General features: G+C 68.1%; 48 protein-coding genes and 4 pseudogenes. 31 read left to right on the top strand and 21 right to left on the bottom strand.

Annotation, left to right across the window (positions count from 1 at the left end; translation table 11 throughout):
• Window positions 1-99: 99 nt before the first annotated feature.
• A complete protein-coding gene (gene nagB / locus ACFWU9_RS33050) occupies window positions 100-882 on the bottom strand; it encodes a glucosamine-6-phosphate deaminase (protein WP_384324764.1) in 783 nt (260 codons plus the stop codon).
• A gap of 180 nt (window positions 883-1062) precedes the next feature.
• Between nagB and ACFWU9_RS33045 the strand changes: the two genes are divergently transcribed.
• The 3 genes and pseudogenes from ACFWU9_RS33045 to ACFWU9_RS33035 all read left to right on the top strand — a co-directional run bounded on the left by ACFWU9_RS33045 (window position 1063) and on the right by ACFWU9_RS33035 (window position 3297).
• Window positions 1063-1194, top strand: coding sequence for a hypothetical protein (locus ACFWU9_RS33045; RefSeq protein WP_384324763.1), 132 nt, complete (start codon window positions 1063-1065; stop codon window positions 1192-1194).
• A gap of 75 nt (window positions 1195-1269) precedes the next feature.
• A pseudogene (locus ACFWU9_RS33040) lies at window positions 1270-1494 on the top strand (glucosamine-6-phosphate deaminase); the annotation flags it as partial.
• A 312-nt stretch (window positions 1495-1806) separates the two neighbouring features.
• Window positions 1807-3297, top strand: coding sequence for a histidine kinase N-terminal domain-containing protein (locus ACFWU9_RS33035; RefSeq protein WP_384324766.1), 1491 nt, complete (start codon window positions 1807-1809; stop codon window positions 3295-3297).
• Window positions 3298-3502: 205 nt separating this feature from the next.
• Here the strand turns inward: ACFWU9_RS33035 and ACFWU9_RS33030 are convergent, their stop codons facing one another.
• Together ACFWU9_RS33030 and ACFWU9_RS33025 are read right to left on the bottom strand one after the other, a co-directional pair.
• Window positions 3503-3760 (bottom strand): WhiB family transcriptional regulator, encoded by a 258-nt coding sequence (locus ACFWU9_RS33030; protein WP_004937597.1) that lies wholly within the window; start codon window positions 3758-3760, stop codon window positions 3503-3505.
• Window positions 3761-4077: 317 nt separating this feature from the next.
• On the bottom strand, window positions 4078-5046 hold the full coding sequence (locus tag ACFWU9_RS33025; protein WP_384324762.1) for a diacylglycerol/lipid kinase family protein: 969 nt from the start codon (window positions 5044-5046) through the stop codon (window positions 4078-4080).
• A gap of 103 nt (window positions 5047-5149) precedes the next feature.
• Between ACFWU9_RS33025 and ACFWU9_RS33020 the strand changes: the two genes are divergently transcribed.
• Window positions 5150-5578: a hypothetical protein gene (locus ACFWU9_RS33020; protein WP_384324761.1), complete on the top strand. Its 429-nt coding sequence runs from the start codon at window positions 5150-5152 to the stop codon at window positions 5576-5578.
• A 119-nt stretch (window positions 5579-5697) separates the two neighbouring features.
• Here the strand turns inward: ACFWU9_RS33020 and ACFWU9_RS33015 are convergent, their stop codons facing one another.
• The 3 genes from ACFWU9_RS33015 to ACFWU9_RS33005 form a co-directional block, all read right to left on the bottom strand.
• Window positions 5698-6672 carry an RNA polymerase sigma factor SigF gene (locus ACFWU9_RS33015; protein ID WP_384324760.1) on the bottom strand — a complete coding sequence of 325 codons (975 nt, stop codon included), beginning with the start codon at window positions 6670-6672 and terminating at the stop codon, window positions 5698-5700.
• Entirely contained in the window at window positions 6669-7082 is a 414-nt protein-coding gene (locus tag ACFWU9_RS33010) for an anti-sigma regulatory factor (protein ID WP_023538758.1), read from the bottom strand. The genes ACFWU9_RS33015 and ACFWU9_RS33010 overlap by 4 nt, the downstream gene beginning before the upstream one ends.
• A gap of 250 nt (window positions 7083-7332) precedes the next feature.
• Window positions 7333-7593, bottom strand: coding sequence for a UBP-type zinc finger domain-containing protein (locus tag ACFWU9_RS33005; protein WP_384324759.1), 261 nt, complete (start codon window positions 7591-7593; stop codon window positions 7333-7335).
• Between the two features lie 36 nt (window positions 7594-7629).
• Here ACFWU9_RS33005 and ACFWU9_RS33000 point away from each other — a divergent pair, with 36 nt between their 5' ends.
• Window positions 7630-9231, top strand: a complete 1602-nt coding sequence (locus ACFWU9_RS33000; protein ID WP_384324758.1) for a Na+/H+ antiporter — start codon at window positions 7630-7632, stop codon at window positions 9229-9231.
• Here the strand turns inward: ACFWU9_RS33000 and ACFWU9_RS32995 are convergent.
• Complete coding sequence (locus ACFWU9_RS32995; protein ID WP_384324757.1) at window positions 9207-10190, bottom strand: 1-aminocyclopropane-1-carboxylate deaminase/D-cysteine desulfhydrase; 984 nt, start codon at window positions 10188-10190, stop codon at window positions 9207-9209. The two genes, ACFWU9_RS33000 and ACFWU9_RS32995, sit on opposite strands and share 25 nt — an antisense overlap.
• Window positions 10191-10210: 20 nt before the next feature.
• Entirely contained in the window at window positions 10211-10801 is a 591-nt protein-coding gene (locus ACFWU9_RS32990; protein ID WP_384324756.1) for an N-acetylmuramoyl-L-alanine amidase, read from the bottom strand.
• A gap of 255 nt (window positions 10802-11056) precedes the next feature.
• Between ACFWU9_RS32990 and ACFWU9_RS32985 the strand changes: the two genes are divergently transcribed.
• The 4 genes from ACFWU9_RS32985 to ACFWU9_RS32970 all read left to right on the top strand — a co-directional run bounded on the left by ACFWU9_RS32985 (window position 11057) and on the right by ACFWU9_RS32970 (window position 14953).
• Window positions 11057-12463 (top strand): family 2B encapsulin nanocompartment shell protein, encoded by a 1407-nt coding sequence (locus ACFWU9_RS32985; RefSeq protein WP_384324755.1) that lies wholly within the window; start codon window positions 11057-11059, stop codon window positions 12461-12463.
• A 134-nt stretch (window positions 12464-12597) separates the two neighbouring features.
• Window positions 12598-13638, top strand: coding sequence for a family 2 encapsulin nanocompartment cargo protein polyprenyl transferase (locus tag ACFWU9_RS32980; protein WP_384324754.1), 1041 nt, complete (start codon window positions 12598-12600; stop codon window positions 13636-13638).
• Window positions 13639-13797: 159 nt separating this feature from the next.
• Entirely contained in the window at window positions 13798-14376 is a 579-nt protein-coding gene (locus tag ACFWU9_RS32975) for a dihydrofolate reductase family protein (RefSeq protein WP_384324753.1), read from the top strand.
• 136 nt (window positions 14377-14512) lie between these two features.
• Window positions 14513-14953, top strand: a complete 441-nt coding sequence (locus ACFWU9_RS32970) for a DUF6304 family protein (RefSeq protein ID WP_384324752.1) — start codon at window positions 14513-14515, stop codon at window positions 14951-14953.
• 535 nt (window positions 14954-15488) lie between these two features.
• Here the strand turns inward: ACFWU9_RS32970 and snpA are convergent.
• Window positions 15489-16145 carry a snapalysin gene (snpA, locus tag ACFWU9_RS32965; RefSeq protein ID WP_384324751.1) on the bottom strand — a complete coding sequence of 219 codons (657 nt, stop codon included), beginning with the start codon at window positions 16143-16145 and terminating at the stop codon, window positions 15489-15491.
• 203 nt (window positions 16146-16348) lie between these two features.
• On the opposite strand from snpA, the gene ACFWU9_RS32960 reads away from it, so the two are divergent.
• The 4 genes from ACFWU9_RS32960 to ACFWU9_RS32945 all read left to right on the top strand — a co-directional run bounded on the left by ACFWU9_RS32960 (window position 16349) and on the right by ACFWU9_RS32945 (window position 20701).
• Window positions 16349-17404: a LysR family transcriptional regulator gene (locus ACFWU9_RS32960; protein WP_384324750.1), complete on the top strand. Its 1056-nt coding sequence runs from the start codon at window positions 16349-16351 to the stop codon at window positions 17402-17404.
• Between the two features lie 191 nt (window positions 17405-17595).
• Window positions 17596-17949: an ArsR/SmtB family transcription factor gene (locus ACFWU9_RS32955; RefSeq protein WP_384324749.1), complete on the top strand. Its 354-nt coding sequence runs from the start codon at window positions 17596-17598 to the stop codon at window positions 17947-17949.
• A complete protein-coding gene (locus ACFWU9_RS32950; protein ID WP_384324748.1) occupies window positions 17946-18215 on the top strand; it encodes a hypothetical protein in 270 nt (89 codons plus the stop codon). Before ACFWU9_RS32955 ends, ACFWU9_RS32950 begins: the two co-directional genes overlap by 4 nt.
• 149 nt (window positions 18216-18364) lie before the next feature.
• A complete protein-coding gene (locus tag ACFWU9_RS32945; protein ID WP_384324747.1) occupies window positions 18365-20701 on the top strand; it encodes an MMPL family transporter in 2337 nt (778 codons plus the stop codon).
• Here the strand turns inward: ACFWU9_RS32945 and ACFWU9_RS32940 are convergent.
• On the bottom strand, window positions 20668-21246 hold the full coding sequence (locus tag ACFWU9_RS32940) for a TetR/AcrR family transcriptional regulator (RefSeq protein ID WP_384324765.1): 579 nt from the start codon (window positions 21244-21246) through the stop codon (window positions 20668-20670). The two genes, ACFWU9_RS32945 and ACFWU9_RS32940, sit on opposite strands and share 34 nt — an antisense overlap.
• Before the next feature lie 169 nt (window positions 21247-21415).
• On the opposite strand from ACFWU9_RS32940, the gene ACFWU9_RS32935 reads away from it, so the two are divergent.
• The 4 genes from ACFWU9_RS32935 to ACFWU9_RS32920 all read left to right on the top strand — a co-directional run bounded on the left by ACFWU9_RS32935 (window position 21416) and on the right by ACFWU9_RS32920 (window position 25290).
• A complete protein-coding gene (locus ACFWU9_RS32935) occupies window positions 21416-22507 on the top strand; it encodes a DMT family transporter (protein ID WP_384324746.1) in 1092 nt (363 codons plus the stop codon).
• A gap of 28 nt (window positions 22508-22535) precedes the next feature.
• On the top strand, window positions 22536-23048 hold the full coding sequence (locus ACFWU9_RS32930) for a RidA family protein (protein WP_384324745.1): 513 nt from the start codon (window positions 22536-22538) through the stop codon (window positions 23046-23048).
• A 20-nt stretch (window positions 23049-23068) separates the two neighbouring features.
• Window positions 23069-24019 carry a hypothetical protein gene (locus ACFWU9_RS32925; RefSeq protein ID WP_384324744.1) on the top strand — a complete coding sequence of 317 codons (951 nt, stop codon included), beginning with the start codon at window positions 23069-23071 and terminating at the stop codon, window positions 24017-24019.
• A 101-nt stretch (window positions 24020-24120) separates the two neighbouring features.
• On the top strand, window positions 24121-25290 hold the full coding sequence (locus ACFWU9_RS32920; protein WP_384324743.1) for a serine hydrolase domain-containing protein: 1170 nt from the start codon (window positions 24121-24123) through the stop codon (window positions 25288-25290).
• Between the two features lie 11 nt (window positions 25291-25301).
• On the opposite strand, the gene ACFWU9_RS32915 is transcribed toward ACFWU9_RS32920, so the two are convergent.
• Window positions 25302-25952, bottom strand: coding sequence for a response regulator (locus ACFWU9_RS32915; protein WP_384324742.1), 651 nt, complete (start codon window positions 25950-25952; stop codon window positions 25302-25304).
• A 160-nt stretch (window positions 25953-26112) separates the two neighbouring features.
• Window positions 26113-27546, bottom strand: coding sequence for a sensor histidine kinase (locus tag ACFWU9_RS32910; protein WP_384324741.1), 1434 nt, complete (start codon window positions 27544-27546; stop codon window positions 26113-26115).
• A gap of 131 nt (window positions 27547-27677) precedes the next feature.
• Between ACFWU9_RS32910 and ACFWU9_RS32905 the strand changes: the two genes are divergently transcribed.
• Together ACFWU9_RS32905 and ACFWU9_RS32900 are read left to right on the top strand one after the other, a co-directional pair.
• Complete coding sequence (locus ACFWU9_RS32905) at window positions 27678-28691, top strand: ABC transporter ATP-binding protein (RefSeq protein ID WP_384324740.1); 1014 nt, start codon at window positions 27678-27680, stop codon at window positions 28689-28691.
• Window positions 28688-29524 carry an ABC transporter permease gene (locus ACFWU9_RS32900; protein WP_384324739.1) on the top strand — a complete coding sequence of 279 codons (837 nt, stop codon included), beginning with the start codon at window positions 28688-28690 and terminating at the stop codon, window positions 29522-29524. Before ACFWU9_RS32905 ends, ACFWU9_RS32900 begins: the two co-directional genes overlap by 4 nt.
• Before the next feature lie 32 nt (window positions 29525-29556).
• On the opposite strand, the gene ACFWU9_RS32895 is transcribed toward ACFWU9_RS32900, so the two are convergent.
• Window positions 29557-30345, bottom strand: a complete 789-nt coding sequence (locus tag ACFWU9_RS32895; protein WP_384324738.1) for an SDR family oxidoreductase — start codon at window positions 30343-30345, stop codon at window positions 29557-29559.
• Between the two features lie 113 nt (window positions 30346-30458).
• On the opposite strand from ACFWU9_RS32895, the gene ACFWU9_RS32890 reads away from it, so the two are divergent.
• From ACFWU9_RS32890 to ACFWU9_RS32870, 5 genes are all read left to right on the top strand, one after another.
• Window positions 30459-31079, top strand: coding sequence for a TetR/AcrR family transcriptional regulator (locus ACFWU9_RS32890; RefSeq protein WP_384324737.1), 621 nt, complete (start codon window positions 30459-30461; stop codon window positions 31077-31079).
• 455 nt (window positions 31080-31534) lie between these two features.
• On the top strand, window positions 31535-32233 hold the full coding sequence (locus ACFWU9_RS32885) for a hypothetical protein (RefSeq protein ID WP_384324736.1): 699 nt from the start codon (window positions 31535-31537) through the stop codon (window positions 32231-32233).
• 53 nt (window positions 32234-32286) lie between these two features.
• Window positions 32287-32844, top strand: a complete 558-nt coding sequence (locus tag ACFWU9_RS32880) for a DUF488 family protein (protein ID WP_384324735.1) — start codon at window positions 32287-32289, stop codon at window positions 32842-32844.
• Window positions 32841-33278: a DUF488 family protein gene (locus ACFWU9_RS32875; protein WP_384324734.1), complete on the top strand. Its 438-nt coding sequence runs from the start codon at window positions 32841-32843 to the stop codon at window positions 33276-33278. The genes ACFWU9_RS32880 and ACFWU9_RS32875 overlap by 4 nt, the downstream gene beginning before the upstream one ends.
• Before the next feature lie 90 nt (window positions 33279-33368).
• Window positions 33369-33581, top strand: a complete 213-nt coding sequence (locus ACFWU9_RS32870; protein WP_384324733.1) for a hypothetical protein — start codon at window positions 33369-33371, stop codon at window positions 33579-33581.
• 42 nt (window positions 33582-33623) lie between these two features.
• On the opposite strand, the gene ACFWU9_RS32865 is transcribed toward ACFWU9_RS32870, so the two are convergent.
• From ACFWU9_RS32865 to ACFWU9_RS32855, 3 genes and pseudogenes are all read right to left on the bottom strand, one after another.
• Entirely contained in the window at window positions 33624-34154 is a 531-nt protein-coding gene (locus ACFWU9_RS32865) for an NUDIX domain-containing protein (protein WP_384324732.1), read from the bottom strand.
• Between the two features lies 1 nt (window position 34155).
• Window positions 34156-34844: pseudogene (locus ACFWU9_RS32860) on the bottom strand (tetratricopeptide repeat protein); the annotation flags it as partial.
• A gap of 272 nt (window positions 34845-35116) precedes the next feature.
• Window positions 35117-35437, bottom strand: a complete 321-nt coding sequence (locus tag ACFWU9_RS32855; RefSeq protein ID WP_384324731.1) for a hypothetical protein — start codon at window positions 35435-35437, stop codon at window positions 35117-35119.
• A gap of 269 nt (window positions 35438-35706) precedes the next feature.
• Here ACFWU9_RS32855 and ACFWU9_RS32850 point away from each other — a divergent pair, with 269 nt between their 5' ends.
• Genes ACFWU9_RS32850 through ACFWU9_RS32835 form a run of 4 tightly spaced genes read left to right on the top strand, consistent with a single transcriptional unit; the run spans window position 35707 to window position 42422 of the window.
• The gene (locus ACFWU9_RS32850) at window positions 35707-37287 is read left to right on the top strand and encodes a type I restriction-modification system subunit M (protein WP_384324730.1); all 1581 of its coding nucleotides are present in this window, start codon (window positions 35707-35709) and stop codon (window positions 37285-37287) included.
• Window positions 37288-37309: 22 nt separating this feature from the next.
• Window positions 37310-38083 (top strand): hypothetical protein, encoded by a 774-nt coding sequence (locus tag ACFWU9_RS32845; protein WP_384324729.1) that lies wholly within the window; start codon window positions 37310-37312, stop codon window positions 38081-38083.
• Window positions 38080-39315 (top strand): restriction endonuclease subunit S, encoded by a 1236-nt coding sequence (locus ACFWU9_RS32840; protein ID WP_384324728.1) that lies wholly within the window; start codon window positions 38080-38082, stop codon window positions 39313-39315. The genes ACFWU9_RS32845 and ACFWU9_RS32840 overlap by 4 nt, the downstream gene beginning before the upstream one ends.
• A complete protein-coding gene (locus ACFWU9_RS32835) occupies window positions 39312-42422 on the top strand; it encodes a type I restriction endonuclease subunit R (protein WP_384324727.1) in 3111 nt (1036 codons plus the stop codon). The genes ACFWU9_RS32840 and ACFWU9_RS32835 overlap by 4 nt, the downstream gene beginning before the upstream one ends.
• Window positions 42423-42616: 194 nt before the next feature.
• Here ACFWU9_RS32835 and ACFWU9_RS32830 read toward each other — a convergent pair.
• From ACFWU9_RS32830 to ACFWU9_RS32820, 3 genes and pseudogenes are all read right to left on the bottom strand, one after another.
• Window positions 42617-44199, bottom strand: a pseudogene (locus ACFWU9_RS32830) (mobilization protein); the annotation flags it as partial.
• Window positions 44189-44750, bottom strand: a pseudogene (locus ACFWU9_RS32825) (hypothetical protein); the annotation flags it as partial. The pseudogenes ACFWU9_RS32825 and ACFWU9_RS32830, both read right to left, overlap by 11 nt.
• Window positions 44749-45009 carry a DUF3631 domain-containing protein gene (locus ACFWU9_RS32820; protein WP_384324726.1) on the bottom strand — a complete coding sequence of 87 codons (261 nt, stop codon included), beginning with the start codon at window positions 45007-45009 and terminating at the stop codon, window positions 44749-44751. The gene ACFWU9_RS32820 and the pseudogene ACFWU9_RS32825, both read right to left, overlap by 2 nt.
• Before the next feature lie 205 nt (window positions 45010-45214).
• Between ACFWU9_RS32820 and ACFWU9_RS32815 the strand changes: the two genes are divergently transcribed.
• Window positions 45215-45637, top strand: coding sequence for a tyrosine-type recombinase/integrase (locus tag ACFWU9_RS32815; RefSeq protein WP_384324725.1), 423 nt, complete (start codon window positions 45215-45217; stop codon window positions 45635-45637).
• 7 nt (window positions 45638-45644) lie between these two features.
• On the opposite strand, the gene sodN is transcribed toward ACFWU9_RS32815, so the two are convergent.
• Complete coding sequence (sodN, locus tag ACFWU9_RS32810; protein ID WP_384324724.1) at window positions 45645-46040, bottom strand: superoxide dismutase, Ni; 396 nt, start codon at window positions 46038-46040, stop codon at window positions 45645-45647.
• A gap of 151 nt (window positions 46041-46191) precedes the next feature.
• On the opposite strand from sodN, the gene sodX reads away from it, so the two are divergent.
• On the top strand, window positions 46192-46611 hold the full coding sequence (gene sodX / locus ACFWU9_RS32805) for a nickel-type superoxide dismutase maturation protease (RefSeq protein ID WP_384324723.1): 420 nt from the start codon (window positions 46192-46194) through the stop codon (window positions 46609-46611).
• Here the strand turns inward: sodX and ACFWU9_RS32800 are convergent.
• On the bottom strand, window positions 46515-47144 hold the full coding sequence (locus ACFWU9_RS32800) for a CGNR zinc finger domain-containing protein (protein ID WP_384324722.1): 630 nt from the start codon (window positions 47142-47144) through the stop codon (window positions 46515-46517). The two genes, sodX and ACFWU9_RS32800, sit on opposite strands and share 97 nt — an antisense overlap.
• An 80-nt stretch (window positions 47145-47224) precedes the next feature.
• On the opposite strand from ACFWU9_RS32800, the gene ACFWU9_RS32795 reads away from it, so the two are divergent.
• On the top strand, window positions 47225-48037 hold the full coding sequence (locus tag ACFWU9_RS32795; RefSeq protein ID WP_384324721.1) for a class I SAM-dependent methyltransferase: 813 nt from the start codon (window positions 47225-47227) through the stop codon (window positions 48035-48037).
• Window positions 48038-48122 lie beyond the last annotated feature (85 nt).

The raw sequence follows: 48122 nt of genomic DNA, 5'->3' as shown, positions 1-48122 counted from the left end.
CCACGCACCCACGACGGAGGCCGGGGACCTGATGGTCCCCGGCCTCCGTCGTGGGTGCGGGCGGGAGCGACGTCTGGGGCCGGACTTCCGGCACCGGCCCTAGATGCCCTGCCAGTCCGGCTTGGCGGCGTAGGTGTCGCGGAAGTAGTCCGCGAGCTTCAGCTTGGACGCGGCGGCCTCGTCGACCACCACCGTGGCGTGCGGGTGCAGTTGCAGCGCGGACGCCGGTACGACGGCGGCCACCGGCCCCTCCACCGTCTGCGCCACCGCCTCGGCCTTGCCCTCACCCGTGGCCAGCAGCACCAGGTGCCGGGCCTCCAGGATCGTGCCGATGCCCTGGGTGATCACGTGGTGCGGGACCTCGTCCAGGCTGTCGAAGAACCGGGCGTTGTCCTGCCGGGTCTGGCGGGTGAGCGTCTTGATACGGGTGCGGGAGGCCAGCGAGGAGCACGGCTCGTTGAAGCCGATGTGCCCGTCGGTCCCGATGCCGAGCAGCTGGAGGTCCACCCCGCCCGACTCGCTGAGCGCGCGGTCGTACGCCTCGCACGCGGCCTGTACGTCCTCGGCGGCCCCGTCCGGCCCCATGAACGCGCTCTCGCCGAGCCCGAGCGGCTCGACGACCTCGCGCAGGACCACGGAGCGGTACGACTCCGGGTGCCCGGCCGGCAGGCCCACGTACTCGTCGAGCTGCGCGATGCGGGCGCCCGACGCGTCCACCTCGCCGGCCCGGACCTTGGCCGTCAGCGCCTGGTAGACGGGCAGCGGGGTCGAACCCGTGGCCACCCCGAGCAGGGCGTCGCGCTTACGGCGCAGCAGGTCCGCGATGGTCTCCGCTATGAGTTCGCCGCCCGCCGCGGCGTCCTGGACGATGACAACTTCCACGCTGCGCCTGCCGATCTGGTGAAGGGTCCTCTGACTATTGTGGTATAGACCAATCTAGCAGAGGGTGCCAGGGCGTCCAGGCCCCTTCCGCCGGCGGGGGAATGGGTTCCCGTGGTCGACTTGTGCGCGCCCCGTGCGCGCCGCCCCCCGGTCATCTTCAGCCCCCTGGAGGCATCCGGCATGTCCGCGACGAACCCCTCCGACGAAGAGTCCGCCCGCGCGGCGGGTACCGATCCGCCGGGCCGGACGCTGGCCGCCGAGATCGCCGCCCGGCGTCCGCGTTTCGTCCTGCTCACCCCGCGCGGCAGCTGAGGCTCGCCCGACCTGGTGGCCGCCGCCCGGGCCGCCCGCGCGGCGGGAGCCGAACTCGGAGCGGAGAACTTCGCGGACCTGCTGCGCGGGCGGGGCGCGGACCTGTGCGTCGTCGGGCCCGCCTCCGAGGTCGCCGGCGCGTCGGCCGGATTCGCCCTTCCCGCGGAGGGCGCGGCCGAGGAGGTCCAGCCTCTTCTGGAGATCCTGCCGCTCCAGCGGCCGGCGTACGAGATCGCCATGGCCCGGGACCAGGACCCGGACGCGCCACGCGCGCCCGCCAAGATCACCGAGACTCGCTGAGCGAGCACCGACCCGGGAACACCCACGGGCCGCGGCGCCAGGACGGGACCCTCAGCCCGTCCGGCACCGCAGCCCGGAGTTGCAACGGCCACGAAGGCCGTGAGAGAGGTATCGACGCAGTCAGGGCAGAGAGCGCCGGTTACCCCGTTCCGTCCTCCTGTGCGGGGAGGACGGAAGCTTTACCCAAGCATTGTGGACTAGACCATTCCCCTCTGTCCATGGATCGGGGAGGGCATTTTCCGGCCCATCCGCGAGCACGTGGAGCGGGCCGTCCCGGTTCACCCCACGGGTACGCTCGCCTCTGTGCCCTCCATGAACGACCTCGTACGCCAGCACACCGCCCTGACCGAGTCCGATCTCGAATGGCTTCATCTGCTGGTCTCGGAGTGGCAGCTGCTCTCCGACCTGTCCTTCGCGGACCTCGTGCTGTGGGTCCCCACCCGCGACGGCGCCCGCTATGTCTCCGTGGCCCAGATGCGCCCCAACACGGGCCCCACGTCCTACCAGGACGACATGGTCGGCCATCTCGTCCCCCGGGGCCGCAGACCGCTCCTGGACGCCGCGCTGGACGAGGGCCGGATCGTGCGGGAGGGCGACCCGGAGTGGCGCGAGGAGGTCCCGGTGCGGGTCGAGTCGATCCCCGTACGCCGTGAGGGCCGCGTCCTCGGCGTCATCGCCCGCAACACCAACCTCCTCACGGTCCGCACCCCCAGCCGGCTGGAGCTCACCTACCTCCAGTCCGCCTCCGACCTCGCGCAGATGATCGCCGCCGGATCGTTTCCCTTCCCCGGCCAGCAGGTCGACATGGACGCCTCGCCCCGTGTCGGCGACGGTCTGATCCGGCTCGACGCCGACGGCCTCGTCCAGTACGCGAGCCCCAACGCCCTGTCCGCGTATCACCGGCTGGGACTCGCGTCCGACCTGGTGGGACATCACCTCGGGCAGACGACCGACGAACTGGCCCCGGCGCGCGGCCCGGTGGACGAGGCCCTGGTCAAACTGGCCAGCGGCTACGCCCCGCGCGAGACCGAGGTGGAGAGCCGGGGCGGCGTCATCCAGCTGCGCGCCATCCCGCTCAAACCGAAGGGCGTCCGGATCGGCGCGCTGATCCTGCTCCGGGACGTCACCGAACTGCGGCGGCGTGAGCGCGAGTTGATAACGAAGGACGCCACGATCCGGGAGATCCACCACCGGGTGAAGAACAACCTCCAGACCGTCGCCGCGCTGCTCAGGCTCCAGGCGCGGCGGATGGACTCGGAGCAGGGCCGGGAGGCCCTCAACGAGGCCGTACGGAGGGTCGGTTCCATCGCCATCGTCCATGAGACGCTTTCCCAGAATCTGGACGAACGCGTCGAGTTCGACGAGATCGCGGACCGGGTGCTCGCGATGGTCTCGGAGATCTCACCCGGCAAGACGGTCCGGCGGACCGGCCGGTTCGGAATCCTGGACGCCGAAGTGGCCACACCGCTCTCGATGGTCCTCACCGAGATCCTGCAGAACGCGCTGGAGCACGCGTTCGCGACCGGGGAGCGCGGCACGGTCGAGGTGCACGCCGTCCGCAGCGGCGGCGGGCCCAAACGCCCCGGCGACGGCGGCCGTTCGGACGCCCGGCTGCTCATCACCGTCCAGGACGACGGCCGGGGACTGCCCGAGGGCTTCGACCCCCGGCGGGCCGGCAACCTGGGCCTGCAGATCGTACGGACGCTGGTGGAGGGCGAGTTGGGCGGCGGGTTCGACATGCTGCCCGGACAGGAGCGGGGTACGCGGGTGATCCTCGACATCCCCGTGGAACCGTACAAGTAGTCGAGCCCTATGCCCGGTCGGCGGTTCGGGGCGGTGGCCGGACCCACCGGTCACAGCAACGAGCCCCGGACCGTGGTGACGGTCCGGGGCTCGGCCTCAAGCTCTATGACGTTTGCGCATCGGGGGGTACTGCGCGCTGCGGCTCGGGGGCGGGGTTATGCGTACACGCTGTACGCGCCGCCTTGCTCAAGGTCGGTGCGGGGGCTCAGGCGGTCGCGTTACGCGCCCGGTTGCGAGCGGCACGGCGCTTCATCGCGCGGCGCTCGTCCTCGCTGAGGCCACCCCAGACACCCGAGTCCTGACCGGACTCGAGCGCCCACTGCAGGCACTGCTCCATGACGGGGCAGCGACGGCAGACGGCCTTGGCTTCCTCGATCTGCAGCAGCGCAGGACCGGTGTTGCCGATGGGGAAGAAGAGCTCGGGGTCTTCCTCGCGGCAAACGGCGTTGTGACGCCAGTCCATGGCTGCTACCTCTCTGGGTGTTACGTGCGGATTGCTTGTGAATGTGAACGCTTTCACGAATCCCCCCGCAAGGGAAGGGCTGACTCCCAGATGAACTGGTGTCGTCCTGGTTTGAGGAGGGGGTTCTGGCGCTCAGTGGAGGCCGGTGTTGCGGGCCGTCCCGAGTGCCATGTAGAGATTCGCAAACCTCGGCGGCGGATACAACCCCTTCAGGAAAGTTTTTTTTGATTCCTCGGTGTCGACTCGGTCACAGCCGTACTTCCATGGGGTGGAGGCCAGCCTAAACGTTCGAGTGAAAGGACTTTCCTAACTTCCACTCACACAATCACACGCAGTGCACGGCGTACGCCTGTGAACGTCACGCTCGTTCGCAGTCCCAGGTGGTCGCCATCCATCTGGAAGGGCAGAGGGACCTTCGATTGCAAGGTGAAGTCGGTCAGGTCGTGAAGTGAAACCGCGTGCTTGCCGTGCGGGCCCCGTTCGGGGGTCGAATTGAGCAACTGCGTCGCATAACGAGCCACCGCCGCGGTCGACAACTTGCTCAGTCCCAGTACATCCAGAGCGGTGTCGAACGAGGCGGCCGGCGACGCGTACAGCGGACGATTGCCCAGGTAGGACCAGGGGGCGGTGTTGCAGACTATCGACAGGACGAGATCGTCGACCGGCTTCTCACCGGGCCGGTCGAGGGTGATCATGCCGCGCCCGCGATGGGGTTCGTCGAGGAACTGCCGTACCACTTGGCGGACATAGAGCGCGTGCGTCGAACGCTTACCGCGCTCCCGCTGTTGTTCGACTCTGCCGACCACTCCCGCGTCGAATCCGAATCCCGCGCAGAAAGTGAACCAGCGCGAAGGAACTGATTCGTCGTCGGTTCCCGGAGTCCCGGCCGCCAGTCCCAGACCGACAGTGCGTTCGCTCTGGTTACTCAGCGCGTCCAGAATGGCGCCGGTGGCCTCCACGGCGTCATTGGGAAGCCCCAGCGCGCGGGCGAAGACATTCGTCGAACCGCCCGGCACGACGGCCAGTCGCGGCAACCGGTCGGGGTCGGGACCGCGGTGCAGAAGCCCGTTGACGACCTCGTTCACCGTGCCGTCGCCGCCGAGGGCCACGACCAGCTCGATCTCGTCGGAGTCGGCCGCGCGCCGCCCCAGATCGCGGGCGTGCCCCCGGTACTCGGTCGTCACGGCCTCCAGCTTCATCTCGCTGGCGAGCGCGTGGATGAGCACGTCGCGTGTGCGGGCACTGGTGGTGGTTGCTGCCGGATTGACCACAAGGAGTGCGCGCATACCCAGGAGATTACCGGCCACAGAGCCCTGCCCCCTCCCGGGGAGGTCCGCGCCCCGCCCGGGGGACCGCCGCTCACCGGGAGCCGGCCGCTACGCTGCTGGGGTGAGCAGCTCTGACCAGAACACCCCCGACCCGAGCCCGCGACCCGGCCGACTGACAGCAGCCGCCGTCTGCGCGGGGCTCGAAGCCCTCGCGCTCGTCGCCGGCGGCGGGTATCTGCTCGTGATGGGTCTGCTGGGGCGTCCCGACAGCCCCCAGCAGGCCGAGATGGGCGGTCTCACCCTCATCGCCCTCGGCGTCATCCCGCTGCTGGCCGCGCGTGGACTGCTGCTGAAGCGGGGCTGGAGCCGGGGCCCGGCCGTCGCCACCCAGATCATGGCGCTGCCCGTCGCCTGGACGCTGCTGCGCTCCAGCGGCGCGCTGATCCCCGCCGGGATCGTCCTCGCGGTGGTGGCCGTCTCCGGGCTGGTCCTGCTGCTCAGTCCGACGACGACGGAGGCCCTCGGCATCAGGGGCCCCGACCGGGCGTAGGGCGCCACGACCGGCGCGCACGGCGATCGCCGGACGCTCGTGGGTCTGCCCGGCGCTGCCCGGCGATCAGGGACCGCTCACCCCCGTCACCGCCTTCTCTCCACGTACGAGGAGCGGTCTCACTCCTCCACGAGGAGCTTTTCGCGCAGCTGCGCCAGAGTCCGTGCCAGCAGTCGCGAGACATGCATCTGGGAGATGCCGACCTCCTGCGCGATCTGCGACTGGGTCATGTTGCCGAAGAAGCGCAGCAGCAGGATCCGCTTCTCGCGCGGCGGCAGATCCTCCAACAGAGGCTTGAGCGACTCGCGGTACTCGACGCTCTCCAGCGCCTCGTCCTCGGAGCCGAGCGTGTCCGCCACCGCCGGGGACTCGTCGTCCGTGTCCGGCACGTCCAGCGACAGCGTGCTGTACGCGTTGGCCGACTCCAGCCCTTCGAGGACCTCCTCCTCGGAGATGCCGAGGCGCTCCGCCAGCTCGTGCACCGTCGGCGAGCGGCCGTGCTGCTGGGAGAGCTCGGCCGTCGCCGTCGTCAGCGACAGCCGCAGCTCCTGGAGACGGCGCGGCACCCGCACCGCCCAGCCCTTGTCGCGGAAGTGCCGCTTGATCTCGCCGACGACCGTGGGGGTGGCGTACGTCGAGAACTCGACACCCCGCTCCGGATCGAACCGGTCGACCGACTTGATCAGGCCGATCGTCGCGACCTGCGTCAGGTCGTCCAGCGGCTCCCCGCGGTTGCGGAACCGGCGGGCCAGATGCTCCACGAGCGGCAGATGCATCCGCACCAGCTGATTGCGCAGCAGTGCCCGTTCGGGCGAGTCCTCGGGCAGCTTGCGCAGCTCGATGAACATCGCCCGTGCCCCGCTGCGGTCATGTGGATCGTGTTGCCTGTGCTCGCTCATCGTGGCCGCCCGCTCTGCCTGCGCCTGCTCCGCCCCGGCCGTCTGGCCGTCAAGCCCGTCCACCGGATGGGGCCGGGCCTGCTGCTCCGGAATGCCCGACGGCACGAGCGCCGGATCCGCCGGAACCTCATGCCCATCGCGCGGATCCTGTGGGACCCGCTCCTCGTCACGCACCGGACCGTCCCCGTTCCTCACGCCGGCCCGGGTCCCGCGCCGCGCTGCTTGTACAGGCTGATGGCGACGGTGCGGTCGTCGGCGACCGTCGCGTCGACCTTGCCCGCGAGCGCCGACAGCACCGTCCACGCGAACGTGTCCCGCTCCGGCGCGCGACCGTCGGTCGTCGGCGCCGAGACGGTCACCTCCAGGGAGTCGTCGATCAGCCGGAACACACAGCTGAGGACGGAGCCCGGTACGGCCTGTTGCAGCAGGATCGCGCAGGCCTCGTCGACCGCGATGCGCAGGTCCTCGATCTCGTCGAGGGTGAAGTCCAAACGTGCTGCCAGTCCGGCCGTGGCCGTACGCAGCACGGACAGGTAGGCACCCGCAGCGGGCAGCCGGACTTCCACGAAGTCCTGGGTCCCGGGCTCGCCTGCGATCTGGGACACCCTCACCTCCAAGGTGGCACAAGCTTCTCAGGGCTCCGGGAAGGGAAACCCGAAGCCTTGCGGTACGTAGTCGGTACGCAGCCGGTCTGGACTGGCGACGCTATCGCGATCCATGGTCCCGTGTCGCAGGGACCCCCGGGCCAGGGCCGAGCTGTCAGTTACTCATAGTAGGCATATGTGCACGCACAGTGGCTAGAGGTGTGCGGCAACCAATTGCGAAGAACCGGCGGATGGTTGACGTACCCAGGCCTCAGACGATCGAACCGTCGACAAAGCACCATCGCCATGTCTCACCCTCTTCGAAGGTACGCATCACGGGGTGGCCCGTATCCCTGAAATGCTGCGAGGCGTGTCGGTGTTGCGACGAGTCGCAGCACCCGACATGTCCGCAGACCAGACAGAGCCGCAGCTGTACGTGGTGGCTGCCCGACTCCAGGCACCCCAGGCACGTCTCGTTCAGCGGCGATATCTCGGGGCGTGGGAGGTCGGCAACGTGCTGGCACTCACTCATGATGGCCAGGTTACGACGGGAGTGGAGGACGGTGCGATGGACCCGTTGCAGCTGATCGCCCTGGTGGCGGTAAGCGCGATGCTCGCGGCGGCGGCCAGAAGGACGCCCGTGCCGGCTCCGCTGCTGCTCGTCACGGCGGGACTCGGCGCCGCGTACGTGCCGGGCGTGCCCGACTACGTACTGGAGCCGCACGTCGTCCTGCCGCTGCTGCTGCCGCCCCTGCTGCACATGGCCGCCGTGGACAGCTCCTACCTGGACCTGCGGGCCAATCTGCGGGCCGTCGGTCTGCTCTCCGTCGGCTACGTCCTCTTCGCGACGCTCGTCGTCGGCTATCTCGCGTATCTCTTCATCCCCGACCTGCCGCTGACCGCCGCGCTGGTGCTCGGCGCGGTCATCGCGCCGCCCGACGCGGTGGCCGCCACCGCGATCGCCCGCAAACTCGGGCTGCCGAGCCGGATAACGACCATCCTCCAGGGTGAGTCGCTCGTGAACGACGCGACCGCGATCACCGCGTTCAAGGTCGCGCTCGCCGCCGCGGTGGGGGAAGGCGCGAGCTGGGCCGGCGGGATCGGCGAGTTCGCGCTCGCCTCCTTGGGAGGCATCGGCGTCGGCCTCGTACTGATGGTGCCGATCCACTGGCTCCGGACCCACCTCCGGGAGGCGCTGCTCCAGAACACCCTCTCGCTGCTCATCCCCTTCGTCGCCTACGCGGCGGCCGAGCAGGTGGGCGCGTCGGGGGTGCTGGCCGTCGTCGTGGTCGGGCTCTACCTCGGACACCGGTCCTGGCAGGTCGACTTCGCGACCCGGCTCCAGGAGGACGCGGTCTGGAGGATGGTCTCCTTCGTCCTGGAGTCCGTCGTCTTCGCCCTGATCGGGCTCCAACTGCCCTTTGTACTGAGAGGCCTCGGCTCCTACGGAGGGATGGAGGTCGCCGCCTACGCCGTCGGGGTGTTCGTCACCGTCGTCCTGGTCCGCTACATCTGGGTCTACCCGGCCACCTTCCTCCCCCGGTGGCTCTCGCAGCGGATCAGGGACCGGGAACCGGACACGAACTGGAAGGCCCCGCTCATCATCGGCTGGGCGGGCATGCGCGGCGTGGTGTCGCTCGCCATCGCCTTCTCCATCCCGCTGACCGTGCACGACGGCGCCGACTTCCCGGCCCGTAACCTCGTCCTCTTCCTGACGTTCACGACCGTCATCGGCACCCTCGTCATCCAGGGCCTCACCCTGCCCGTGCTGATCAGGAAGCTGAAGCTGCCGGGGCCCGACCAGTACGCCGCCACGCTGGCCGAGGCGCAGGCGCAGAGCCGGGCGTCCCTGGCCGCCGAGCGGCGGCTGGACGAACTGCTCTCCGACGAGAGCAACGCCCTGGCCGAGCCGCTGGTGGAACGGCTCCGCAACGTCCTGGAGCGGCGCCGCAACTCCGTGTGGGAACGGCTCGGCACGGTCAACGAGATCACCGGCGAATCCGCCGACCACACCTACCGGCGGCTCTCCAGGGAGATGATCGGGGCCGAGCGCGACGTCTTCGTCACCCTGCGCGACGAGCGGCGGATCGACGACGAGATGCTGCGTACGCTGCTGCGCCGGCTGGACCTGGAGGAGGCGGCGGCCTACCGGGAGGAAGAGTCCGACTGACGTTCCCCGCCGGGCCCGCCCGCGCCGTCCGGCCCGGGCCGTCCGGTGATCACGGCGGCCACGGTGCTGCCCGGGGGGAAGGCGCCCTCCTCGGCCAGGGTGGTCAGCCCGTGGAGCGCCTTGGCCACGTAGAGGCGCTCGACCGGGAGGCCGTGCCGGTCCTCGAAGTCGGCGGCGAAGGCGTCGAGGGCGGGTGTCGTACGGGCGTAACCGCCGCCGTGGAAGCGTTCGTCGAGACGCCAGTCGCCCCGGGGGCCGCCGAAGGCCGCGAGCTGGAGCGCGCGGATCTCCCCGGCCAGGAAACCGCCCCTCAGCACGGGGAAGCCGACGGCGCGCTGTCCGGGGGCGAGACCGGCGGCCAGGCCCGCGAGGGTGCCGCCGGTGCCGCAGGCCACCCCGACGACGTCGGCCGCGCCTCGCAGCTCCCGCCCCAGGGCCGTACAGCCTTGTGCGGCGAGGGAGTTGCTGCCGCCCTCGGGGAGCACGTGGACCCGCTCGCGGGGAACGGGCAGGCCGTCGACGGCGGCGGTCACCACCGCCCTCAGTACGGAGGGCTCCGACTTGCGCCGATAGGTCGCCCGGTCGACGAAGTGGAGCCGCATGCCGTCGGCCACGCACCGGGCGAGGGACGGATTCAGCGGGCGGGCGGCCAGCTCGTCGCCGCGTACGACGCCGACCGTCGCGAAGCCCAGCAGCCGGCCCGCGGCGGCGGTGGCGCGCAGATGGTTGGAGTACGCGCCGCCGAAGGTCAGCAGGGCGCGGTGGCCGGCCTCCGCCGCGGCCAGCAGGTTCGGTTCGAGTTTCCGCCATTTGTTGCCCGGCAGATCGGGATGGATCAGATCGTCGCGCTTCAGCAGCAGCCGTAGGCCGCGACGGGTGAAACGTTCGTCCTCGACCGCCCCCAGGGGTGACGGCAGCCGTGGCCGCAGGGCGGCGAGGTCGAGCGCTTCCGGAGTCACGGCTCCATTGTCGGTCGTGGCTAGCCGAGCCGTTCGGCGATGCGCCGGCGCAGGCCCGCCATGGAGACCCCCTTGGGGTCGATCTTGCCGGGCTGCCACTCCAGGTGGCCGATGACCGAGGGCGCGTTCCAGTTGTGGACCCGGCAGACGGCCGCCGCCGCGGCCTCCATGGCCTCGACCTGGACGGCGGGCCACGGGTCCTTGCCGTCGCCCAGGTTCTCGCACTCGAAGCCGTAGAAGTGCCTGTTGCCGTCCGTGTTCGCCTCGTTGTCCGGCGGCAGGGCCGTCTCGGCGATCACGGCGCGCAGGACGTCGTCGTCGCCGCTGCCGGCGTGGTTGGCGCGGCCGTAGCCGACCAGATGGACCTTGCCGTCCTTGGCGATGACGCCGTGGCACAGCGGCCCGGGAAGTCCCGCGTAGCCGTCACGGCAGATGCGGACGGTGTTCGCGGTGCCCTTGGTGACCGTGTGGTGGATCATCACGCCGTGGACCGGGCCCCAGGGCCCGACGTGGTTGCGGTTGTGCGTACGCCAGTCGCCGACCTCGACGACGGTCAGACCCTCGTCCTTCAGCGCGCGGATGAAGCTGCTCGCAGACATGGGTGTGGCCATGCTGCCTCCTTGACCGGTGGATATGGAGCGTTTCGTATCGCTGGCTATTCCCCAACATCGCGAAGTGGACCATCGATTCGCACGCTGTACGAGCTGTTCCGGTCACTTTCGGCCGGGCCTGACCGTCGATGACAGGAACCGTAACTGTGCCCCGACGACCGTGATCCAGTCCCACTCATTTGTGTGATGGTGCGCCAACCAGGCCTGGTGAAAGGGTTGTTGACGCAGGTCAGCCCATGATTGAGAGGGAGACTCATGTCGGTTGGTGACGAGGTCCGTACGGTGGAGCCGCCTTCCCAGCAGAGCCTGGGGACGGCCGCGGCGCGGAACCTGGCGACCACCACGAAGTCGGCTCCGCAGATGCAGGAAATCAGCTCGCGGTGGCTGCTGCGGATGCTGCCGTGGGTGCAGGTGCAGGGCGGTACGTACCGGGTGAACCGGCGGCTCAGCTACGCGGTCGGCGACGGGCGCGTGACATTCGTGCAGACGGGCGACCGGGTGGCGGTCGTCCCGGCGGAGCTGGGCGAGCTGCCGGCCCTGCGCGGATTCGAGGACGAGGAGGTGCTGACCGAGCTGGCGAACCGCTGCGAGCAGCGGGAGTTCACCGCGGGCGAGACGGTCGCCGCCATGGGTGATCCGGCGGACCGGGTGTATCTGCTGGCCCACGGCAAGGTGGAGAAGGTGGGGGAGGGGCCGTACGGGGACGAGACGGTGCTCGGGGTCCTCGCCGACGGGGCGTACTTCGGGGACCAGGCACTGGTCGACGACGACGCCACCTGGCAGTACACGGCACGGGCGGCGACGGCCTGCACGGTGCTGGTGCTGACCCGGCAGGACCTGATGAACCTGGCGGAGCGGGCGCAGCCGCTGCGGGGCCATCTGGACGCGCTTGCCTCCATCCCCGAGCAGCGGACCAACAAGTACGGCGAGGCGGCGATCGATCTCTCGGCCGGCCATGTCGGCGAGGCCGTCGTGCCCCACACGTTCGTGGACTACGAGGGGGCGCCGCGCGAGTACGAGCTCAGCGTCGCCCAGACCGTGCTGAAGGTCCACAGCCGGGTCGCCGACCTCTACAACCAGCCGATGAACCAGACCGAGCAGCAGTTGCGGCTCACGGTCGAGGCGCTGCGGGAGCGCCAGGAGCACGAGCTGGTGAACAACCGCGAGTTCGGCCTGCTGAACAACTGCGACTACGGACAGCGGATCCAGCCTCACGACGGCGCGCCCACCCCCGACGACATGGACGAGCTGCTGTCGCGCCGCCGGGGCTCGAAGATGTTCCTCGCCCACCCGAGGGCCATCGCCGCCTTCGGGCGCGAGTGCAACAAGCGGGGGCTCAATCCGGCCACGGTGGATGTCGCGGGCACCCACGTGCCGGCCTGGCGCGGTGTGCCGATCTTCCCCTGCGACAAGATCCCGGTCTCCGACGCCAGGACGACCTCGATCATCTGCATGCGTACGGGCGAGACCGAGCAGGGGGTCATCGGGCTCCAGCAGAGCGGCATCCCGGACGAGATCGAGCCCAGCATGTCGGTCCGCTTCATGGGCATCGACGAGCAGGCGATCATCTCCTACCTGGTCACGGCCTACTACTCCGCCGCGGTCCTCGTGCCGGACGCCCTCGGCGTCCTGGAGAACGTGGAAGTGAGCCGCTGGAGCTGACGCGCGAGGCGCGGGTGGGGACCCGAGCGTGTTCCGCCCGTACGGCCGGGCCCCCACCCGCGCGTCCGCAGGGTCCGGACAGGACCCGCCCCCCATCGGTTCCCCAGTACGCCGCAGAGGAAGTGACCCCGACCATGACCAGCACGGATGCCGCCACCGATGGCCACGAGGCCGTGGCGCTCCTGGAGCGCTCGCGTAGCGTCGTCCAACCCGAACTTCGCGCGGCCGTCGAGTCCTTACCCCCTGCCCTGCGACGCGTCGCGAGATACCACTTCGGCTGGCAGGAGGCCGACGGCTCACCCGCCTCGGGCGGGGTGGGCAAGGCGATCAGACCCGCCCTCGTCCTCGCCTCGACACGGGCGCTCGGCGGGGAGCCGCACCGCGCCGTGCCGGCCGCGGTCGCGGTCGAGCTGGCCCACAATTTCACCCTGCTGCACGACGACGTCATCGACGAGGACCCCACCCGCCGGCACCGGCCCACGGCCTGGACGGTCTTCGGTACCACCGACGCGATCATCGTCGGCGACGCTCTGCACGCCCTGGCGCTGCGGCTGCTGGCCGAGGACCGCCATCCGGGCTCGTCCCTCGCCGCCGCGCGTCTCACCGCCTGCATCATCGAGCTGTGCGCGGGACAGCAGACGGACTGCGCGCTGGAGCTGCGCGGGCCCAACGACGTCTCGCTGGACGAGTGTCTGACCATGGCGATGGCCAAGACCGGTGCGCTGCTGGGCACATCGTGCGCTCTCGGCGCGCTCTACGCGGACGCGGGCGAGGAGGCGGTGGCGGCGCTCGACGCGTTCGGCAGGGAGGCGGGGCTGGCCTTCCAGCTGATCGACGACCTCATCGGGATCTGGGGCGACCCGGACCGTACGGGAAAACCGGCCGGTGCCGATCTCGTCGCCCACAAGAAGTCGCTGCCGGTCGTCGCCGCGCTGGTCTCGGGGCACCCGGCGGCCGAGGAGCTGGCGGATCTCTATCGGCGGCCGATGGACGGGGCCGCGGTCGTACGGGCCACGTCGGCGGTCGAGCGGGCCGGCGGACGCGACTGGGCGCAGGCCCAGGCTGCCGACCGGATGGCCCGCGCGGTTCATCAACTGTCCTTGGCGGTCCCGGATCTGGCGGCGGCGGGTGATCTGTTGTCCCTGGCCGAGTACGTCACACGGCGCACCTACTAGACGCGCCGGAGGGGCCCTCCGCGGGGCCGGAGGTAAGAGCTTGCGTAACCACTACATGTGAAGCACTATGGGTGAAGTGGTCATGGCCGCGCACCCCGGACGGGCTCAGGGCGGGCCCGCCGTGACGCCATCCGTCACCCAGTGCGAAAGAGGACCGGTTTGCGCAAGCTCAGCTACTTCGTCGCCGTATCGATCGACGGTTTCATCGGCGACCCCAGCGGTGAGGCGGGCTTCTTCACCCGCTATGTCGACGAGGAGTTCTTCGCCTTCCTCAAGGAGGAGTACCCGGAGACGGTGTCGACGCCGGGCCGTCGGCAGCTCGGCATCGACCATCTTGAGAACAAGCGGTACGACACGGTCATCCAGGGCAGGCGTTCGTACGACGTGGCCCTGGACATGGGGATCACCAGTCCGTACGCGCATCTGCGCCAGCTCGTGGCCTCACGGACCCTCACCAGCCCCGATCCGGCCGTGGAGATCGTCTCCAGCGATGTCGCCGCCAGGGTGAGGGAGCTGAAGCGGGAGGAGGGGCTCGGGATCTATCTCTGCGGCGGCGCGAACCTCGCCGACCAGCTGATCGACGAGGTGGACGAGCTGGTCATCAAGACGTACCCGCTGATCCTCGGCACCGGAATGCCCATGTTCGGCTCGAAGTTCGCGCAGACCGAGTTCGCCCTGGAGTCCAACCGCGCCTTCGGCGGTGGAACCGTCGTCAGGACGTACAGCCGCAAGCGGTGAGTCGGCGAAGCGGCACGGCCGGTGACGGCGGCGGGGGCGCCGAAAGCGGTGAAAGCGGTGAAGTCGGCTGCCCCGGAAGGCTTGAAGCGGTGACCCAAGCGGCGGCGGAGCGTCGCGTACCGCTACAGTCCGCGCCATGACAGCGGAGTCGACGGAGTCTTGGGCGGGTTGGTATCGGGACCGCCGCGGTGCGGAACCCATCGCGATCATCGCGGACGGGCGGCAAGTCCGCACCCATATAAGGGGAGTTGCTTACGAGGGGGCCGATTTCTCCGTGCTCGAAGCCACGGAGGCGGGCGGGGTGCTGTCCTCCTGCGTGATGGAGTGGGACATACCCATGCCCGTCAACGCGGGTGGCACGGTCCAACAGGCCACGCTCAGCTGCCTGCTGACGCTCGGTGAGCGTCCGTCGGGCTCGCCGTCGGGGCGCGCCGAGCTGAGCCTCACGCTGCGGTGCGGCGGGGCGGCCTATGAGTCGGGCATCGTCGGGGCGGGGTTCCAGGACGCCCTGGACCGGATCAAGCGCCAGCTGCCGGACGACACGGAATTCGGGGGCAAGATCCTGGTGAACGCCTGACCTGGCGACCCTTTCCGCCGGGCCTCCGCCCGGCACTGGGGCCTCCTCGCAAGTCGAGGAAGTCCCGGACCTGGGGGAGCAGTTGGCCGTGCCCGTACTGCTCCTGTTCCAGTGAGGGGCAACGCGACGCCTCGCGCCGGATTCCGGCGCGCGTCCGAACCCTACCGGCGAGGCCGGACGGCCCGCCGAGTGCAGTGGACGGCTCGACCCCGAGCGCGCCGAACAGGCGGCGCCGGGGCGCACGGCGCACATCGGCGGCAGCCACACCTTCCCGGCCCGAGCTGACGGACCCTCGGGACGCCGGGGCACGTGAGTGGGGAACGCCGGAGGAGGAGTCGGTCTCGACGGTGCGGCTGAGTCCGGAGATTTGACATGCCGTCACCATCCGTTCGGTGACGGGCTGTTGTGCGACCTGCGAGCGGGTGAAACGCACTCCGGGCGTGCCAGTACTCGACGCGAGTACCGGCACGCCCGGTGGGTGCCCGATCCGGTGGGGGGTTCGCGATCTGCCGATCAGCGGCGGATCAGCGACGGATCAGGAGGCCTTGGCCAGCGCGGCGGCGAAGCCGTTCGCCCAGAGGTTCTCCACCTGGCCGCGCTCCGCGGCGTCCGGCTGCGAGTTGGTGCAGGACGGGCCGGGGCCGCCTCCCGACATCAACTTGCTGCACGGGGCCGTGTAGTTGTCCGGCAGACCGAGCACGTGCCCGGTCTCGTGGGCGGTCACGCGCGTGGAGTCGTACACCTGGTTCTGCGCGTAGTCCAGGAAGATGTAGCCACGGCCGTGCCCGTCGGTGCTCGCGTACGAGCCACGCGGGTCGTTGCCCTCCTCGTAGGTGAAGTCGGCGTTGCCGCCCTGCTGGAGCTGCACGTTGGAGACCGCGCTGTTCCAGATCTGGGTGCTGTTGGCTATCTGACCGGCGAACGACGGGGCGCCCGAGGCGTCGTAGACGACCGTGACCGCGCGGGCGCCGGGGTTGGCGGCACGCTTCTCGGCCACGGACTTCAGGACGGCCTCGTAGAAGGCCTTGGTCGCGGCGGCGTCTTCCGACGAGCCCTCGTACGCGGCGTACGAGCTGGTGGCGGGCGCGGCGCTGGTGGGGTCAGCGGCGGCGGCCGGGGTGGCGGTGAGGGCGGTCGCGAAGGCGAGCGAGATGCCGCAGATCGCGGAGAGCGCCGTCTTGGGGTGTCTCATGTGGGGGGACTCCTACTCGTTCCGATGAACGGATTCGGTAGGGAGAGTGTCGTGCCTCACACAGCCGTGGCGGATGATGCCGAAGGGCGATAACACCAGAGCATCACCCCGGCGTCGGCTCGCCCAATTTTCTTCGAATGTCGGCCGATTACTGCGTTTTGGGTCCCTGGCGTGACGCAAAAGGCGGGCCTACTCTTCGGTATATGGAGCTGGAGGTCAGGCATCTACGCGCGCTGTGTGCCATAGCCGACGCGGGAAGTCTCCACAAGGCGGCCCGTGAACTCGGCATGAGCCAGCCGTCGCTGACGACGCAGCTGCGGCGGATCGAGAACTCGCTCGGCGCCGAGCTGTTCTCCCGTGAACGCACCGGCTGCCGCCCCACCTTGCTCGGTCACTCCGTACTCAGCCGCGCACGTCCGCTGGTCGCCGGGATGGCCGTGCTCGTCAGCGAGGCGAGAGCCGCCGCCGACCGGTCCGCGGGGCCCCGCCTGCGTATCGGCTCCACCGCGAGCCGCGCCCTCGCGGGCTGGCTGCGCAGACTCCGGGAGCGGCTGCCGGGCACCGACATCTCGCTCCAGATGGACGTCTCGGCGAACGCCCTGCTGCGCCAGGTCGCCGCGGGCGGGCTCGATGTGGCGTTCGTGCACGAGGTGGAGGGCTGTCCGCTGCGGGTGCCGCCCGGGCTGGACCGGCGGGTACTGGTCGAGCGGGAGCCGCAGTTCATCTCGCTGGCCCGGGACCATCCGGCGGCGGGGCGGCAGATCGTGGAGCTGGCGGACCTGGCCGGCGACCGGTGGATGATCGACCCGACCGTGGACGGCGAGTGGGACGGCCTGCGGCGGGTGCTGGGCGAGGCCGGGCTCAACCCGCCCGTTCTGCACGGGGATTACCTCACCGCGGCGTCCCTGATCGCGGTCGGCGAGGCGATAGCGCCGTGTCAGCCGACGTCGGTTCCGCGTGAGGACATGGTCGTACGGCCGCTGCGGGACGACCCGTTGGGGGTGCGGCTGCTGCTCTTCTCGCGGCCGGGGGCGTACGAGGGCGCGGGCATCGCAGACGCGGGCCCGGGCCCGGACGGCGGCGAGGTCGGCGGTCTCGGCGGTGGTGGCGAGTACGACGGCGCCGGTGACGGGCCCGGGGGCGCCGAGGTGTACGAGGACCTCGAAGCGGCCTACCGCGAGGCGGCGTTGGGGGCCGTCGTGTACCGCCAGTGGCTGATGCGCAACAAGAGCCCGCTGCTCCACGCGCCTGCCGCCTGAGCCGACCGGCCCGTCGGCCCGCGCCTACCTACCTGCCCGCGCTTACCTGCCCGCGCGCCTGACAGACTCCGCGCCTGACAGACTCCGCGCCTGCCTGCTCGCTTGCCCGCGTTTCTCTCCTCCGCCGAGAGCGGGGTTAGTCATCCACGTAGGCACCTGCTAACTTTTCTTTGCATGTGCAGGAGGCGGCTATGAGCCCACCCGTGCCCACGGGCGACGAACTGGTGCGCGTACTGGCGACGCTGTCCAATCCACACCGGCTGCGCGTCGTCGCGGCACTCGCCGGGGGACGCAACTACGTCAGCCGGCTGGCAAGGGAGCTGGACATCAGCAGAGCGCTGCTCCAGGTCCATCTCAAGAAGCTCGAAGCGGCGGGTCTGGTGACCTCGCGGCTGGAGCTGTCGGAGGACGGGAAAGCCATGAAGTTCTACGAGGTGAACGCCTTCGCGGTGACTCTGACGCCGCAGGACATCGTCACCGCCGTACAGACGCTGACACCGGCCGACCAGAGGGACGAGAGAGACGAGAAGGGAGCCGCCCGATGAACGAACACGAGTGGCAGGAAGTCATCGGAGCCGTCGGACTGTTCGCGCTTCTGCTGATCGTGGTGACGCTGACCCTGTGGCACTTCACGGTCGGCCGCCGGGCCAGGGACGCGAGGGCCGAGAGGAGCGAGTACCGCCTGCTCGCCGCCGACGCCGTGGAAGGCCAGCGGCGTACGGAGAGGCAGCTCGCCGACCTCGGCAGACAGCTCACCGATCTGCAGAGCCGCACCGGATCGCTGGAACGGATTCTGAAGGACGTCGAGTAGCCGCGCCGTTCGCGTCGCGGAGAGAGAACGCGGAGAGAGAACCCCGGGCCGTCGAGCTGCAACTCGACGGCCCGGGCAGAGAAGGACGCTCCACCTCGCCGTACGGCGAGCTCCACAGGAACGACCCTCCGGATGAAGGAGAGCAGCTCATGCTGCGCCGAATCAAGTCAGAGCACGAACGCCATGAACGACGCGAAGGCCGCGACGGACGCCCCGAACACGCCGGGCCCCTTGGCAGCGACGGACGCCCCGACCGCCCCGACCGCGCCGACCGACCTGAACGCGCCGAACGCGCCGGGCTCGTCGAATCCGTGGCCACCTGGTCAGCCGGGCACCGTACGGCGGCCATCGCCGGCTGGCTGCTCCTGGTCGTGGTCGCCGTCATGTCCACCTCCCTCCTGCCCGGCGAGCAGGTCAACGCCACCGACCCCGGCGAGGCGGGCCGGGGCCAGCGGATGGTCTCCGAGCTGGACGCCGGTGACTCGATACGCGAGAACGTGATGATCCGCCCCCGGACCGCCGGTTCGGACCCCGCGGCAGGGCGCGCCGCCACCGAGGACCTGGTCGCGGCCCTGCGCGCGATGCCCGACGCCGTACGGGACATCGGCTCGCCCCTCGGCGCGCACGGCGGGCGCTGGGTCTCCGAGGACGGCACGGCCGACCTCGTCACCTTCGAAGTCCTCGGTCCGGACGCCGAGTTCCGGGACCACTTCGAGGCCGCGAGCGCCGCCGTGAAGAAGGTGGTGCGGGAACACACCGGGGCACGCGTCGACCAGGCGGGCGACTCCAGCCTCTCCTCGGCGGTCGACGACGGCATCAAGAAGGACATGAAGCGCGCCGAGACCACCTCGCTGCCGCTCACCGTCGCCATCCTGCTCGTCGTCTTCGGCTCGCTCGTCGCCGCCGGGATTCCGCTGCTGCTGGCGGCGACCGCCGTCGCGGGCGCGTTCGGGCTGCTGGACACGCTCGGCCGGTGGGTGCCGTTCAACAGCGCCTCGTCCGCGATCGTGCTGCTCGTCGGTATGGCCGTCGGTATCGACTACTCGCTGTTCCATCTGCGCCGGGTCCGGGAGGAGCGCGCGGCCGGGCGCCCGGTCCGGGAGGCGCTGCGGGTCGCTTCGCGCACCTCGGGGCACGCGGTCGTGGTGTCCGGTCTGACGGTGATGGTCTGTATGACGGGCCTGCTGTTCACCGGGGTGGATGTGTTCAAGGGGCTGACGCTCGGGACCGTTCTGGTGGTCGGTCTGGCGGTGCTCGGTTCCATGACGGCGCTGCCCGCGCTGGTGGCCGCCCTCGGGGACCGGGTCGATCTGGGCAGGATTCCGTGGCTGGGGCGGCGCCGTACGGCGGCGGGCCGGTCGCGGTTCTGGACGGCCGTGGCGGGGAAGGTCGTACGCCGCCCGCTGCTCACCGGCGGTACGGCGGCGCTCCTCCTGGCTCTGATGGCCCTGCCGGCGTTCGGGATGCATCTCCAGGACGCCACACAGATCCAGAGCCTGCCGCGCGGAGTCTCCGCCGCGGCGGACGCGGGCGCCCGGATGCAGCGGGTGTTCCCCGGCGCGGCCACCCCCGCGCGCGTGGTGGTGTCGGACGACAGCCCGGAGGTACGGGCGGCGGCGGAGGCGCTGCACGAGCAGGCGGCGCGGAGCGAGGGCGCGCTGCGTGAGCCGATCACGACCGTGCCGGTGGGCGGCGCGCTGGTGGTACGGGTGCCGCTGGCCGGGGCCGGTACGGATCGGGAGTCCGGGCGGGCCCTGGAGTTCCTGCGGGAGCGGGCGCTGCCCGCGACGGTGGGGGCGGTGAGGGGGACGGAGGTCGCCGTCGCGGGCCGGACAGCCATGCCGTACGACTTCACCCGGCAGGTGACGGCGCGGACGCCGGTGGTTTTCGCCTTCGTCCTCGTCCTGGCCTTCGTCCTGCTGGTCGTCGCCTTCCGCTCACTCGCCCTGCCGCTGGTGTCGATCGCGCTCAACCTGCTGTCGATCGGGGCGGCGTACGGGGTGCTCGTCGCGGTCTTCCAGGGCGGCCGGCTGGAGTCGCTGCTCGGCTTCAACGCCTATGGGGGTGTGGTGAGTTGGCTGCCGCTGTTCATGTTCGTCATCCTCTTCGGGCTGAGCATGGACTACCACATCTTCATCCTCAGCCGGATCCGGGAGCGGTGGGGTGATTCGCCGGGCGGGCCAGACGGCGACCGTGAGGCGATCGTCGGCGGCATCGCGGTCAGCGCGGGGGTGGTGACGAGCGCCGCCGCCATCATGGTCGGCGTCTTCTCGGTCTTCACGACGCTCTCGGCGATCGAGTACAAGATGCTCGGTACGGGGATGGCGGTGGCGATCCTCATCGACGCGACGGTGGTGCGGGGCGTACTGCTGCCGGCGGCGCTGGCGCTGCTGGGGGACCGGGCCTGGACGTTGCCGGGGCGGGAGGGGAGAGCGGGGCGCGGGGCCGATCGTCAGACGTACGGGGCGAGCACGACCCGCGCCTGATCGCGGGCGAGTCCCAGCGCGTCGGGGAAGATGGCCAGCCCGTGGGCGACGAGCGCTCCCTCGTGAAGGAGCATCAGCGCCCGGGCGAGGCGGTCGGCCGTCTCTGACGGGGCCGCCTCGCCCGGCGCCGTGATCTCGCGCGCGAGCGACGTGAACAGCTCCAGCATCCACGCCTTCTGACCGGCGATCAGCGCGTACGCCGGATGCTCCGGATCGTCGATCTCGGCGTGCGCGTTGACCATGGCGCACCCGCGCGAGCCGTTCGCCTCCGCCCAGGCGCGCGAGGCGTCGAAGACAGCGAGCACGTGCTCGGCCGGTGACGGGGGCGCGGCGGCCAGCCGTTCGTCGAGGAGCGTGCGCCAGCGCTCGTCACGGGCGGCCAGATACTCGACGACGATCTGCTCCTTCGAGCCGAACCGGTCGTAGAGCGTCTTCTTGGTGACCCCGGCCTCGGCGGCGATGCGGTCGACTCCGACGGCGTGGATCCCGTGCTCGTAGAACAGCCGCGACGCGGCGTCGAGGGCGCGTCGCGCGCCGGGGGTCACGACGATCCGGTGAGGGGGGCGGCGGGAGAGGGCGGCAGGCCGTTCCGGGGCGCCGTTCGGGCTCCCGTTCCTGTTCGTGGTCATGCAAAAAGTATACCGCTCTGTATAGTGAAGGGGTGAGTAAACAGATCGGTCTATCTGGCTGCCTTGTCATGGGTGGTGTCCTGCCGTGAATCTCCTGCTCTCCGTCGCCTTCGTCGTCTGCTGGAGCTCGGGTTTCATCGGCGCCAAGCTCGGCGCCGGCAGCGCCGACGCCGTCACCATCCTGATGTGGCGCTTCCTGCCGCTGGCACTGGTCCTCGGGACGGTGGCGGTCGTCCGCTCCCGCGCGGCCTGGCGGGGACTGACGGCGCGCGATCTGCTGCGGCAGTGCGTGATCGGCGCGCTGTCGCAGAGCGGCTACCTCCTCACCGTCTACTACGCGATCCAGCTCGGCGTCTCCAGCGGCACGACCGCCCTGATCGACGGGACCCAGCCACTCGTCGCGGGCGCGCTGGCCGGACCGCTGCTGCGGCAGTACGTCTCCGGGCGCCAGTGGCTGGGCCTCTGCCTCGGCGTGACGGGTGTGCTCGTCGTGACCTCGGCCGACGCCTCGGCCGCGCGGGGGGTGGCGTCGTGGGCGTACGCCGTGCCGTTCCTCGGCATGCTGTCGCTGGTCGCCGCCACATTCCTGGAGAGCCGCTCCCGGGGCGCGGTCGCCCCGTCCGTGGCGATGACGATCCACTGCGGCACGAGCGCCGTGGTCTTCACCCTCCTCGCGGCTGCCGCAGGCGCGGTGGTGCCGCCCGCCGATCCGTCGTTCTGGCTGGCGGTCGGCTGGCTGGTGGTTCTGGCGACCTTCGGCGGATACGGCCTGTACTGGCTGGTCCTGCGCCGTTCCGGGGTGCTGCGCGTGAACACCCTGATGTTCCTGATGGCGCCGGTCACGGCCGTATGGGGCGCGATCATGTTCGGCGAGCCCTTCGGCCCGCGGACAGCCCTCGGTCTCGCCGTCGCGCTGCTCGCGGTGGCGGTGGTACGAGGCGGGGCCGCCGGCGCGGCGGAGGGCGTCCAGGCCGAAGGTGCTTCGGCCGACGGCGCTTCGGGCGAAGGTGCCTCGAAGCAGGGCCGTACGGAGGCGGACTGCCGTACGGAAGTGGACCGGGGCGCGCAGCCGGACGGCCGCACGGAGGCGGGCGGAAACTCCGGTGACGTGCCGGGCCCGCGCGCCGACAATGGCACACGGTCCGGGCCGCGCGCTCCGCGCCGGCAGCCCCGATGACCACCACCGAGAGCAAGGAGCGACCCCCATGGCACGTCGCACGACCGTCCCCAGCCTCTTCCCGCCGCCCGGCTACGCGCACGCCGCCGTGGTCGAGACGGACAGGCGCCTGGCGTTCCTGGCCGGTTCCGTACCGCTCGACAAGGACGGCACGCTCGTCGGACCCGGCGACTTCGTCGTACAGACCGAGCAGGTCCTGGCCAACCTGGAGACAGCGCTGCACGCCGTCGGCAGCGATCTGGGCCGGGTGATATCCACCGACGTCTACGTCGTCGCGTCGGAGCCGGCGGACCTGACCCGCGTGTGGGACGTCGTCAACGCCTCGGGTCTCCGGACGGGGCCGCACACCTCCACGCTGCTCGGGGTCGCGTGCCTCGGCTACACGGGCCAGTTGGTGGAGATCACGGCGGTCGCGGAGGTCGCGGAGGTCGCGGCGGTCGCGGAAGGCGCGGCGGTCGCGGAAGGCGCGGCGGGGGCCGGCGAGGCCGGGGAAGGCACGGACGCCTTCGCACCCGCCGGAGCGACGGACCCGGTGAAGTGAGGGCCACCGCCCCTGTCGCCGTGGCCCCTGTCGCCCTGGCCGCCGCGGCCTCCCTCGCCCTGGCGGGCTGCTCGTCCGGCTCGGAGACCGGCTCCGCGCCCGACACCTCCGCGTACACCGACGGCAGTCGCGTCCCGACGATCGAGCAGGAGGAGGACATCCCCCAACTGCCCCTCGCCCGCTACGAGTTCAGCGACAGCGACACCAAGCGCACGACCCGGGCGCAGGCGAGTGTCGCCCGCCGCTGCATGGCGGACTTCGGCTTCACGGACTTCCCGCTCGACCCCGCGCTGCCCGGCTCGACGAACACCACGACCACCGCCATGGTGGCGGTGGCGATGTCGACCCCGTTCGGCGAACTCGACCTCGACGAGGCCCGTCGCTGGGGCTACGGCTGGGACCCGGAACTGTCCGACGCCGGGGCCGGGTTCGGGGGCAAGGACCGTGCGATGACGGACGCCGAATACCGCGTGTACTACAACGCCGACCGCACTCCCGGCTTCACGGTCAAGGGCCGCGAGGTCCCCGAGACCGGCTGCTACGGCAAGGCCTCCACCGGGCTCACCGACGGTGTCGAGGACGCCACCAGGATGTGGACGTACACCTCGCGCAGGGCGCTGGCGCTGTCGAAGACGGCAGCGAAGGACCCGGAGGTGGACAAGGCGCTCCGCACCTGGGCGACCTGCGTGGAGGACAAGGGCTTCGGGCCCTACGAGGACCGCGAGGCCGCCTTCAGGGACAAGGCGTGGCACCGGGGCGACGACGGCAACACCCGCCGTACGCGCCGGGAACGGGACACCGCCGTCGCCGACATCGAGTGCGCGCGCGAGCACAACACCGTCGGGGTGTGGTGGGCCGGCTCGGCGCGGAGCCAGTCGGCCGACATCCGGAGCCACCGGTCGGCGTACGAGGCGGTGCGGCGCGACCAGGATGTCGTACGGGCCAACGTCCGCCGCGTACTGGGAGATTGACCGAGGACCGGTTCGCGACGCGTGTGCGCAGGACTCTCAACCCTTGCCTCCCTGTCCGGGTCTCTTCCCGGGACGGCGGTCCCCGGGCAGGAGGAGCTGGCATGCGATCACGACGGCACAGGGCGCGTACGGGTGTGGTGGGGCTCGCGGTGGCGGCACTGGCCGCCACCGCGTTCACGGCGCCCGCCCAGGCGTCACCGGCCGGTGCGGGAGAGACGGCGGGCCGGCCCACCGGCCACGAGGAGACGCGCCGGGCGCTCGACGCCGTCGTGCGGGACGGCATTCCCGGGGTCACGAGCCAGGCGCGCACCGGGAACAGGGTCTGGAAGGGCGCGGCGGGCGTCGGCGATCTGAGAACGGGCGCGCCGCGCGGAGTCGACGACCGGTTCCGTATCGCCAGCATCACCAAGACGTTCGTGGCGACCGTCATGCTGCAACTGGAGTCGGAGGGACGGCTCGATCTCGACGACACGGTGGAGAAGTGGCTCCCGGGAGTGGTGCGGGGCCACGGCCACGACGGCCGGAGGATCACCGTACGGCAGTTGCTCAACCACACGAGCGGCGTCTTCGACTTCCTCAACGACCCGGCGTACGAGAAGAAGTACCTCGTCGACTTCCTGAAGAACCGCTATCTGACGAGGACTCCGCAGGAGGCGGTGGGCGCGGCGATGGCCAACGCGCCGACCTTCGCGCCGGGGACCGCGTACGCCTACTCCAACACCAACTACGTGCTCGCCGCGCTGATCATGGAGAAGGTGACGGGTAGGACCTACGAACACGAGGTCCGCACCCGGATCGTCGACCCGCTCGGACTGCGCGCCACCGTCCTGCCGGGCGACAGTTCGCTGATGCCGAGGCCGAGCGGCCGGGCGTACTCGAAACTGGGCGAGAGCGACGACGGGGCCCGGACCCACGACATCACCCGGCAGAACGCGTCCCAGACCTGGGCCGAGGGCGACATCATCTCCAGCGCGGGCGATCTGACCCGGTTCTTCGGCGCGCTCCTGCGCGGCGAACTGCTCGCCCCCGAGCAGCTGAAGGCGATGAAGACGACGGTCTTCGACTCCGGCAACGGCCTGGGCATCGAACAGCTCACGGCGAGCTGTGGGACCGAGCTGTGGGGACACGGCGGCGGCTGGGTCGGCTCGCTCTCCTACGCGGCGACGACCGAGGACGGCGGCCACTCGTTCGCCCTCAACCTCAACGGGGACTGGAACTCCGACGGTGTGGGGGCGGTGATGGAGGCCGAGTTCTGCGGCGCCGACGACTGAGACCTCCGCCGTCAGCCGGACGGGGCGACGAGTCCCGTCTCGTAGGCCAGGATGACGAGTTGGACCCGGTCGCGGGCGCCGAGCTTGGCCAGCAGACGGGTCAGATACGTCTTGGCGGTGGCGACGCTGATGGACAGCTCGGCCGCGATCTCGGTGTTGGACAGACCGCGGCCGACGAGGACCAGGACCTCGCGCTCCCGGTCGGTGATGCCGCTCACCGACCGCCGGGCCGGGGCGGACGCGGGGCGGCCCGCGAACTCCTTGATCAGACGGCGGGTGACGCCCGGCGCGATCAGGCCGTCGCCGCCGGCGACCACCCGGATCGCGGCGAGGATGTCGTCCAGGGCCATGTCCTTGACGAGGAAGCCGGCGGCACCGGCGCGCAGCGCCCCGTACACGTACTCGTCCTCGTCGAACGTCGTCAGGACGATCACATGCGTGGAGCCGGGACCGGCGGTGATCTGCTCGGTGGCCCGGATGCCGTCCGTGCCGGGCATACGGATGTCCATCACCACGACGTCGGGGGCGAGTTCGGCGGTGAGCCGTACGGCCTCCGCGCCTGTACCGGCCTCGCCGACGACATCGAGGTCGGGCGCGTCGGTGATGACCATGCGCAGCGCGGCGCGCACGAGGGGCTGATCGTCAACGAGCAGGACACGCACGGGAACGGGTCGGTCCTGGCCTCCGCCCGCCGGGAGCCGGCCGGTCACCGGACGCCGGTCGACAGGGTCGACGGCGGGGATGAGTGCGGGGCTGCCGCTGGCGGGGCTTCGGTCGGGGGAACTTCCACCGGCCGGGCCTCCGCCGCCGGGAGCCGGCCGGTCACCGGACCCTCGTCGGCATAGGGGAAGTGGGCCGGACCTCGGTCGGCGGGACTTCGGTCGGCCGGACCTCGGTCGGTGGGACTTCGGTCGGCGGGACTTCTGCCGGCCGGGCTTCCGTCGTCCGGACCCCCGACACCAGGGGTGACGTCGGCGGGGCCCCCGACGGCCGGACCTCCCTCGCCAGAGCCGACGTCGGCAGCCTGGCCGTAACCCGGAAGCCGCCCCCGGCGCGCGGTCCCGCCGCGAAGTCGCCGTGCAGTAGCGTCACGCGCTCGCGCATGCCGACCAGCCCCCAGCCCGTGCCCGTCGCGCCCCGTCGGCAACCGTGGCCGTCGTCCGTGATCTCGACCGACAGCTCCGTCGCCCGGCGGTCGACCGTGACGTGGCAGGAGGGGGTGCCCGCGTGGCGTACGACGTTGGTGACCGCCTCCTGGACGATGCGGTACGCCGAGATGTCGATCTCCGGGGGGAGCGGGCGGGGTTCGCCCAGCCACCGCACATCGACACGGACCCCGGCGGCGGTCGTGGTCGCGGCCAGCCGGTCGACGTCGGCGAGACCGGGCGCGGGGGCGAGGCCTCCCGGTCCGGGGTCCGCCGGCGAGGCGTCACCGGACGCGTGCCCGAGCCCCTCCGCGAACCTCGCGGACTCCGGCTCCGCCTGCCGCAGCGCGCCGAGCATCCGCCGCAGCCCCGCCAGCGTCTCGCGCCCCGCCGCCTCGATGCTGCTCAGTGCCTCGCGCGCCGCGACCGGCTGGGTCTCGATGACGCGCGCCGCCGCTCCCGCCTGGAGGGCGATGATGCCCATGCTGTGCGCGACCGTGTCGTGCATCTCCCGGGCGATCCGCAGCCGTTCGGCGGTGACCGCCTGCGCCGCCGCCTGGACGCGGGACTTCTCCGCGTACTCCCGTGACTGGTGCGTCGAGTTGCCGATGAGCCAGGCGATGACCACCGTCATCGCCACCGCCATCTCCGCCGACGTGCCCACGTTCCACCCGCTCAGCACCCGGACGCTCAGATAGCCCACCAGTGTGCCGAGCGCCATGGCGACCGCGGCGAGTCCCGTCCCGCGCGGCCGGGTCGACGCCACGAAGAACAGCGCCACATCGACCGCCAGGAACTGCGCGAGCGGGATCTCCCCCACACTCAGCGGCGTCGTTCCGAGGACGGAGGCGCCCAGCAGGAGGCCCATCGACCAGAGCGGGCGGTCGGACACCCGCCGGGCGCCCGCCATCGCCATGACCGTGGCGAGGGCGAGCATGATCAACCCGTCCCACCGGAAGATGAGGACACCCGCCACCACCGCGGGGACCTCCTCGCCGGGCAGCCTGAACCGGATCAGGAAGGTGAACACCGCGCCCGCCGCCCACGCGAGGGCGACCCAGACGCTCGGCTGTACCCGCTTGAGCAGGGGCATCGGCGGCATGGGATGCATACGCCGATCGTAACGACGCGGGCCCGGCCGGTCGTCGGACCGTGGTTGTACACCCCTGGCCGACAGCCGCCGACGGGATTGTCGGCGCCGGTCCGACGACACGCGCGGAGCTGGCCGCCACCGTTGGACGGGTGATCGAAGTCAACGAACTGACCAAACGCTACGGCGGGACCACCGCCGTGAAGGACCTCAGTTTCACCGTCCGGCCCGGCCTCGTCACCGGGTTCCTCGGACCCAACGGAGCGGGGAAGAGCACCACTCTGCGGATGATCCTCGGCCTGAACGAGCCCAGCTCCGGATCGGTCACGGTCGCCGGCCGTCCGTTCCGGAACCGCCCGCGCGGGCTGCGGCACGTGGGCGCGCTGCTCGACGCGGGCGACGTGCACGGCGGGCGCACCGCCGCCGCGCACCTCGCGGCGCTGGCCCGCAGCAACCGCATCCCGCGCGCGCGGGTGGACGAGACGCTGCGGGAGGTCGGGCTCACCGGCGCCGCGCGCCGCCGTATCGGCGGGTTCTCGCTCGGCATGAAGCAGCGGCTCGGTATCGCGGGCACGCTGCTCGGCGATCCGCCGGTGCTGCTGTTCGACGAGCCGCTGAACGGTCTCGACCCGGAGGGGGTGAAGTGGGTACGGGGGCTGTTCCGGCGGCTGGCCCGCGAGGGGCGCACGGTGTTCGTCTCCAGCCATCTGATGACGGAGATGGAGAGCACGGCGGACGAACTGGTCGTCATCGGCCGCGGTGAGCTGATCGCGGCGGAGAGCCTGGCGGACTTCGCTGCGCGTGGGACGCGGCCGAGCGTGAGCGTGCGGACCCGGCAGGGCGTCGAGCTGACGGAGCTGCTGACGGCGGAGGGCGCGGACGTACGAGTGGTGGACGGCGACGGGCAGGGCGAGCGGCTCTCCGTAACCGGACTGAGCAGCGGGCGCGTCGCCGAGATCGCCTTCCAACACCGCATCCTGCTGGGCGAGTTGACCACCGACCGGTCCTCCCTGGAGGAGGCGTTCATGGAACTCACCGCGGACAGCGTCGAGTACGGCGCGAAGGCACCCGGAGCCCCCAGGGGCGCGGAAGAACCAGGAGCCGCGCGAGGTGCGGAAGAGCCAGGAGCCACCCGAGGCGCGAAAGAGCGAGGAGCCGCCCGATGACCGCCACCGCCGTCGCCGAACCCCCCGCCCGTTTCTCCGATCTCCTCGCGTCCGAGTGGCTCAAACTGTGGTCCCTGCGCTCGACGGTCTGGTCGTACGTGCTCGCGACGCTCGTCGTCGTCGGCTTCAACGCGGGCGCCGCCTACGACCGTTACCGCCACTGGACCGACAACAACACGGCCGACCGCGCGAGTTTCGTCGCCGACGGGATCGCGCTCATGTACGCGTTCACCACCAACGCCGGCACGATCATGATGCTCGCCGCCGGTGCCATCGGGGCGGTCGCGATCACCGGTGAGTACAGCACCGGCCTGATCCGCACGACCTTCGCCGCCGTCCCCGCACGGCGCGGGGTGATGGCGGCGAAGGTGTGCGTGCTCGCGACGGTGATGACGGTGTACGGGGCGGTGACCGCCGCCGTCTCGTTCTGGCTCTCCCAGGCGATCCTGGCCGGCCACGACGCGGGTGTGTCCATCGCCGACCCCGGCTCGCTGCGGGTGGTCGTGGCATCGGCGCTGCTCGCACCCGTGTGCGGGCTCGTCGGCATGGCTCTCGGGGCGGTTCTGCGGCACGGCGGGACGAGCGTGGTCTCGGCCGTGGCGGTGCTGCTGGTCGTGCCGCTCGTCCTCACCGACGACCGCCACTGGGCGGCCGTCCTGGACCACGCGCAGGTCAGCGGCGCGTGGATGCGTCTGGTCGATGTCCGCTACGACGCCGGCGGGCCCGGCGTCCCGTTCCCCTGGACGATGGGCGGGGCATGGACGGTGTTCGCGCTCTGGGCAGTGGGGGCGGCGGTCGTGACGGTGCTCGCGACGCACCGCCGCGACCAGTGAGGGGCGGCCGGTGACTACGGCGGTGGCCGGGGTCAGACGGTCTTGACGGCGCCCCCGTCGATCAGGTGGTCCGCCCCGGTGGTGCTGCCCGCGAGGGGCGAGGCGAGATAGGCGACGAGGGTGGCGACCTCGGCGGGCCGGATGAGACGACCCGTCAGCATCCCCATGGCGGCAGGGAGTTGGGCCAGGAGCTGTGCCTGCTCCACACCCATGGTGCGGGCGAGCTCGGCACCGTATCCCTCGGGGCTCTCCCACATGTCCGTACGGACGGGGCCGGGCGAGACGGTGTTGACCCGCACCCCGAGCGGACCGAACTCCTCTGCCAGCGCCTTGCCGAACGCGGTCAGCGCCGCCTTGGCCGTCGTGTACGTGACGGGGCCCGCGTGCGGCGTACGGGCGCCGTTGGACGAGATGTTGACGACGGCGCCGCGACGCTCGACGACATGGGGGAGCGCGGCGCGGGTGGTACGTACGGCGGCGAGGAAGTTCAGGTCGAACACCTGCTGCCACATCTCCTCGGTGAAGGTGAGGAAGCCACCGGCGTGACCCTCCACGCTGTCACCGCCCCCGACGTTGTTGACCAGCACGTCGATGCCGGACAGCTCGGCCACGGCCTGCTCCACGAGCCGCGCCGGGCCGTCGGGCGTGGAGAGGTCGACCGCTATCCCGACGGCGCCCGTGGCCTTGAGCTCGGGGGTGATCTTCCGGGCGGCGCCCACGACCCGCATGCCCTCGTCGACGAGCGCGGCGACCGTGGCCAGCCCGATCCCGCGGCTCGCACCGGTGACGACGGCCGTCCTGCCGGCCAGTTGCAGATCCATTGCATACTCCGATGCTCGGAAAGATGAGTCTCTGGCGATGCGAAAAGGCTAGTACTTGCAACACTGATGTTGCAAGTATCGTGCGAATGGCAACACGGCGTAGGCTTTCCCTCATGGCCGATCAGAAGAGGCAGAAGCCCCTGCGGGCGGACGCGGAGCGGACCGTGCAGACGATCCTGACCGCCGCCGAGCGCGTGCTGAGCGCCAATCCGGCGGCGACGATGGAGCAGATCGCGGAGGCGGCGGGGGTCGCCCGTACGACGGTCCACCGGCGTTTCGCGACCCGCGAGGCCCTGGTCGACGCGCTGAGCGAGTGGGCGACGCGGCAGTTCCACGACGCGGTGGTGGGCGCCCCGGTGACGGCCCCGCCGCTGGTCACCCTCTACCAGGTGACCGCCAACGTCCTTCGCGTGAAGATCGGTTGGGGCTTCGCGATGAGCCGCAGGACACCCCAGGACCCGGAGGTGGCACAGGTCCACGCCGACGTACTGGAGCGCTGCGACACCCTGTTCCTACGAGCGAGGGAGGCCGGCGTCCTGCGCCCGGACGCCGACCTGCTCTGGGTCCGCCAGGTCTACTACGCCCTGATCCACGAGGCGGCCCAGAACCGAGCGGACGACCTGACGGCCTCACCGAACGCCGAAGTCGACACCCTGGCAACCCAGGTGGTCGACACCCTGCTCCACGGCCTGGGCGGCCCCGGAGCCTCGGGCTCCACCCTGACCCACCCCTGACCGCGTCCCCCCCACGAAAACCGCCCGCACCCGGTCCGTCGTGCGGGCCGGGTGCGGGCGGTTGTGAGTCCGGATAAGAGCTGACCTGGGGTCAGGCCTTCTTGGTCTCCTGGTAGTGGGGCGGGCTGCTGCAGGCCATCCATCACGTTCCGGGCCCTACCCGTGACCGGACGGCACCGTGAACCGAGCATCACGCCGCAACGCCGAAGGATCGGCCAACACCCTAGTCGGCCGATTGCCCTGCGTGGCGCCAGGCAGTCGGCCTGGGGACGAAGCGCACCACGACCTGGTTTGAACATCGCGCTTGCTGGAACGCCGGACGGGTATCGCGCCCCGGTCGTAGGCTCTCGGATGAATCGCGGATCTTGCAACCGATTGTGTTTGTGGTTGCTCTGCGCAGGCGCGCTGCGCTTACGTCCCGCAGGAAGTCGATGTTTCGGATTTAGGGGGTGCGCATGGCACTGATAAAGAGGCTCGTGTGTCTGGCGAATTCGCGTAAGCTTTCGGGCCGCTGCGTGGCAGGAATGGTATGGGGCGATTCGGGAGAGTGGGTACGCCCGGTTAGTTCCCGCCTGACCCGCGAAGTCTCAGATCGCGAAAGGCAGTATGAAGACGGAACGGAGCCGAAGGTTCTCGATATTATCGCGGTGCCGCTTGTCCGACCTCAGTCGAACGAATTTCAGAGTGAGAATTGGCTCCTTGATCCCGCTTACTATTGGAGGAAGACCGGAAGGGTCGGGTGGAGGCGATTACTGAGACTGGAACAGCGTCCCAGTGCACTGTGGATCAACGGGTTCAGTACCTATCACGGAAATGATGACCGCCTTCCGATTGAACAAGCAGTCACTCTGTCTGACTCGCTCAAGCTGATACGCATCGCCAATCTGAAGTTACAAGTGCACGTCCCTGGGGCGGCGTTCGGAGATCAGAAGCGTGCCCTGCGTGCCCACTTCTCCTATGCGAGACATGGGCATATACTCAAGGTGACCGATCCCATATATGAGCAGGAATACCTGGCTAAGCCGGAAGGGATGTACGAACTTGGTGAATCATTCCTTACGGTGAGCCTCGGTGAACCGTACGAAGGCTATGTCTATAAATTAGTGGCAGCCATTATCGAGCGAGCGAAGGTTCAAACAGGTAGCAGGCTATGACGCCCCGTACAGTATTCACTATCGGCCACTCGACCCACAGTAGCTCAGGATTTTTGAGCCTGCTGCAGAAACATGGGATCACGGCGATCGCCGATGTGCGGTCGATGCCCGTCAGTCGATTCACGCCCCAGTTCAACCGATACGCCCTGGAGCGTAGCCTGTCCACGGCCGAAATTAAGTACGTCTTCCTAGGGAAGGAACTGGGTGCGCGCACCGAAGACCTAACCTGCTATGTCGACGGACGGGTGCGGTACGACCTTCTTGCTCGGACCTCGAATTTCGTCAGCGGCATCCATCGCCTGCGGATCGGTTCGCAGAGCGAGCGAATCGCCGTAATGTGCACCGAACAGGAACCACTCGACTGTCACCGCTGCGTGCTCGTCGCGCGGATCCTTGAGGGCGATGGAATCGCTGTCGAACACATTCATGCCGACGGGCACATCGAAAACCATTCCTCGGCAATGCGACGCCTGATGGCAAATTTTGGACTGGATCAGGAAGATCTATTCCGGACTTCGACCGAGCGGCTCCAAGAAGCTCTCGACCGCCAGGAACAACGTATCGCGTATGTTAATGAGCAACTTCGCGTCGACGGGACACCGGAGAGATGAAACTTTACACCATCGGATTCACGAAGAAGTCCGCCGAAAAGTTCTTCGGGCTATTGCGTGAAGCTGAAGTGTCATCGCTGATCGATGTTCGACTCAATAATGTGTCACAACTGTCCGGTTTCGCTAAGCGTGACGATCTGAGGTACTTCCTGGGCGAGATTTGCGGTGCACAGTACGCTCATCGTACCGAACTGGCCCCGACCAAGGAAATGCTCGATGCCTACAAGAAGCGGGATGTCGGCTGGGCGGCCTACGAAGAGCGATTTCTCAAACTGATGAAGGCTCGCCGAATCGAGGACGAAATCCGGCGGGAAGTATTCGACAACGCAGTCCTGCTCTGTAGCGAGGATAATGCGAGGCATTGCCACCGCCGACTGGTCGCCGAATATCTCGCACAGAAGTGGGATGACGTCGAAATTGAGCACCTGGCGTGAGCGGCGGCACTGCGGTCTAGAGCCGCTTCCAATACACGTTCGCCTGAGTCGACTCTGCCGGAGTCGCCTCTGCAAGCCGTCATCTCGCAGGTGAGCTCCATCCTCGACCCGCTCACTTTCGTGAAGACCATGCATCTTCCCCCTCGCGCGCCCTGGATTCGCTCACTGTCCGACCGGGCGGCGCATCTTATGGTGGCGGTTTTGCGGGATCACCCGCGCTCTGCGGCGCACTTTTCCGGCCTGGCGCAGGATGGAACCGTGGACCTTCGGATCGGCGCGGCAATTCAGGAAGCCCTGCGGTGACGTCGTAGCCCTTCGGACTGTGATCGCAAGACGCTGCTTTCGCTAACGCCAACCGTCGAGGGAGATCTCCGGGCCACCTGTCAGGTATTGATGGAGAGCACTGGCGGTAGTGGCGACAAAGGCGTTGGGGATGGCGTCCGCGTCGACCCAGCGGACTTGGGCGTGCTTGCGGGGTTCTCGGTTCTCGGGTTCGCCCGTCCAGTCGTGGGCGGCGAAGACGATGGTGAGGAAGCCGTTGGGGGCTTCGACGCCCCAGGCGCCGTGGATGATGTGGGCGACCTTCAGCGCCTCCGGCTTCACGGTGAGGCCGGTCTCCTCGTAGAGCTCGCGGACCGCGGTCTCGGTGATGGGCTCGCCCGGTTCGCTCTTGCCGACCGGGAGGTCCCACATGCCCTGGGCGAACTTGGCGTTCTCGCTGCGCTGGAGGAGGACGACGCGGTTGGTGGCCCTGTCGTGGACGACGACCGCCGCGACCAGCAGCGTCATCGATTCCAGGGCCGGCTTGAGGGCCTTCGGCTGGTCGTCGGTCCGCTGGATCACGGGGTTCCCTTCGTCGGGCGGGTTGCTGGGCATGCTAGGCGAGGGCCTCGCGGGCGCGGCGGGTGAGATCGGCCGCGCCGGGGACGCGGCGGTGCTGGTAGACCGCGAGGGTGGAGCGGATCGAGGTGATGGCTTTACGGGTGCGGTCGGAGGTCATGCCCTCCATGAGGACCAAGGCCTGGGTCCAGGCGCCACGGCTTCGTCGGCGCGGGCCTGGGCGGCGAGGCTGTCGCCGAGGTCGGCGTGGGTGATGTGGAGGAGGGTTTCCGTCTCGCTGTCGACGTGGCCGAGGCCCCGCCGTAGAGCGCCTTCGACGAGGTCGACGCAATGGTGGGGTTGCTTGAGGCTGAGTGCCTGGTGGGCAAGGGCTCGCATCATCCAGGCGGCGTGGCCGTGGGGGTCGGCTTCGTAGGCGAGCTGGTAGTAGCGCTGGGCGGCGCCTTCCTGACCGAGGTCGTGGTGCTTCCACCCTGCGAGATAAGCGAGTTCGGCGACGGCGCCGAAGGCAGCCCGGCGTAACACCTCGCCGGGGAAGCGCCCGCGCAGCATGGGAGCTGCTGTGTCGGCGAGGTATGCCGTGACGGTGGTTAGACCGTGCCCGCCGCCGAGACGTTCGTCGGCGCCGCTGAAGGCAACGGTGATCTGGCGTACGACGTCCACGTCCTCCCCGCCGACCAGGGAGATGCCGGTGCGCGCGCCGAGCATACGGGCGGTGGACCGATGCCCTCGCCGCCGCGAGCAGCGAGGGCATCAGGATGCGCTGTGGGGGTCTGACTTCCTGGGCGCCCGTGGAGTCGGGACCCAACTCGGGCGATGCCGACCGCCTCGCCGGACCTACGGATCGGCTGGCGGGGTGCGTGTCTGCCTCCGCGAATGCAGCGTTGAGGATTCCTGACCACACGGACAGAGTGTCAAATTGGCCCGGTGACGGGAATCGTTCCGGGCCGCGGTTGGCAGCTCCGAGGGAGAACAGCACCGGTGCGTCTGCCGGGACGTCAGTGCCGCCGAGTGTGATGGGTTTTCGTTGGTGTACCGGAGGCGGCCGTGCTGATGGGGGAGCTGAATCCAAACAGCTCGTCCAGTGCCGCGGGGATGCAGTTTGGGTTCTGGCGGATGCGGTCGAGTTCGGCCGAGTGCTGGCGCAGGGACAGGGTAGCGTTGCCGGGGAAGTTCCTCGTGGTCTCGTGGCCGGGCTCGAGCAGGAGCACCGCGAGAGAGGCCAGTTCCTCCTCGCCCAGTCGGTCGTCGCTGTCACAAGCTGTGATGAGGCAGTCGAGGAGCGGGAGATGATGGAGGGGCGGAAACGGCACCCTCATGGATCTTGAAGCGTAGTGAAAACCATGATCCACAAGGGGTGGTCTCCGTTCATTTCCGGGAGCCGCTCGTGAGGGCTGATCGGTCCAGACCTGGGCGACTCAGGCAAATGTTGGGGCCCTGCACACCACCCCCTGCCACCAGCAAGGTCACCGACCCCAGGACGCATCATGATCGGCACTACAGCCACGGCTGCGCCGCCGCCGGTAGTCTGGCTGCACATTTCGAAGCAATGTGATCGCGCCGTGGCGCGGAGGAGAACAACTGCAACATGGCACCGACCACCAAAGAAGGCCAGCGGGCAGAGCTGCACAAGATGATCTGGCGTATCGCGAACGACCTGCGCGGCAGTGTCGACGGCTGGGACTTCAAGACCTACGTGCTAGGCATGCTCTTCTACCGCTTCATCTCCGAAAACCTATCGGCGTACATCAACCGCGGCGAACGTGAAGCTGGAGATAAGTCGTTCGACTACAAGGTGCTTCCCGACGCGCAAGCCGAGTTCGCTCGAGCCGAAGTTGTGGCGGAGAAGGGCTTCTATATTCTGCCGTCGGAACTGTTCGCCAACGTCCGCGAGCACGCTGTGCGGGACGAGAACCTCAACGAAACGCTTGCTCGGGTCTTCAAGAACATCGAGGGCTCGGCGCTGGGAACCGACAGCGAGGATGATCTGAAGGGGCTGTTTGACGATCTTGACGTCAACAGCAACAAGCTCGGAGGGACGGTCGCCAAGCGTAACCAGAAGCTCGCGAAGCTACTCGACGCCATCGGCGATCTGCCGCTAGGACGGTTCGAAGACAACTCGATCGACCTGTTCGGCGATGCCTACGAATATTTGATGCAGATGTACGCGGCCAACGCGGGCAAGTCCGGAGGCGAGTACTACACGCCGCAGGAGGTCTCTGAACTGCTGGCGCGCATCGCAGTCGTCGGCAAGAAGCAGGTCAACAAGGTCTACGACCCGGCGGTCGGGTCGGGCTCGCTGCTGCTGAAGTTCGACAAGGTCCTCGGTAAGAACAATGTCCGCCAGGGTTTCTACGGTCAGGAGATCAACCTGACTACGTACAACCTTGCTCGGATCAATATGTTCCTACACGACGTGAACTACTCAGACTTCAACCTCGCGCACGGCGACACTCTCATCGACCCGGCGCACTGGGACGATGAACCATTCGAGGCGATCGTCTCCAACCCGCCGTACTCGATCAGGTGGGAAGGTGACGCGAACCCGTTGCTGATTAACGATGAGCGCTTTGCGCCGGCGGGCGTGCTGGCGCCGAAGTCGAAGGCTGACCTGGCCTTCACGATGCACATGCTCAGCTGGCTCGCCGTCGACGGCACGGCCGCGATCGTCGAGTTCCCGGGGGTGCTGTACCGCGGGGGTACAGAAAGGAAGATCCGTAAGTACCTGATCGACAACAACTACGTCGACGCGGTCATCCAGTTGCCTGCCGACCTGTTCTTCGGCACCACGATCGCCACGTGCATCCTCGTACTGAAGAAGTCGAAGAAGTCCAGCGACGTGCTGTTCATCGACGCCTCAGCCGAATTCAAGCGTGTCGGTAACAAGAACAAGCTGCTCGAGGAGCACCAGGCGAGGATCCTCGAGGCGTTTACCACGCGTGACCCGGAAGATCACTTCACCACGCTCGTCAGTAACGACGATATCGCGGCGAACGACTACAACATCGCCGTGGCCTCTCATGTTGAGTCGGAGGATAAGCGCGAGAAGGTCAAAATCGTCGAGCTGAACGCCGAGATCGCTCGCATTGTGGCGCGGCAGGCGGAGCTGCGCACGTCGATCGACGCGATTGTTTCCGAGCTGGAAGCAGAGGGAAATGCGTTTGTCTAAACTCCTCTCCGACGCTCCCGCTGTGGCAACCACGCAGGTGGAAGGCTTTCTCGGCGGGCAGACACTGAAGTGGGGCAAGCATAGGAGGATCAAAATAGGAAAGGTCCTCCGCAATTTTCATTGCCGCACCTGTGACACTCAGCGAACTTTCGTGTCCGGAGATGAGCTGTCATGTTTGGGACTCGGTGACAATCAAATCAGTATCGACGCCACACTACAATGTATCGAATGCCGGTCATCCGTGGAGATATGGTTCCTCATCGGCAGCAATGATGACATTTCTGGTGTCGCACCAGAAGTGCGTATTGAGCGCTACACGGAGAACCTTCGCGACCGCGCTGACCGGATCGACGGCCATCGCGGACCATTCTCGGATCTGGTTAAGCGCGCGCAGCTCGCGTATGAAAACCAACTTGGTGCCGGATCAATCGTCTACCTTCGCAAGATCTTCGAGCTCGTTACGTTCGAAGTTGCCGAGATTGCCGAGATCGAGATAAAGAAGAATAACGGGAAAAATATCCCCTTTGCTGTGGTGCTAGAGAAAGTGAATGAAGTTCGCAATATTATTCCGCGGCGCTTCTCAAGTAATGGGTATCAGCTATTTCGTGAGCTCAGCGACATTATCCATGGCGAGTCAAGCGAAGAGGAAGCGCTCCAGAAATATAGGCCCTGCCTCCAGCTGGTCCTAGGTGTCGTTGACGAAGTAAGCCGCGACAACGAATACGCCAGAGCGATCGAAGAACTGGGCTGGGACGTCAAAAGCATTAGTGAGATTGCAGGAGGAAGCGTCGCGTGAGCAGTATCGATGAAATGCTTCGGGAGCTATGTCCGGACGGGGTTAAGTTCAAGGAGCTTGGCGCGATTGCAGAGCTGGTTCGCGGCAACGGAATGCCGAAATCGGACTTCACGGACGAAGGGGTCGGCTGTATTCACTATGGTCAGATCTATACGCATTATGACACTTGGGCCACTGAAGTAATCTCGCACGTACACGAGGAGAAGGCTGCAAGACTGGCGAAAGTGAATCCTGGCGATCTCATTATCACTAACACCAGCGAGAATCTCGATGACGTGGGTAAAGCTGTTGCCTGGCTCGGTAGCGAGACCATTGTAACGGGGGGGCATGCAACTGTCATTAAACCGTCTATCGATTCCAAGTATCTTGCCTACTGGTTCCAATCCCCTGCATTCCATCATGAGAAAAAGCGTCGTGCTACCGGCACCAAGGTTATCGATGTTTCTGCAAATAAGCTCGCAACGGTGAAAATCCCGGTCCCACCCCTTGAGGTGCAGCGGGAGATCGTGAAGGTGTTGGACCAGTTCGCGGAGCTGGAGGCGGAGCTGAAGGCGGAGCTGGAGGCGGAGCTGAAGGCACGTCATCGCCAATACGTTTTTTACCGAGACAAGCTGGTGAGCGAGGCCGTCGGGGCGGAGCGCGTTCGTCTTGGTGACGTTGGTGTTTTTGTGCGTGGACGTCGTTTTACCAAGAACGACGTGGTCGATTCTGGAATTCCGAGTATCCACTATGGTGAAATTTACACCGAATACGGTACCTCCGCTGACGAGGCCGTTAGGCACGTTCGTGTTGAGCTTCACGATCAACTTCGGTATGCGCAACCCGGGAGCGTAGTATTCGCCGGCGTTGGTGAGACGGTTGAGGACGTAGGTAAAGCTGTCGCGTGGCTCGGAAGGGAACCAGTGGCCACGCACGACGATACATTTGTGTACACCTCCCCACTGAACCCTAAGTATGTCGCTTATGCGGTGCAGACAGAGGAGTTTCATCGCCAGAAGGAACGCCATGTGTCGCGGGCCAAGGTGAAGAGGCTCTCAGCGGCTGGGCTTGCCGATATCAAGGTACCGGTCCCGAATCTGACTATTCAGGAGAAGATCGTCGAGACGCTCGACAATTTTGCTGCTCTCGTCAATGACATCAGTTTCGGGCTCCCTGCTGAGATCTCATTTCGTCGTAAGCAGTATGAGCACTACCGCGATCGGCTCTTGACGTTCAAGGAGGCTGCGGCATGAGGAAAGCGCAGGCGCGCAAATACGACCCGATCGCAGTCTCGGCCGAAAGTACCGTCATAGCTGAGTACGTCCCCGCTGTCTCCGGAGCCGCGGCATACCAATCGGAGGCGGCGCTTGAGCAGGAGATGATCCGTCTCCTGGAGTCGCAGGCATATGAGTACCTCCCGATCGCATCGGAGATGCAGCTTGTCGCTAACCTGCGGATCCAGCTTGAGGCGCTGAACCACGTGTCGTTCTCGGATTCCGAGTGGGAGTCGTTTTTCTCGACCAGGATTGCCGGACAGAACGAGGGCATCGTCGAGAAGACGGTGCGGGTCCAGGAAGACCATGTTCAGCTTCTGAAGCGTGATGATGGTTCGACGAAGAACATCAGTCTCATTGACAAGAAGAACGTCCACAACAATCGTCTGCAAGTCATTAACCAGTACGAGATTGACCGGGGCGAGGGCGGTGCGAGCTTCGCGAACCGGTACGACGTGACAGTGCTAGTCAACGGTCTACCGATGGTGCATATCGAGCTCAAGCGCCGTGGGGTGGAAATCCGTGAGGCGTTCAACCAGATCAACCGGTACCAGCGCGATAGCTTCTGGGCAGGCTCTGGGTTGTTCGAGTATGTGCAATTGTTCGTGATCAGCAACGGCACGCTAACGAAGTACTACTCCAATAGCACCCGCTCGAAGCACTTGAAGGACAACCAGAAGGCTGCCCTCGCGGGCAAGGACAAGAAGTCAAGCAACTCGTTCGAGTTCACGTCGTGGTGGGCGGACGCGCAGAACAAGCCGATCCCGGAGCTTACCGCGTTCATCAAGACGTTCTTCACCAAGCACTCGCTGTTGAACGTGCTGACAAAGTACTGCGTGCTGACGGCCGATCGTGACTTGCTAGTGATGCGGCCGTATCAGATCGTGGCGACGGAGCGGATCTTGCGGAAGGTCGAGTGCTCGACGAACCTCAGGACGCTTGGCACCGTCGAGGCCGGCGGGTACGTCTGGCACACGACCGGGTCGGGCAAGACGCTGACCTCGTTCAAGGCTGCGCAGCTGGCATCGAAACTACCTGATGTCGCGAAAGTGTTGTTCGTCGTCGACCGCAAGGACCTCGACTACCAGACGATGCGCGAGTACGACCGCTTCGAAAAAGGCGCCGCCAACTCGAACGCGTCCTCGGCAATCTTGAAGAAGCAACTGGAAGATCCGAACGCAAGCATCATCATCACGACGATCCAGAAGCTGTCGACGTTCATCAAGGCGAACCGGGGGCACGAGGTGCTCTCGGGCCACTCCGTGATCATCTTCGATGAGTGTCACCGGTCGCAGTTCGGCGACATGCACACCGAAATTACGCGAGCCTTCAAGCGGTACAACCTGTTTGGCTTCACCGGTACCCCGATTTTTCCGCCCAACTCCTCAAGCGGCGGGAACCCGCTGCTGAAGACCACCGAGCAGGCCTTCGGCGAAAAACTGCACACGTACACGATCATAGACGCGATCACGGACAGGAATGTCCTGCCATTCCGGATCGACTACATCAACACGATCAAGGTCGGCAATCCCGACGACAAGCAGATCTCGGCGATAGATCGAGAGCATGCCCTGTTGGATGGCCGCCGGCTTCGCGGGATCACGGCGTACATCCTGGAGCACTTCGACCAGAAGACGAAGCGGCAGTCGAGCTATGAGCACTCGGTTGTCACCAATGTCGCGGAGTCGACTCGGACGAGGCGTCAAGACGAGGCGCTTCGCGAGAAGAAACGAGTCCGCGGCTTCAACGCCCTGTTCGCCACCGCGTCGATCGAGGCAGCGCGGCTCTATTACCTGGAGTTCAAGCTCCAACAGGAGGCGCTCACCCCCGATCGGCGCTTGAAGGTGGGCATCATCTTCTCCTACGGGGCGAACGAGGCCAGCGATGACGGGATCCTCGACGACGAGGCGTTTGAGGCCGACGGGCTGAGCGGCGACGCGCGCACGTTCTTGGAAGATGCGATCCGGGACTACAACGCGATGTTCGGCACCAGCTACGACACCAGCACCGACAAGTTCCAGAACTACTACAAGGACCTGTCACAGCGTATGAAGAACCGCGAGATCGACTTGGTCATCGTGGTGAACATGTTCCTCACCGGCTTCGACGCGACCACGCTCAACACGCTGTTCGTCGACAAGAACCTGAAGATGCATGGCTTGATCCAGGCTTATTCGCGCACCAATCGGATCCTCAACTCCGTCAAGCGTCACGGGAATATCGTCGCTTTCCGTGACCTTGAAGAGGAGACGAACGCGGCGCTCGAGCTGTTCGGGAACAAGGACGCCAGGGGAATTGTCACCGTGCCGTTCTACGGCGAGTACTACAGCGAGTACGCCGAGAAGGTAACCGAGCTGCTGCAGACTTTCCCGCTCGGCACCCCTATCATCGGGGAGCAGGCGCAGAAGGCCTTCATCAACCTTTTTGGTGCCGTACTGCGGCTGCACAACATCCTGACCGAGTTTGACGACTTCGCCGGGCAGGACTTGTTGACAGAACGCCAGCACCAGGACTACCGCAGTATCTACCTCAACTTGTACGCCGAATTCCGTGCGGAGACCGCCGCGGAGAAGGAACGCATCAACGAGGATGTCGTCTTCGAGATCGAGCTGGTCAAGCAGGTCGAGATCAACGTCGACTACATTCTAATGCTCGTCGAGAAGATGCGCGCCGAGCGTGGCGACGGTGACGACCAAGAGATCCGCGCCCAGATCTCGCGTGCGGTCGATGCTAGCCCGAGCCTGCGGAGCAAGCGCGACCTCGTCGAAGACTTTGTGAGTTCGCTGTCTGTAGACGGCGCTGTGGATGAACAATGGCAGGCATATGTGGATGCGAAGCGAGATGCTGAGCTCGCTGCGATCATCGAAGAGCAAAAACTCAAGCCCGAGCAGACACGGGCGTTCGTTAAAGCCGCATTCCGCGACGGGCAGATCCGTACGACTGGCATGGAGATCACGAAGATCCTTCCTCCCGTGTCTCGTTTCAGTCGCGAGGCTGGCCACGGTGACAAGAAGAAGCGCGTGATCGAAACATTGACACAGTTCTTCGAGCGGTTCTCTGGGCTGGGCGCTGGAGGAAACGACTAACGATGTGACGGGCTCCTTGATGCCTGACCATTTGAAGGAACGCGTACTCGACGTGGCTTCTCATCGACGTGCGTGCTTAGGCGACCGCTCAGCACTCCAGCTGATCTGGTACGCCATGTGGCGCACCAGGGTCTGTGCCAGCCTTCACCGGCCGCACCCTCTGTCGGGAATCTGACTGGGCGAATACGAGGTCGGCGGTGCCGATTGCGCTCTTCGGGCCTCGTGGCCACTGGCGTAGCCGGATGGCGTGGCGTGGCAGGCATGGCCGGTGTTCCGCTGGTGGTACTTCGGCTGCGAGCGGTTTGCGTCCGCCGGCTCGGCTGAGTGGTGATGTGCCAGTTGAGGACCTCAGAGGGGTGCTCGGCGCTGTCGAGTTCCCGCTGGGTGCCCGCTTCGGCAAGGAGCCGCCGAGGGTTGTGGTCGGCGTCTCGGCTCCTGGGGCGTGGCGAGTCAGGTCTGCCAGGTCGGGGGTGGCGGCTTGCTGGTAGCCCGCCTCAAGGTGGCGGAAGGCTTCGTCGGCTGCTCCCGCTTGTTGCTCGTGGCATCGCTTGTTCGTGTCACTTGGCGGGGGCGCGGGCCAGGTGGACAGTGGCGAAGAGCAGGGCGATGGTGAGTCCGCCCGGCTCGTTGGAGGCGTAGACGAGTTCCTCTGAGGCTTGGCGTAGTGCGATGGCGGCCTGGTGGTCCGCTTGGGTGGCGGATCGGCGGGGGCGGTTGAACGTCGGGGCGGCCGCGCGTAGCTCTGCCTGGTGCGGGCCGGTGTGGCGCTGGCGATGTTGTAGAGGGCGTCGCCGAAGGCGGAGAGGTGGGCTTGAGAGGCGGCATCGTCGTCGGAGTCGAGGACGTAATGCGCCGTCTGTATCGCGGCGATTGTGCGCCGGCACGGTTCGGCTGGATGCTCCGCGAACCGGGGGTGGTCGGTCACCTCCTGGTCGGCGAGGCGTTCGCGGAGGCGGTTGATGGAGAGGTCGGGGGCGAGTTTCGAGCCGCCGTACCAGACGGGTTTACCGGCGTTGTTGGTGTCGCCTGGTGCGGCGAGGCTGTAGCCGATCACCTGGCCGCTCTCGGCGCCTAAGCACGTTTTCACCTTAATGCCGAGGGATTGCAGCACGGTGAAGTAGTCGGCCTCGGTGTGTACGGCAGCGGCGACCGTGTATGCCCGCTCGCGCGGCCACTGTCGTGCTGTGACCGTCTGGCCCTGGCGCTCGGCCTTGGCGCGTTCGGCGCTGGTAGGGGTTCGGGGGGCCGTGAGGTCACCGGATTTAAGGCGGCGCAGGCCGAACGTTGTCTCGATCCTGCGGCACTCGGCCTGTGCCAGCCAACCGTCCTGGTGGGTGCGCGGGCGGCGTCTGTCAGCGCGGACGCTGGTGGCCATGACGTGGATGTGGTCGTCGGCGTGACGGACCGCGATCCATCGGCACGCCCTCTCGTCGCCGTCGGAGGCGATGCCCGTGGTGTGCACGACGCGGCGGGCGACTTCGGCCCACTCGGTGTCAGTGAGGCAGCGGTCGTCGGGCGCGGTGCGGACCGGGCACTGCCAGGCGCGCTGCGGTGGCTTCTCGCCGCCCAGCTCGCGGGTGCGGAGGCCGACATGGTGGTCGAGTCGCCTGGCGAGCTGGGAGTAGGTGGCTGCCGGGTCGCGGCCGGCGTCGGGAGCACCGGTCATGTCCTAGGCGGCGACGACGTGGGGGTTGGTGTGCTCGTTGCTGTGGCCGGGGCCGGAGAGGAAGGCGATCAGTCCGCGGCTGTCGGAACCCGTGGAGACGTCAGGAACCATGAGCCGTGCCTTCCGACAGGAGCTGGTCGATGAGGTGGAAGCTGGTCTGTGCTGCTCGCTCGACGCGGTCGAGAATTGCCTTTGCGTGCTCTGGCACAGTTCCTCGGTTGATGGCTGCGGTGATCTGGTTGAGGTTGCCGCCGATGCGGTTCAGCGTGACGGTATGTGCCTCGACGGCCTCGATCAGTGGGCGCTGAGGATCGTCCTCCGGGCTGCCGAACATCCCCGCTTTGCCCTGTGCAACAGCCAGGGCCGCGTCCCCGACGAATCCGGCGCACCTCTGACCGTCGCTGCTGAGCGGCGGCGCTGATCACCTGGACCGCGGTACGCGTGAAGCGGATGGTCTTCTCCTGGTCGCGCTTCTCGACGGCGCGCTTGCAGTTCATCTGCGCGGGCAGGACGGGGGCGTCGAGATCCCGCCCGGAGTGCTGCTCCACGGGCGGCGGGGGAGTGGCCGGTGTACTGGGAGGAACGGGGGCGGCGGCAGGCTGGCAAAAGTCCTCAGCCACTCTCTCCTCCAGCTCGGGCGCCCCCTGACGCTCGGCTTTGTCACCGGTCCCTCTGGGGCGGGGGCAAGCGCGGACGAAGCCTCGTTAGAGGCTCGTTCACTCCAGCCTGCTGCTGGTCGTCGGTTGAGCGCGCGGGACAGTGCCCGCCAGCGAGGTCGGCGACGATGACGAGCGGCTCCCATAGCCCGCGACGGTGCCGCGCTGCGGGATCAGCCAGTCGGCCAGCCGGTCGTGCAGCGCGTACAGTTCCGGCGCTGAGTACCGCGAGTGGAACGGGGTGATCCGCTCGCCCGGCTCGCACTTCTGCATGCGGATGACGATCGCCCGGTCCATGATCGTGTCCGGCAGATCGCCGATCCCGGCCAGCGCCGCCATCGCGAAGGTTTCGACTTCAAGGCTGGCAGCATTCGCGTGGAGCGGCAGCGGCTCCAGTCGGGAAAGTCGGTTCGCCGAAGACCGCGAAGTGCCAGCGGACGGTTCCGGTCGGCGAGGTTGTCACCGACGCGGTGCTCGGGCATCTCGCCGCGCGGCCCTCGAAGGAATGGCTGTTCAGGATGGAGGAGGGCGAGCCCCTCAACTACCGCCGTTGGAAGACCGAATGGAACTGCGCCCGTAGGGCGCTCCAGGCGGTGGAGAACGAGCCGGCCAAGTACGAAGGACGCAAGCCCGTCGAGCTGCCGCACGTGATGACCCACGACCTGCGGCACTTCTACGCCTCCGCGCTCATCGCCTGCGGGGCGAGCATCAAGCAGGTTCAGCTGGTCCTCGGCCACGCGTCCGCCGTCATCACGCTGCGGATCTACGCGCACTTGCGGCCAGCAAAAAGACCGCACCCGCTCCGGCATGGACGCCTCTCTCGGCGGGCTGAGGAGCGGGTGCGGGGTGTTAGGCGTGATGGCCCGCGGGGGGGGGCGGGTCAGGCGGCCTGACCTGGGGTCAGGCCTTCTTCGTCTCCCAGAAGATCTTGTCGATCTGGGCGATGTAGTCCAGCGCCTTCTGGCCCGTCGCCGGGTCCTTCGACGCCTTCGCGGCCGAGAGGGCCTTCAGGGTGTCGTTGATCAGCTGGTGCAGCTCCGGGTACTTCTCGAAGTGCGGGGGCTTGAAGTAGTCGCTCCACAGCACCGAGACGTGGTGCTTCGCCAGCTCCGCGCGCTGTTCCTTGATGACCGTGGCGCGGGTCTGGTAGTGCTCGTCGTCGTTACCCGCCATCTTTTCCTGGACGGCCTTGACCGACTCGGCTTCGATGCGGGCCTGGGCGGGGTCGTAAACGCCGCAGGGGAGGTCGCAGTGGGCGCTGACCTTCACCTTGGGGGCAAACAGGCGGGAGAGCATTGAGCTGTCCTTCCTCGTGATCGTCTTCTCAGGTGGGACATTACTCCGTGAGAAGCCGGATTTCGCGTGTGCCCCCTAGGGCTTAGGACAAAAGTCCGGGGTCGGATCGGGACCGGGCGGCGGAACGTACCGTGGGACCGGGAGGTGCGGGATGACGGAGCACGGGCGTGAGCCGAGAGCGCTGTTGGGGATCGCGGAGGTGTCGGGACCGTCCATGTATCCCACCCTCCGGTCGGGCGATCAGCTGCTGGTGCACTACCGCGCACCGGTGAAGGCCGGGGACATCGCCGTACTGAAACATCCCCTCCAGCAGGATCTGCTCATCGTCAAGCGCCTGGTCCAGCGCCGGGACGGCGGATGGTGGGTGCTCGGGGACAATCCGGGGGCCGAGGGGGACAGCCGGGTCTTCGGGACGGTCCCCGGAGAGCTGGTGCTCGGCCGGGTGCGGGCCCGTTACCGGCCGCGCGGCGCGGATCAGCGCTCGGTGGTCGGCGCGCTCGCGTGGGCCTTCTCGGCGCTGCGGCCGGTGCTGTCCGACCGTTCCGTCTCCAGGCGTTTACGGGCCCGGTAGGCGGCCACGTTGGCGCGGGTCGCGCAGCGGTCCGAGCAGTAGCGGCGCGAGCGGTTGGTGGAGGTGTCGAGGTAGGCGTTACGGCACGGTGCCGCCTGGCACAGGCCCAGCCGGTCCACGCCGTACTCGGTCAGATGGAACGCCAGGCCCATCGCGGCGATCGCGGCGAAGCCGGCGGTCGCGTTCGACGGGTGCTCGGCCAGATGCATGTGCCAGCGCGGACGGCCCTCGTCGTCGAGGAAGTCGTGGCCCGAGATCTGCGGGCTGACGGGGAACTCCAGCAGCAGCGAGTTCAGCAGGTCGACCGCGTGCGTCGCCTCGCCCGCGTCGGCCGCCGCGAACACCGCGCGCAGCCGGCCGCGTACGGAACGGAAGCGGGTGACGTCCGCGTCCGTGGCGCGGCGTGACGCCTGGGTGGACCCGCCGAAGAGGGCGCGGACGGCTTCGACCGAGGTCAGCGTGTCCGTACCGCGGGCCGGTTCCTCGGTGTTGACCAGGCGTACGGCATAGTCCGAGTAAGAGGCCAGTTCCACTTGTAGTCCTTACGGCAGCGGTCTAGGGTCGGCGTAATAGCTGGTCTTGGTGACAGGGTATTACGGAGCGGAGGGTTCCGATGGTGGACACGGGGACGGACACGGCGACCGGCGCGGGCGGCGCCGATGGCGGGACGCCCGTGGCGGCGCGGGCCGAATGGCGCGCCTGGCAGGACAGCTGGGACCGCCAGCAGGAGTGGTACATGCCCGACCGCGAGGAACGCTTCCGGGTGATGCTCGACATGGTCGAGGCCCTGGTCGGGCGGGAGCCGAGGGTGCTGGACCTCGCGTGCGGGACGGGAAGCATCAGCGACCGGCTGTTCCAGCGCTTCCCGGCGGCCACCAGCACCGGCGTCGACCTCGACCCGGCCCTGCTCGCGATCGCTGGCGGCTACTTCGCCGGCGACAGCCGGCTGACCCTGGTGCGGGCCGACCTCAAGGACCCGGGGTGGACGGCGAAGCTGCCGTACGACTCGTACGACGCCGTCCTCACGGCCACCGCGCTGCACTGGCTGCACAGCGAGCCGCTGGCCGTGCTGTACGGGCAGATCGCCGGTCTCGTCCGGCCCGGGGGCGTCTTCATGAACGCCGATCACATGAGGGACGGGAGCACGCCCCGTATCAACGAGGCCGAGCGCGCGCACCGGCACCGCGAGATGGACCGCGCCAAAGAAGCGGGTGCCCTCGATTGGGCCGAATGGTGGAATCTCGCCGCGAAGGACCCGGTGCTCGCCGGGCCGACCGCCGAGCGGTTCGCGATCTACGGCGAGCACGCGGACGGCGACACGCCCTCCGCCGAGTGGCACGCCAGGACGCTGATGGAGTCGGGCTTCGGCGAGGCGCGCGCGGTCTGGTCCTCGCCCTCGGACTCGCTGGTGCTGGCGCTCAAGTAGCCGGGCGGGTAGCCGGGCGGGCGCGCCCGCGGGTCGCGTTTGCCGGGGGCAGCGCGGAGGGGTGGCACCGACCGGACCCCGGTCC

This window comes from Streptomyces sp. NPDC058653 (assembly GCF_042716895.1).
Taxonomy (GTDB): domain Bacteria; phylum Actinomycetota; class Actinomycetes; order Streptomycetales; family Streptomycetaceae; genus Streptomyces.
This window is presented reverse-complemented; position numbering and strand designations above follow the sequence as displayed.

Coding starts and splice junctions, on each gene's coding strand:
- ACFWU9_RS33045 (WP_384324763.1), top strand. CDS start 1,063: ATGTCCGCGACGAACCCCTCCGACGAAGAGTCCGCCCGCGCGGCGGGT.
- ACFWU9_RS33035 (WP_384324766.1), top strand. CDS start 1,807: ATGAACGACCTCGTACGCCAGCACACCGCCCTGACCGAGTCCGATCTC.
- ACFWU9_RS33030 (WP_004937597.1), bottom strand. CDS start 3,760: ATGGACTGGCGTCACAACGCCGTTTGCCGCGAGGAAGACCCCGAGCTC.
- ACFWU9_RS33025 (WP_384324762.1), bottom strand. CDS start 5,046: ATGCGCGCACTCCTTGTGGTCAATCCGGCAGCAACCACCACCAGTGCC.
- ACFWU9_RS33005 (WP_384324759.1), bottom strand. CDS start 7,593: ATGAGTGAGTGCCAGCACGTTGCCGACCTCCCACGCCCCGAGATATCG.
- ACFWU9_RS33000 (WP_384324758.1), top strand. CDS start 7,630: ATGGACCCGTTGCAGCTGATCGCCCTGGTGGCGGTAAGCGCGATGCTC.
- ACFWU9_RS32990 (WP_384324756.1), bottom strand. CDS start 10,801: ATGGCCACACCCATGTCTGCGAGCAGCTTCATCCGCGCGCTGAAGGAC.
- ACFWU9_RS32985 (WP_384324755.1), top strand. CDS start 11,057: ATGTCGGTTGGTGACGAGGTCCGTACGGTGGAGCCGCCTTCCCAGCAG.
- ACFWU9_RS32980 (WP_384324754.1), top strand. CDS start 12,598: ATGACCAGCACGGATGCCGCCACCGATGGCCACGAGGCCGTGGCGCTC.
- ACFWU9_RS32970 (WP_384324752.1), top strand. CDS start 14,513: ATGACAGCGGAGTCGACGGAGTCTTGGGCGGGTTGGTATCGGGACCGC.
- snpA (WP_384324751.1), bottom strand. CDS start 16,145: ATGAGACACCCCAAGACGGCGCTCTCCGCGATCTGCGGCATCTCGCTC.
- ACFWU9_RS32960 (WP_384324750.1), top strand. CDS start 16,349: ATGGAGCTGGAGGTCAGGCATCTACGCGCGCTGTGTGCCATAGCCGAC.
- ACFWU9_RS32955 (WP_384324749.1), top strand. CDS start 17,596: ATGAGCCCACCCGTGCCCACGGGCGACGAACTGGTGCGCGTACTGGCG.
- ACFWU9_RS32950 (WP_384324748.1), top strand. CDS start 17,946: ATGAACGAACACGAGTGGCAGGAAGTCATCGGAGCCGTCGGACTGTTC.
- ACFWU9_RS32945 (WP_384324747.1), top strand. CDS start 18,365: ATGCTGCGCCGAATCAAGTCAGAGCACGAACGCCATGAACGACGCGAA.
- ACFWU9_RS32930 (WP_384324745.1), top strand. CDS start 22,536: ATGGCACGTCGCACGACCGTCCCCAGCCTCTTCCCGCCGCCCGGCTAC.
- ACFWU9_RS32920 (WP_384324743.1), top strand. CDS start 24,121: ATGCGATCACGACGGCACAGGGCGCGTACGGGTGTGGTGGGGCTCGCG.
- ACFWU9_RS32910 (WP_384324741.1), bottom strand. CDS start 27,546: ATGCATCCCATGCCGCCGATGCCCCTGCTCAAGCGGGTACAGCCGAGC.
- ACFWU9_RS32900 (WP_384324739.1), top strand. CDS start 28,688: ATGACCGCCACCGCCGTCGCCGAACCCCCCGCCCGTTTCTCCGATCTC.
- ACFWU9_RS32895 (WP_384324738.1), bottom strand. CDS start 30,345: ATGGATCTGCAACTGGCCGGCAGGACGGCCGTCGTCACCGGTGCGAGC.
- ACFWU9_RS32890 (WP_384324737.1), top strand. CDS start 30,459: ATGGCCGATCAGAAGAGGCAGAAGCCCCTGCGGGCGGACGCGGAGCGG.
- ACFWU9_RS32885 (WP_384324736.1), top strand. CDS start 31,535: ATGGCACTGATAAAGAGGCTCGTGTGTCTGGCGAATTCGCGTAAGCTT.
- ACFWU9_RS32875 (WP_384324734.1), top strand. CDS start 32,841: ATGAAACTTTACACCATCGGATTCACGAAGAAGTCCGCCGAAAAGTTC.
- ACFWU9_RS32865 (WP_384324732.1), bottom strand. CDS start 34,154: ATGCCCAGCAACCCGCCCGACGAAGGGAACCCCGTGATCCAGCGGACC.
- ACFWU9_RS32855 (WP_384324731.1), bottom strand. CDS start 35,437: ATGAGGGTGCCGTTTCCGCCCCTCCATCATCTCCCGCTCCTCGACTGC.
- ACFWU9_RS32850 (WP_384324730.1), top strand. CDS start 35,707: ATGGCACCGACCACCAAAGAAGGCCAGCGGGCAGAGCTGCACAAGATG.
- ACFWU9_RS32835 (WP_384324727.1), top strand. CDS start 39,312: ATGAGGAAAGCGCAGGCGCGCAAATACGACCCGATCGCAGTCTCGGCC.
- sodN (WP_384324724.1), bottom strand. CDS start 46,040: ATGCTCTCCCGCCTGTTTGCCCCCAAGGTGAAGGTCAGCGCCCACTGC.
- sodX (WP_384324723.1), top strand. CDS start 46,192: ATGACGGAGCACGGGCGTGAGCCGAGAGCGCTGTTGGGGATCGCGGAG.
- ACFWU9_RS32795 (WP_384324721.1), top strand. CDS start 47,225: ATGGTGGACACGGGGACGGACACGGCGACCGGCGCGGGCGGCGCCGAT.